Here is a 57,671-nt window from a genome sequence, read left to right as displayed (position 1 = left end):
TTAGATTCGTTCGCTCTGCGATAGTCTCTTTGTTTAGCAATGTATTTATATTTGGATTTCTTGGATTCTTTTATTTGTTATTGGAATTATGATTACCTCGGTGTATTATAATCCTCTTATGATACTCAAGTAATCCTGCCTTTGATCCACCACTGCGTAAATAGTAACTTGTTTTTTATTATCATCGACTTTATAAAAAACAAGGTCTTTTTCTAGAATCAAAACGAGGATGCTGCTATGCTAGGCAACCACGCCTCGCCGTGCAGCTCTCAGAGCTTGTTTCATTTTCATCTTAATCAGCTCTCAAAAAAACCGAGTGTTTTCAGCATTTCTGTCGCTTTCTTCAGATAATCCTTATCTGTTATAGACCATTTAAATCCTAGTCTGTACAGAGCCTTTACAGTAAACGCATTACTGATTTCATTTTCGCTTCTGATCTCATCATCATCCAAGTTATAATCAACCAGTGGTGCGACGAACTGATTACGCTTTTCATCAGCCACAGCTTCTTTCAAACGTCGGTTGAAATCGGTCTCATCGATTACGGAGATATCAAACCCACTTTCTTTAAGTGCCTCAATGATATCACCCATTTCTATCGTGTGTGAATTGTAGGCATGAAATACCGTGAACTTCCTGTCAACAGAAGCAAGCAGCACAACTGCCTTTGCAACCTCATCTATTGGTGAGAGCTCATCCACCTCATCCATCTGCTGCATCGGAAAACTCTTCATAAAAACATATGCCCTTATGGTGTTCATAAAGTTGTTCGTACGGAAATTGATTTGGAATTCACCATCCACATGTCTACTCATAAGATTTCCAAGACGTATTATCTTGCCATCAAGTTCTCCGGATGCGATAGCACTCAGGATATGTTGTTCTGCAAGATATTTGGAATAGACATAGCTGTTGGACTCAACATCCTGCCCGAATTCAAGACGTTCTTCCGTAAGAACACCTTCCCCGCTCATGCCTTTTAGGTTGTCCCCGGCAACCGACACGGTGGACATCTGTACAAGCCGTGCCTTCTTTTTTGTACACAGAGCAATTAAATTATCCACCCCGTATACATTGATGTGTTTTAAAAATACCGGATCTGCAAAATGTTTGACACATGCAGCGCAGTTTATCACGGTGTCAAAATCAAGTCCCTCGAGCTTCTGCATACATTTATCATCTGTTATATCGCCTTCGATGACAACAATCCTGTCATCGTTTATCTTGTCCTCATACTCATCAAAATAATAAAAGAAAGTTGATGCCAGTCTGTTTTGTACCGGGCCCCTGCCTTTTCTCACCAAGCAGAATATCTTTTTCACGTCACTGTACAGGAGTTCATTTACGATATGCATGCCAAGAAATCCCGTTGCACCAGTAACGAGTACATTTTTAAGAGTACCAGGTTTTATCTCATCCACGTACCTTGCGTTATTGTATCTGAGAGCATCAGACAGGTCACCTTTTTTCTCCAGTTCTTCCTGTTTCTCCGCTGATGCTTCCGTGACTACAGACTCCTCACCGAACTTCTCCTCCACAAGCTTTGACAGCTTCTCTACCGTAGGATTATTAAACACATCCTGAAATACAATTGGAATATTGTCCGTTATTGCAGCCATCATCAGTCTGGCTGCTGTGAGCGATGTCCCTCCTAGTTCGAAGAAGCTCTCATCGATACCGATATTCTCAAGCCCCAGCGTCTTCTTGAAGAGTGCAAGGATTTTCTTCTCCGTCCGAGTTTCGGCTTTTTTGAGTATCCTGTTCGGTTCGGTACCCTTTATTTCTGGAAGGGATTTCTTGTCAATCTTTCCGTTTGCGGTTAATGGCATCTCGTCAAGCTGCATAAATGCCTGCGGAACCATATATGCTGTGAGCTTAGAGGAAAGGTGCTTCTTCAGTAAGTCAATATCAATTATATTGTCCGCCGTGAAGTACGCTGCCAGGTATTCAGTCTCTCTTTTTGCAACGATTACGATGCTAGACCTGATACCCGGGTATGAGTTTAGAACGCTCTCTATCTCGCCAAGTTCCACGCGAAGTCCACGAAGCTTGACCTGATTGTCAATTCTTCCGTGATACTCTATCTGTCCATCAGGCAGGATTCTGACAAGGTCACCCGTCCTGTAGGCTCTCATACCAAGCATCTTGATAAAACACTTTTGCGTAAGATCATCACGTCCGATATATCCTCTTCCTACGCCGTCACCGAGAATCACAAGTTCTCCGACGGCACCTGGAATCTGCAGTCGCCCGTCACGGTCTATGGTGGCAGCCTTCACATTAACATTTGGCATGCCGATGGTGATATTGTCGTTTTCAGTTATCACCTTCATGGTACAGCTTATGGTCGCTTCCGTAGGTCCATATCCGTTCATGATATGGATATCGGGAACTATCTCTGTTAGCTTTGTAAACAATGCTGCAGGAAATGCTTCGGCTCCAAGATCAATGGCCTTAAGTCCGTAAACTGCTTTTTGAAATACCTCCATGTCCAGCATGTTCATAATATAACCCGGCGTACAGCTCATAACATCCACATGATTTTGTATCATGAGCTGTGAGATACGGTAAGGATCCATTATCTCCTCATGGGTTGCTAGCACAACCGTCATCCCGTTCGCTAACGGGACGAACTCCTCCATGACGGAAAAATCAAATGTAAGGGCCGCTATTGCAAGGCTTGTATGACCGTACTGTGTATACCCCCTGATTTCGTGATTTTTCTCGTTATCATCAACAAAGTTTACGAGGTTTTTGTTGGTAAGCATCACACCCTTTGGTGTTCCGGTTGACCCCGACGTATATATAACATAGGCAAGAGCATCATAAGGAACATCGACATTAAGATCAGACTTATCGTATTCTGCAATGGCATCTTCTACGCTTATAACCGTGATTCCTGTCCTTCTGACAGATTCGAACAGTTGGGCTCTACGCTCCAGTATGGCATTTTCGGTGATAATCAGCTTTGCTCCAGAATCCTTCAGAATAAAGCTTATACGCTCCTGGGGATATTCCGGATCTATTGGAAGGAATGCACCGCCACCTTTTAACACGCCTTGTCTCATAACGTATGCGAAGCTATTCCTATCCGCCACAACAGCAACTATCGATTCCGGTGCGACACCGTTTTCTCGAAGCATATGTCCGACACAGTTTGCTTCCTCATTCAGCTCACCATATGTTAGACTCCTGTCTGCTGCAATTAAAGCTGTTTTTGAAGGATTGGCGGCAGCAGCGTCCTGCAGCAATCTGTATGCAGGTCTTTCCTTAACAACAAATGCTGTGTCATACAAATTCTTAATAGTATCCTCTTGTTCTTTTGTAACAAGAGATATGTCACTTAACTTTTCCTTCTTCAGCATCTCCGCTATCACATTATCGAGGGTTGCACAGAACCCGTTTATCGTGTAAATGCTGTAGCAGGCAGGATCATACTCGAAGGAATACAGTATTGCATCATCCATTAAGGCTATATCAAGGCCGAACGGTGCTTTCGCCTGGGAAACAGGGAGTTCGGTTTCTAATGCCTTACCGCCGCAAAGTGTAATCTCCGGTTTACGCTCCCCTTGGTACGCAAATAGTACATCGGCACTTATCCCATAATCCCTGTGAATCTCAGCAAAGCTGACAATATCATTTACCATGGCGTTCACAAGATAAGACTGACATTCCTCAACATAAGAAAGAACCGATTTCTCGCGGTCTGCAACAAGAAGTACGGGCAGAGTCTTTACGAACATCGACACTGACCGCTCAAGCCTTGGATCAATCCTACCATTATATATGGTTGCAAATATGGCGCTTTCGCTTCCAGTGTATGCTTTCAGTGCCAGACCGAATGCCGAGGTGAAAAAGGCGTTCGTGGTTACGTTGTTTTCTGCACAGTAATTACGTACCACCTCAGCCGATATACTTCCTTGCCGCTCGTCTGTTGCTATCGTCTCTGTTGAATCGGTTTTTTCATACAGCGGTAGGGTCACGGCGTCGCACCCTTTTAAGATGCTATCATACCAAGATTTTGACACCTGGTACTGAGGAGAATTTCTCATCTTTTCTTCATCAACCGCCCTGTCAAAACCCGTGTACTTTTCGGCTGCCAACGTTTTTTTATCATATGCGTCGTTAATGTCATCAAGAAGTATACTAATTGAACTTCCGTCACTTATTATGTGATGTGTATCAATGAAAAGACTCTTTCTGCCTTCATAATCAAACAGGTCGAATCTGTACAAAGGTTCCCTTGACAGAAGATCAAAAGGTCTTACAAGTTCTTCTAGTTTCGGCTCATAGTTCTTTACAGGATATGAAGAAACTGCCGGAATATTTTTTACCGCAAAAATATCTCCGTTTTCTCCTTTTTCAAATGTCACAGACAGGCAGGGATGTGCCTCGACAACTTTACAGAGTGCATCTGCCAGTCTTTGCATATCAACCTCTGTATCAAGTTCGTAAAGGCAAGGTATGTTATAGATAGTGGAGTCAGGAAATTTGAGCCAGTCAAAATAGATTCCTAACTGTGTCTGGGTAAGCGGATATCTTTCCATTTTCATTCCTCTTTGGTATCACCTTTAAAATTAATCATCATTCTTCTAACAAAGTTAAACTCAGAGCAGATAACTTCACCATATTTTATTTCATTCTCATCCTCATCTTCATCTGCGGCTCCCGTTATGTCATGCTTTGCCTTGTACCTGAGTATTACAGATTTATCGCCATCTTCCCGTTTAATTACAGTGAGGGAACACATAAGCTTTTTATCTGGATTAAGTGCATTTATAAATGGATTAAGAAGTTTTGAGGAGACTGCATCGTGTTCTGCTGTGGTCAGAAATTCGCCCGCTTTATCGGACCACTCTTTTATCATCGAATATTCAGGATATCCCCCAGTGATAAAGAACTGATTAGTATCGATATCAGCTTTTAGATTTCCAAGCATTTTACATCTGAAGACAAAGTAAGCAAGCACCACGATATTGGAAACGAGAGCTGCGTACCACGGAGCATCATCCGGCATAACACTTGCAAGGGCCAGCGTGAGCACAATCTGTATCACGCCCTGGATTACAAAAGAAACGTTTGCCTTTTTTTCCTCGCCCACGGAGCTTAAATAATTCACAAAGATGGTATTCACCAGCACAAAAAGCTGTGTCACCGACATGATCCTGATCGATGTGGGAAGTACCTCCATCATGACTGGATTATCAATTGTAAATACAATCATCAGCCACTGTGGATAAATGAGGAGAGACAGAATGAGTGGGAATAGAAGCGTTACCCCTGATATCAGAGCAAAACGTTTGACAAGTCTTAATCCGTGTTCATTACGTTCCCCGTAATATGATGCTGCAAGAGGCATCACCGCTTCGCTTACGCCCGCAATGACAATGGTTGCGATAAGTTCAAGGTTTTCTATGATTGCAGCATTACCAAGTCCACTTGTTCCGATATTCTGGCTCAGAACAAAATTACCTGACAGAACCTGAAATACTATGATGAGATACATCAGCGCTTCGGGCGTACCCGGCATGATTATCTCCTTTAAACTCAGGTCATCATTGTGGCACCTTTCGTATACAAATCTGCACAAACTATCCTTATTTCGTAAATGCAGCAGAAATACACATATACCGCAAAAGGCACCGAAAATGGAGCCGAATGCAGTCACCCATATCCCCTGTTCAAGGACAAACAGGCCGACATAGTCAATAACCATATTAACAACGCCCATCACGATACCGCCGGCCATAGCAAGATTCGGATCGTTATCGTCCACCAAGACATATGCTCCGGCAAACTCCAGAACATAGAAGACCATTCCAGAAAGTAGTACAATCAAATATTCCCTTGCATATCCGAGATTATCCTCGGTTGCACACAAAACAAATAAGAGTGGATTGATGAAAATTATGCAGAGTATGCTAAGAATTATTGCTGCAACGGCGGTCCAGATTATTGCCTTCGTAAACATCCTTGCAGCTCTTTTCTTCTCACCTGCTCCTGATGCTTTGGCAATACCGATGCCTCCTCCCATACCGCCCAGCACAGCGATGATGTTAAAGAAATAATAAACGGGAGAGACGGTAGAAAATGCGGATAACGCTGTATCCCCCAGTTTAGCCGACACGCACACGGAATCCACAAGAGGGGCGAGCTGGCCGAAGACCATGGCAAACACAGACGGGGTTATATATCTGACATATCCATTTCTTATAAACGCTCTTTCACTTTTGTCGTCATTAATCATTTTTGTACCCATACTGTCATGTTTTACTGAAACCATATTACACTATGAAAAAACAAAAAATTATCAGAAGTGACATAGATGTCTAATATATTTTGATTATAGCAAGGGACAACTTCAGGTGCAAGCTATAGCAATATTTGCTTTTTTTATTCTTCTTTTTGTCCTCAGGCATATTGCCCTCATTTAAATATGCTGTGTCCATTAATACTCCTATTCTATATCTTTGATTCGTCATTATTATGTGTTTTGCAAACTTTACGGGTATATTGCCATTTAATTGGATTCTACACGTAAAATTTTTAAAATTTAGTGGGGAGTGTGTATTATCTCTAGCTTTATCGGACATGATATAAGACATATTTTATATGATGAGTATATACTAGTTGTAAACATCTTGGATTAGGGTGGCTCTGTTCCTATTTCGTTCTAAATACTACGGGTCAAACATCATTTTTTCTTATTTCACCCGTAGACAATGCTGAACTGTTCCAGAGTTATGCCACACTGGCTTTATTTTTCCAGGGATAAGTATGAAAATCTCAAAATACATTTAAATGATTAAGGCGGCCTAGTTACTAACTAGACCGCCTGATTTAAATCTGCTTATTTACTCACAATAATCATTATTCCTCGACTATACCATACCTTGATGTACCATTTGAGAATTCGAATGGATATATCATTCCTGTAATTGTTATATGTGAGCCTAAATCTTCCCAATCATAATCATATCCAGCTAGGCTGAATACTTGTGTCTGTTCCCCATTTGGCATTGTTATAGGTGAATCAAGATAAATCCCGGGATCAAAAGATGCGTCAGTATCATTACTAATTGCATCATCCAGATTGTAATATACCTGTCCATCAGTCATACTAATATACACATATACACCTGAAACCGTTACACTCGCAGGCATTAAATAGTAATCGAAATTTATATCAAAGTACTCTGAGTACTTATCCTTCAACTTTTGAACTGTGTCGAAGTCCTCTGCCTCTTGGAGCTGTGTTAAGTATGGATAAATCTCATCAGTAAATTCTGTCTCGATTGTGCCCATTAACAGTGAAACTGAATCCATTGACTCATCAATACCTGTATACTCAACATCTGTAGCCTGCACCATGTCATCCAATGTAACGTATGCTAAAAGCAATGTATCCAAGCTTTCCTCTACATCGTCAATTGTTGTAGATTTACCTTCGTATGCCTTTGCCTTACCAACATAAGCATCGATGTTTGCTGGGTCAATTTCTATGGCTTCATCAAAAGCTGCGATTGCTTCGTCATAATTTAATTCTTCAAGGTATTTCTTACCTAAGTCCAGCTTGTCCTCAAGCTTTGCTGCACCGCAGGCTGTGATAACAAGCGCTAAAGTCATGGCAGCTACTGTTTTGAGATTCTTTTTCAAATTATTCATTACTAAAATTCCTACCACTCATCTGCGTAACCTGGTATACCCCATGTCACACTTATGTCATCCTGTCCAAAGACCAAATCACCAGCATCTTCATCTCCACTCATTGAATATCCCACATGATATGGACTATCATCGTCTGTGTCATTGTCAGTGTACATGATATCTACTATACCATTGTCAAAGTCCACGGCAAATTTATTATCATCACCGAAGAACCAAGTTACAGGTCCATCCCAGACTCCGTCTACGACTTTGCCTTCGATACCTCTTGTAAAGTTTACCTCTGCTACTATTTCACCATGGTGTGTTGTAACAGTCTGCTGGCCATTTGGAGCATCAGCACTCCATTCACCTACCGCATATGCGAATCCATCATAGTCCATATGGTAAATGCTTACCCATGTACCATTTCCTTCTCGATTGCCGTTCTCGTAGTCCCCTACGTATAAATAATAGTCGTCACCGATAATGTATATTCCTGCAGAGCAAACTGATAAATCATCATAGAGATATCTATCAACGCCTGCTTCGTTCATCTGCGAAAGAATATCAACATTATCTGCAAGCAATTCTGCTACTGCTAAATAATCTCCTCCTTCGCAGAGCTCAGTAGCCTCATATATCAAATCTATTATGTCATCATGAATATCAGCTACTTCCTGAACTGACTCAACTCTTTCTATAGCCTGAAGGAGTCTATCATCATCAAACTTGTCATAACCTTCATTCAAGATTTCAAGAGCCATTTCATATTCTTCGGCTTCTACTAAAACATCACTCCAAGCAACATATGCTGTAATTTCGCCTTCGATAGCATCAGCATGATTTGGATCAATTTCAAGAGCAGAATCATATGCTGCGATAGCATTTTCGTAATCTTCTTCCTCTACATACTTTGCTCCCAAATCTAGATACTTCTGAAGTTTTTGCTCTGGAGTCTCACGCAATAGGAAAAATACGACACCCACAACTATACATAATAGTGCAAGAATAATACCAATAATAATTTTTTTATTATTCATTTTAGATGATTCCAATTTCACTCTCCTCCCTATGCATTCTAGTATTCTACGTGATTAACAATTATGCTGTATGGGTACATAGTTTCATCTTCAAAGATAATAAGCTCGCCAGTTAGTGTAACCTCATTTCCCCAATCCATAAAATCTACTGATTCTACTTCATCTGAGTTAGTTGATATCATTAAAAAATCCTGCTGTGTACCGTCTGGCATTGTTACAGGCTCGTCTAAATAGATTCCCCACCAGTGATGTGAGTAATCTTCTTCAAAGATAACATCTCCATTATCTTTGATTGCACCAATCATACCCGAAACAGTAACTAAATCTGCTGACTCTCCGCCTTCATCTGAATCGTCATCTCCGCCACCAAAAAGACCGGCAAAGCCTTCGTCTGATTCTGAGTCGCTTCCTGAGCCTGAACCTGAACCACCTTCTGATTCGTATGCATCATCAATGAATGTACCTAAGAATTCTTCTACTGAATCCCAGAAGTAATCCTCGTACTCAAGGGTAATCTCGAGAGCTTTATCGAATTCACCTTCGTTTGTAAGCTCAGCAACGTAATCTAAGTAAATGTCATTAAACTCGCTCTGAACTTCGCTCTTTAAAGCCATTACAGAATCTATATTCTCGTTGATACCAGTGTATTCCATCTCAGTATCCTTGAGCATGTCATTCAATGTATCATATGCCATGATCAATGTGCCTAACTGCTCTTCGGGATCATTAAGTGTCTCTGCCTTGCCCTGATATGCCTTAGCCAAACCAACGTAAGAATCTACGATTTCAGGCTCAATTTCTATTGCAGACTCGAATGCTGCAATAGCCTTGTCGTAATTCATATCATCCAAATATTTTTGACCTAGGTCTAACTGCCTTTCGACAGATTTCGAACCCCCACAGGCCGTGAGCATTAACACTAGACATAGCACTAATACTTTTTGCATATTTCTTTTCAACTTCATAATATTTTTTCTCTCCAAACATTTCTTAAGAAAAGAGACTACGCAAATCAAATTTAATTAAATCTGCCGTAGTCTCTTTGTTTAGTCGTCATACCCTAATGCGATTTCATATATACCATCATTTATATTTTATCTGAGATTTTGTGCCTCTACCTATATTACTACCTTAAAAACACCTACGGAAATATTATCTGTTTCTCCACGCAGTTTTAATATTTCTGTATGATTTGATAAAACTGTGTCTAGACTGCTTTGTTCAGTAATCTGCTGTTCCAGTTGTAGTAATTCCTCAGGTAAAGTCTTTCCAAAAAATCCATCGGAACCGTAAAACAGACAATCACCTATTTCCAGCTGTCCGGAATATTTCAGGTAGTCACATTCAACGTCTTTTCCCATGTAGTTATCTAGGAAATACTTAGTAATGCCATTAACGCTTCCTAAGACTGTCTGATCCTCTGTAAGCTGTGTGGCACTGCCATTTTTTACAAGCACTAGCTTACTATCTCCAAGATGAAAGACATTGTAGATAGAATCTAAAATCAGGATTATGGTTGCAGTTGAACCACCATTGCATTCACCATTTTGGCGCATGTTATATATATCTTCTTCCACCTCATCCAAGGTATCTAGAAGATGGCAGCCTACAATTTCCATATCTACCTGTGACAAATCAATTCGTGAGGTATAATCTTCAAACCAATTTTGAAACCTGCTTTTTATTAAATCAGCTACTTGCTCACTATCTTTTAAAGAGCTAATCCCATCGAATATGCCCCCAAGAAAAAGATAGTGCGAATCCTGTACAAATAGGCTGCTCAGGATTCGGTCCTGATTGACGGGCTTCTTTATACCGACATCGGTATTACATCCATTAATAATATTCATTACAAACCTTTAGTTTATGCAAACCTTATATTTTACTGGCATTGCAACGGTGAATGAAATCATATCACCATTATTTAACTGATACTTCTTGTTTGGTATCAATTCCTGACCATTAATAAGAGTCTTGTTGCTAGATCCCTGATCGATTAAATAGAACACGCCACCTGCATTCTCGATGATTGCATGTTTTCTACCTATTCCCTTGAATGCACTAGAAAAAGCAACATCAGGGGCAACTGTATCTCTAGCTACTCGACCAATTGAAATAAATGGCTTTTCAAAATCAAGCGAGATTCGTTCTGGTGCGCCGTCTATTGGAGATGATACGAGCTGTAAAAAGTTTGATTGAGATGGTATAGCATCATCAAAAATAACTGTATCATTTGAAACTGGTGCCGATTGTATTTGCTGTGCTACATGCTGAACCGGCTGCTGGATTGGTTGCTGTGGCTGCTGCATTGGCTGTGCCATAGGTTGTTGAGGCATTTGTGGTCTCACCTGTGGCATAGGCTGCTGAGCAGGTGCTGGGATTACTGGTGGTATCGGAGCTGGCTCACTCTTTTTCTTTCCAAATAAGCCCTTCTTCTCCTTTACAACAGGAGTCTTTTCTTTTTTCTTCTTTTTATCTGCCTTATCATCGCCAAATAGCTCGTTGTACACATCATTTGAGTTATTCTGCTGTGGGGCTACTTGCTGAGCAGGTACTGGCTGTGGCTGTCTCATCTGTGGTGTTGCCTGCTGCGCTTGCGCTGGCTGTGACTGTCTCATCTGTGGTGTTGCCTGCTGTGCTGGCGCTGGCTGTGGCTGTCCCATCTGTGGTGTTGCCTGCTGTGCTGGTACTGCCTGTGGCTGTCCCATCTGTGGTGTTGCCTGCTGTGCTGGTGCTGGCTGTGACTGTCTCATCTGTGGTGTTGCCTGTGAGACACTGCTCTTTACTGGCTTTTTAGCCTGGGCATCCAACTTTATTTCATTATCCAAGAAATTTTTTAATATAGCTATATTGAGATTTGGGTTCTCAAATAATCTCATCCAAGAAATCTGGAATTTAGGATCGTCTGAAATTTCAATATCAAAGGAAACATCTCTAATAAACTTCACTGCTTCCTCTGGAGTAACAACAGCATCCTTTGTTGGAATATAAACAAAATGAAGGCTATCATTTGTTTTATCAATAAATACATATTCTAAATCAAGTAAAAAATTAGTTGCCTCTAAAAACCAATCTGCTCCATGAACAAGTGGCGAGATTAATGCAGAAATATGCTGCACAAACTCTTTCTTTGTCATTGAGCTGGAAATTGAGTATTTAAGAGATGTCCAATTAATTTTTTGCTGATAGTTAAGCTGTACTCTACCATTTGAGACGGTTCTTTTAAATGGTAATAAAAAATCAGGGCAATCCTCCTGAACAACCATATAAGATATTTCATCAAAAACATCACTAGGGTCTAAAACAAGACTCAAGTATGAACCATTGATATCTGAACCAAAATCAAAAGATAAATTCTTCATTTTTAAGAACCTCCAGTTTATTTGTCATAATTGTCAAAAGTAATAGTTAAGTAAGTGCCATTAAATTTTGCAATAGCGCATCCATTATGGAATGGAAGTGCCTCCTCATAATGATTCTCAACTATTTCCTGATTTTTTTCACTAATATATGTCCATCCATCTGATGTCTTTACTGGTGCAACACCATCAGAGAATGAATATGCATCACTATATTGGTAATCAATCACAAGCTCACCTGAGTGATTAATGAAACCCCATTTACCACTTTCGTTGGCAACTGCTATCAATCCGTTTGATTCAGGTGCTTTTGCATCTGAATACTTATCAGAACCAACAGTATTTCCCTCGGTATCAATAAGTTCCCAGCTGTTTCCACGCTTTACCATTGCGTTGCCACCTCGGAATGCCTGACCTACTGAATTGATTGCTACATCATCTAATTCTAATGGAATTACCTCTTCACCACCGTCAGTGATAACACCCCATTTTCCGCCATCTTGAATTGCAACAACACCGTTTGAATTCATGGTAATCAAATCGTACTGATGTGTTGATGAACTAGATTCGAAATCATAATTATAGAAACCATATTTACCGTCTTTTTTAGCAATAACATGACCTGCTGCAATACCAAGTACTTCTTCAACACCAGTGTCATCACGACCGTACATAGCACCGTCGTCGTTTATAACATAATATTGGCCTTCGGCCTTAACAACTGCATAACCGTCTCCATTTTCATCAACATAAAATGGTGTCTCATCCTGAAATGTGACATTGTAAATTATGCTTCCAGTATCATTTATGTATACCCACTGCTGCCCATCATATGCTGCAAATTTTCCACTTTCATCGTCTGGCTTAATTTGCTCTACTGATAGAAAGTTTTCTTTGTACATAAAGCGCAGGCTATCATACATAGTAGAAATCTCTTCGGACTCAGGATACTGTTCTACACCCTTTTCACATACCTCTAATGCATCTTCGTAAAGGTACATGTTTGAATATGTCTTTACAAGTCGTTGGTAATCTTTTTCTGTGGCTACGCCTCTTTTTATTCTAGACTGTGCAAGTCTCTGAAAACTATTTACATCTCCATATCCTAAGTATGCAACCAAGAGCTTCGACTCAATCTTGTTTTGTTTTGCCTCTGTAGTATTAATATCTAAAGCCGCCTCGTAAGCGTCAATAGCGCGGACATAAAGTTCCTTTTCTACAAAAGTATCGCCCTGCTGTACAAGAGCGTTTTGCTCCTTAGTCTGATCTATTTTTAAGAAATTTTGCAGGATAAATACCCACATTACAGCCAAGACTGCAAAGATAATTACAATTAGTAGTATGCGTTTCTGCTTCATATATTAACCCTTTCTCTCTGCACTACATAAGCACAAGTGTAAGACATAATCCAAAATGTAAGAATGGAACTAATGGCATGGTACTTTTCAAAGTAGTTTTCTTCATAATCAAAAGAATTATAGAAAACAAGCTACACGCTAATGTTCCGTATAGTATGGTTGGAATAATTCTATCGATTGTCAAAAAGAAGCCCATTACAAAGGCAAGTTTAACGTCTCCGCCTCCTAGCTGTCCCTTTGTAATTAGGTAACAAAGTAGGAATACTAATCCAGCAATAAATGCGCCACCAAGAGAAAACATGAGAAGGGCTATACCTTCATCTCTTGCTACAACAATATATCCACCAACCATAATTACCCATAGCATTACTGAAACTGCAAGCAATCTATCTGGAACCACGCTAGACATCTTGTCGATAAATGCAAACACAGATAATAGCACTAGTATTACCATGCACATGGATTCAATTACTATATTGTTAACGTATGCTTTTGTTACGAAATAGCGCAAGATTATTGCCACTAAATCGAATCCAAGCACAAGATATAAGTACCAATTTTTAAATAAGTCTTTGTTTAAGTATTTCAAAACTCTCACCTTTAATCTTTTGGATATTTGTTTCCATCGCCGTCCATCCAGCCTTTGGCGCACGCTCTCTGATGGATTGTAAGTGTGTAATCTTTAAGGAAAAAATTTATGAGTGGTATTTCTACATCGTAAGTTACATCCAAAACGATTAATCCAGTATCGTGATTAAATTCGCTTTTTGTAAAATTCAGTCCTCCATAACCATCTGTTACATAATGCTTATCAAGGTAATCGTTAGCATCCATAGAACTTGGTGCTATATATTGTCTTGTTAGCAAATAACCCAAACCACCAGCTACAGAATTTTCTATAAACTGTTCGCCATTTATAGTGCCATTATATAGAGCGCCAATTGCTACTGCATATGGATCATCAGCTAATGTATCTGCACCTGATAGAACTGAATTTCCATTATTTACCCAATCATCTGCAGACATTGTATTACCGCTACTAAATATGTTTTTAAGCGCCTGAATAGCCCCCTTAACGGTATCATATTTTTCAATATACGGATCTCCGTCGTTATGCAACGTTTCTACAGCCTCGCCAACTGGTGACATTTCATATAAATATGAATATGATGCAATCTGATTTGCTGCAGAATTAAGGGCAAACTGTATTCGATTGTGAACTATAAACACGTTGATTAAGCTAATGATACTAACTATGGCTGCTATAAATATCACCAATGACACACTAGCTTCTACAACTATGCTTCCCGATTTGTCTTTTCTAATATTTTTAATTATCAATTTAATACGACCTCGTAACAGTGTATGTGTACCATCTACTTTCAAATTCAAGAATCTCATCATATTTATCAGGATTAGCCTGTTTAGCAAATCCCTTAGGCATTACTGCAAATGGTAATTGACACATACATGATGCATCTACTGCTGTATAGGCTTTATCTAATTGGAATGCACCATTATTTGATAATGTACCACTTTCGCCTACGCCCTGTGCTACACAGTTAACATTCATCTCTATCAAATCGCCAGTTCGTTGTACTCTTTGGTCTCTATTTGTAAAGAAATATAATAAAATCTTTGTATAATCTTCATAATCAAGTTCAATTTCACTCTTATCTGAGGCTTCTTTTGCCTCATCAACCAGAGGTACGCTATCATCTACCAACGATATAATTTTAGAAGCATATGCAAAATCAGATATTTCATTTTTGATAAGCTTAGTTTTTTCTCCGTTTTTTAACAAATCCCAATCGCCGTAACTTTCTAAGGTGGCCAAACTAACTCTCATTCCTTGATTCAATGCAAATACGATTGGTGGTGCTACACCTAATGCAGATGCTGAATTAATGGCTGTATTGACTCCTGAACATGTATATGTACTTATATAATTCATAAGCATTCTAAAAGCCACAATTCTATTTCTGACATCTGCCAAATTTTTCTTTGCAGAACCATCGCCTGTGTGACCTGAAATCAAATATTCGATTTCCCCAAGATATGAATAATTACAATTAGGCGAAAACTCGTACCCAACTAATGAAGTAGCTGCTCCCTCTTCGTCCGATTTAACACCTGTGGTACGATTAGTAAACATGCCAAAATCATATTCCATTAAATAAAAGTCATCCAAAGCTGTAGTTGCAATTCCTGAATCACTATTGAAAACAGAAGTTAAGTTTTCAAATAGATTTGTTACACTATCTATTGTCCCAATTGGCGAACCTGCTGTAGATGAATACATTCCAGGAATATCTCTAGTTGCATCTGCTGCAGCCTCTTCGGCAGCATTACTCTCCTCTATCTTTTGATTTGCTTCATCTTCAACCTTTTGTTTTGCTTTCTTACTCTTTGCCTTTGCTTTTTTTTCACTTTCTCCATTACCATCATATTTTTCTTTTAAATCTTGGTATTGGGCATCAGTTCTTATATTTGTCCAAACATCAGCACTTACGTTGGAAAGATGGTTCATTCCATCAGCTGTATATCCATTTATTGTGTCTGATAAAGAATTTTTATTAGACAAAACTAAATCATTTAAGTGATGGATATCATCTTCACTTACCGGATCCAAGTTTTCCAAATTTTTTTCTACAGCTGCTTTAAATTGTTCGTTGACCCCATCTTGAGCCAAAGAGTTTTCAACAGCCTGTTTTTTAGCCTCGAAATCAGCCATTGCTGATATTAACGTATCACCTTTAGAAACAATATCATCATAAGCATTGCTATAGGAAGTGTTAATACTATTTATTATGTCATTTACCGCCTTCATGGCATTAGTAACATTATCATTTGCAGCATTTATTTTTCTTTCAAGCGCTTCTTGTTCCTCTTCTGTATCTGCTGTTTCATTTCGTAGGTTTTCAAGAGCTGTAAGGGCATCATTATACTCATTTATCTTCGTGTTTAAATCATCCAGATCATTTTTTATATCTGGACCATCTGTATTTGCAACATAATCAAAGGCTTTATAGTAATCTTGGGCCTTTGTTGAGTATGAATCACATTCTTCTGTAAGATCCTCTAATTTTTTTGAGACATCTAGATTCTCTTCCACATGTTGCATATTATCAATTGCATCTAATATTCCACCTTCTGTATCCTCTACAATACTAACGATGATTCGATATTTCATATAATCAGCAATCTGTGTTTCTAGAATATTAGTATTACTGAGACTACTGTCCTCGACACATTCATAGTCCAATTTTACGTCAGCATTTCCATATGGCATGAAGGATTTTTGTGAATTAGCTCCATCCTTATATGTCTTAATAATTTCTTCACTTATTTGGTCCATATCTACATCGCCACCGTTAGAAATGGCAAATAAACCATATAATGTATACAAGTAACCATCATACTCAGACAAAACTGCTGCACCATACGTGTCAGCAGCCATCACACCCTGATTACCAAATAGTTTTAGTCTAGCTAAGTCAACCATAAATCCTGTAAAAAACACACATGGTACAAGTAGCATGGTTACTAAAACAGTTACCGATCCCCTTATTCCCTTTTTCTTATATCTCATCCCTTTATGCATGATATATTTATAGTCCTTTATATAAACATTTGATAATGTATTATTCTCTATTCAACATGTAGTACTCTTTTAATCTCTCCATAAGCCTCAGCTACTTTTTCAGTCATAGCTTGCAAGCTTTTACCAACTTTTGTTTCGGATACTACATCTCCCACCAACTGAGAAGTTCTAACAAATTCATCTGGATCATTAATTACAACCATAGCTTCAACTCCTAACGTGACACTTGGGTCAAAGCCTAATATTTCAAATCTAACTGGCATTTTAACTTTTTGTGTGGCTGTTGCTGTTAGATTTTGATATACAACAAAATTATTGACTTCATATGTGACTTCAATATTACTTACACTTCTAAAAAACATCGGTCCAGCTATTGATTCAAAAAAAGATTGAAAAGTACTTTCGTCTTCAGCTGTAATCATAAAAATGTTCCTGTATGGAAACCCTAGTCCTTGATCCTCGAAGGTATTAGCATGGACATCTAACGCATTAGATGCACCATCTGCAACAAGAACAACATTTGTGTCTGAGACCGAATTTTTGAAATATAACAATGCAGTCTGCAAATTCGACTGCAAAATTGCCCTTTGGCATAAAAATAGGGACAAATAGAATAGAACTAGAGTAATCATAATAATAATTGGAAACACAATTGTGGCTTCAACTATTGAATTTCCTTTATTGTCTTTTAATACTTTCATTCTATTCTCTGTCCCTTCAATAATTTCTAAATTACTTAATCTCGTTTGTTGTCTCTGTAACGTTACCCCATGTAGAGTTGAACCACTCCTGTAACTTGCCCCAGAATAAAGCTGCAAGTAAAACTGCGATAAGTACTAAGATAACTGCTGCAACGATACCAGATACACCTCTGTTATCCTCTTTGAATGCCTTTACTGCATTGTTCATTTTGATTTTTGCTCCGATGAGCTTGTTGTTGATTAATCTTCTCATATATTCCTCCTGAAAAATCTGTTGTCTATATATCATCTACCCTACGACTGTTCTTAAAACATATTGAAGCCACTCATTACGGGTACGATAACCATAATTAATATTCCAGCAAACATAAGTAATGTTGGAATTAAAAGCTTTTGCTGAACTTTTTCAGCCATACGACGGCTGCTATGTTTTCTTTCCATCCAGCTTTCGTCGTTTAACTCTTTGAAATATTTAACAATTTCAGAATTACCCTTTGATATGTTTTGGGTAATCGCAGATGCAAGCTTTGTAACATATTTGTCATTACATTTAACTTGCATTTTATGGTATGCCTCTGATGGAGATACATTGTTTGCAATGTCTCGAGATACTAATTTCATCTCTTCGTATAAAACTCCATCACCACTTTTCATTGTAAGTTGCCATGCCTGATTAACTTCCAAACCGGCAGATGTCAGCAATGTAAGCTTTGAAATAACCTGTGGAAAATCTAACTCAATAGAATCTTTTCTCTTTTCAACTTCAGAATTAATTCTGTCTAGTGGCAAGTATCCAACTATGCCACAAAGTAGTAATGGAACTATGAAAACAACAACTGTACGTCCGCCTATTTCCATAGCAATTCCTACTGAAAGCATTGCAAAACCAACAATTCCACCAATCATTGAAAGTGCGATAAGGCTAGCTAACATGTAATATGCATAACTAACGGCTACATCTTGTTTCTTTAGCTGTTGGCATTTAATAATAAGACGCTTGATAATTGGAGTATTGATATCCCAGCCTAATAAAGAGATTGCTCCATATCCCGCAAGTGCCACTGTGTCCAAGGCGCTAATTTTGCCAGTCTGATATTTTTCAAGTAATTTTTGAGATGCATCTCTCTTCTTTTTTAATGCGGACGCCTTTTTCTTGATTTTCTTTTTTTCTTTTGCAGTCATAGTTTCAGCAGTAGCCTTGAAATCCTCGGCTAATTCTGTCATCTCCAATTCGATAACTTCAAGCTTTTCGGACTCCATAAGAATCTGGGTATTTTTCAAGCTCTCCATTGATTTTTCATTTGCACGAAGACACAAAAAAGCATATGCGAGAAATATTACTGTCGAACAAATAATTCCTATTAACATTTACTATCTCCTTTATACTTTTATATTTATTGCCTTTACTGCAATTACAAATGATGCTGCAAAGAGCGCAAGTGCTACTGTAGCTACTATATGTCCAACTGTTGTAGTAAATAAACTATCCATAAAGCCTGAACCCAATGCTGACATGAAAATTACAATGATTATTGGCATGCAAAGCATGGTATATGTCTCAGACTTTGACGAAGTGATGGCTGTTTCAATCTCCTCTGTAATCTCAATTTTGTCTCCGATAATGTTGTAAGTTTGATTGATGATGGCACCAAAGTTGTTTGATTTACCTTCGATTACAGAAAAAATAGTGGCAAAACTTTTTACATCCTCAAGCTGGCTACGGTTAGCAAAATCCATGAATAAATCTGTTAGCTTACGACCACCGTTCTCATACTGATTAATAATATTGTTAATCTCTATTATGATATCTGCATCATCGTCATAAACCTGCTTAAGTGCATTTCTTGCTGATAGAATTGCCTTATATTCTACATCGCCTGCATTGGCTGCAACTGACATATTCTCAAGGAAATCTCTAAATTCTAACAAAAGCTTTTTCTGCCTTTTAGTGATTGTTGATTGCGCATAAATCTTTTCGAGGAAATATCCCAAAAATAATCCCAAAACTACAGAAATGATTATTAAATGATAGAAAAGATATACTACTGCTGCTGCCAAAAACGAAGCAAGCACATAAACAGTAATATGGTCTTTTTTTGTCATATTACATTGGTAATATACCGTTAGATTATTGTTCTGCATATAAAACTCCTATTTATAGATAGTCATAGATTCCACTTGCAATAAACTTGTCTGGATGAACCATCTCGTTATCTGTTCGCTGCAATGAACCAATGACTTTTTCCTTTGTGCTTCTCTCTGGGTCCTCTTTGAACTGAAATAGTGGATTTAAAAGAATCTCGCCATGTTCATCAAGTTTAAGGATTTCGGAAATCTCAAGTGTTTTTCTTGAACTATCACGCATCCTTCCCAAATGAACAATGATGTCAACAGCCGATACAATCTGCTGTCTGATGGCAGGAAGTGGAAGTCCTGGGGAACCACTAAGTACCATTGTTTCTAGACGGCTAAGCATATCTCTTGCACTGTTGGCGTGACCTGTCGAAAGTGAACCATCATGACCTGTGTTCATGGCCTGTAACATATCCAATGCCTCAGCGCCACGGACCTCACCAACAACAATTCTATCCGGTCTCATTCGAAGTGAAGACTTAATCAAATCTCTGATTGAAATTTCTCCTTCACCAGTAGCATTTGCATTTCTTGTTTCTAATCTAACTAAGTTTGGAATATTCTTAATTTGAAGCTCTGCTGAATCCTCAATCGTAATAACTCTTTCATTTGATGGGATGTAATTTGATAAGGCGTTAAGGAATGTTGTTTTTCCGGAACCTGTACCACCAGAGATAAACACATTATATTTTGCCTCAACTAGCTTCTTTAAAAACTCTGCTGCCTCATTTGTAAGTGAGCCAAATTTTATTAATTTTTCAATTGTCATACCCTCTTCTGGGAAACGACGAATTGTAACTATCGGACCATTAAGAGCGATAGGATCAAGTACAACGTTTACACGGGAACCATCGGAAAGTCTTGAGTCAACTATTGGATCTGATTCTGTTACAGATCTACCCATCTCCTGAACGAACTTAGTAATAATATTTCTAAATGCTTCTTGACTCTCAAATCTATCAGGTATCTGAGTAAGTTTTCCGTTCTGCTCTACGAAAATATTGTCATAACCATTTATCATAATTTCAGTAATGGTTTTGTCAGAAATGATTTTACCAAGAATTCCAAGACCTCTGATTGACTCAAAGACTGTGTCTAATAGACTGTTTTCAACCTTGTATGACATTGCACCGTAGAATCTTTGAATCTCAGGATCTTCGTTTGCAATAGAAGCCTTTCTGTTGTCAAAAATTTCTTTTATTTTCTTCTTGAGTTCTTCATCAGAGAAACTGGCGTAATCATCTACTGCAGTGACAATTGTTTTTATCCTAGTTACTTCTTCTGAGAAATAATCGTTCATCTCTTATAGCGCTCCCACAATTTTATCCATTTCAACGTTAACTGATAAACCGTATACAATGTTCTCTGCTGTGTTTGAAATCATAGGCAATGAAGCTACATTTCTAACTGAACCTTCAAAGAATACAGGTCTACCATTAACAACCTTGTTAGTAATTGAAATGCATTTATTTAATTCAAAATCACCAGCAATTTCTACTGCTGAATAATAAGACTGGATTTTTTTAGCAGAAATTACATCGCTGGATTGTACCAAAACAACCTGATCTGCCATCTTAAGTAATTCTGCATTTTTGCTGCATGAAGATGAATCCAAGTCCACAATAACGTAATCAAAATGACCGTATGTTGCTAAAACATCAACTAGACTTGTAAGCTCCTCTGCAGTAGTAGCATCAAAATCTGCGAACTTGTCAAAGCTTGCGACATAGTGAAGATGTGGTTGCTTGTCCTGTTTGATACCCTGAATCTTCATTTCGAAATTAATGTTGTTATTAATCTCAGCTGCTAATTCTCTAATGCCTCGACCAAGTTTGTCTTCAAAAAATATACTATCACTTGGATACATCTCTAAATTCAAATACAAGGTTTCCTTGCCTATGCTAGCCAACTTTGTTGCTGTAGCCATAGCTACTGTAGTTTTGCCTGCCCCACCGACTGGTGACCAAAATGCAATAACTTTGGCACCAATAGATTTATCAGATCCTGTTACACCAGAAACTGAAGCATATTGCTCAATGACACTCTTGTAGACATTGCTGATTCGCTGGTATTTTTGTACTTTACCTATTTGGGCAAGCTCTGGATCTACTGTTCCAGACTCATCTACAAGGATAATAGGTAATTTTACAAAGCTGTCACAGCCTGCAAAATACATGTCTGGAGATATGAGAAGTACATCTAACTTCACACTAGCCAAAAGCTCTGGCAAATTTGCTTTATCTGTATATGAATAGATTTCTACCTCATCATAGCCTGACAAAACCTTTCCTATTCTTGCTACATAATCTTTATTACTGTCAGCAATTCCAAGTTTTAGTATCATTTTTCCACCTTCTTATTATCTAAGTTATTGTTAAATTCCGTATTCGTTATCAAGAGTTTTCTTAAGTCGTTTCAATGATGATTTCGCAAGTACTATATATGCGATGAAAAGTACAAGGGCTAAGCCACATAGGGCTATTCCGCCAAAGAATATAAATTTTCCCATTATAACCAGCCTCCATCCTTAACATTTTTCAATTGAGTTTTAAGAACTTCCATCTCTGAATCCTCAACATTTGCTTGTTCGTAGAGTTCAAATGCTTTGTTGCAATACTCCTGCATCTGATGGTAATCTCTGTTTTCGTTTGCCTTTGTATCCTGCTTTTGTACTTCTAATACTGCAAGTCGTTTGTATACTCTATAGTTGTTTGGATACTGTTCAGCAAGACTAAGAAGCTCCTGCTCTGCACTATCTAAATCTCCAAGCTGACCATAAAGGTAAGCTATATTTTCACCAATTTGATAAGTATCTACCCCTGATTCTCTAATCATGATGTAGATGTTTAGAGCGTCATCATATTTTTCCATTTGAACATAATCACGGGCTGCTAAAAGCAATGCTCTGTTGTAGATTTCAATATCGAGTTTGTCCTTGATGATTGGCTCAAGTAGAGAAACTGCTGCAACATAATTTCCTTTGCTACTTTCAATTTCCGCATTTACGTAGTCCATAGACACTTGATTCATGCCATAAGATACTGCTATTTCAACTGTATCCTCTGCCTTTTCTAAATCGCCCAATTTTGCCAAGGACACTGCATAATCACGATAATATGTAGGATTGTCCTCCACATATTCGAAAGCTTGCTCAAGATAATGTTTTGCATTCTCATAATCCTCAAGCTCGTATGAGCAATTGCCCATGATAGCATAAAGATTTCCAATTAAATCCTTTGTGTTATATTCGTTTTCAACAACTATCTGGCTGGCAAAAATCTCTTGGATTCTGTTTTGAGCACCTTCATAATCTCCTGAAAGATATAAGTAATATGCTTCACGTTCAAATGCCTTTAGACGTTCTGGCTTTTCTTCTTCTAGAGCTTTAACTGTTTCTATTGCCACCTGATAGTTATAGTTATTTGCGCTGTTATCTGCAGTTAAAACCTCACTGTCGTAGTGAGCATCATATTCTATTTGAATGCGTTTGATTCCAAAGCCTACTAGTCCACATCCAAAAACTAATGAAAGTAACGCTGCTACTAATAGAACCTTTTCCTTGCGCTTAAGTGCAATATATCTACGATCGAGCTTGTAAATATTTACAAATGCCTCATGAACTTTTATACCGTTCTGATACCTATCATCTGGATTAAGGGCCATCATTTTATCAATGATAACAACAAGTCCTTCGCTGATATTTAAGTTTAGCTTTGACAATGGAACAATAGCATTGAAATCTATTTCTGGTCCTTTGCCTGTAATAAGGTGATAAAGAACAGCACCGAGGCTATAAACATCTGAACGGGCATCAATTGTCATCGTGAGTTTTAAGATGACCGTTTTGTCATCATCCCATATTTCCGTAGCATCCTCGTCAGCCACATGGTATACAGCTTTTTGAGCTACTTGATTAATATCAGTAGTTCCCATAAGTGATGAGAATACTCGTTCTGTTGCAGAGCCAGGGATTGTGTTGACATGTGTAACTTTTTTATAAGTTTCAATATCTCTATATTGTTCTGGTGGAGCGTAACCGATAGAAATACCCACAGAAAATTTAAGGCTGTCATCAAATAAAACCGATACATTGAAATCGATTAATGTGGCATCCCCATTTGAATTTATAATTATATTTGCTGGTTTTATATCTGAATGAATTATCGCCGGAGTCTGACTATGAAGATATGCTAATGCATCAGATAACTGTCTCCCCCACCTAACGATGTCTCGTTGAGTGTAATGACTACCATTATTTAAAATATTATCAAGGGAGGTTCCCTCAATAAAATCCATTACTGTGTAGATGCCTTCATCCGTCTCGATAAAGTCATATACACGTGGTAGATTGGGATGTTTTAATTTTTTAAGAATATCCGCTTCCTGTCTTCTATATACTCTATCTTTGACCTCTTCACGGATTTGTTTTACTACTACAAGAGTATCCAAACGAAGGTGGCGGGCTTTATAAACAATTCCGCCGCCACCTTCTCCAATTTGCTCTATAATTTGGTAAGAGTCGCCAAGTACGTCACCAATATTCATATTATCATTCACCTAATGTTATATTTAACGAGGATTTGCGCGTAAAAATCCTCGAACTAATTATATATACATATAAATTATTAGTCAATTATTGTGGAAGTACTTTATCTATATTATTTTGTCTCTGCTTTGCTGTCTGTTCGTACACATCCAACATAATAAGTCCTAAAAGATCACCTACTGTGAGTATCAATAGAAAACCATTAAGGGCTATATTTACATAGAACACATAATTAAACTGCTGATAATCCAAAATAGTATTCTCGTTAATGTATGCCCACAATTGATAATACAAAGTAATATTACAAACAAGTAAGATTGATACCATAGCCTCTATTATTTTTGATGGTCTAGCGGATTTTTTAATCCATCCAATAAAGATATATATGGCTACAAAAAATATTATTAAATAATAATAATTAAATGAACCTAATTCATAACCTGCTATTGTTCTTCCCAGCATCTCTTCGAAAATGCTATGTTGTCTCAGTTCACCACGCTCCAAATGTGAAATACAAGGTGTGAGACTACCTGCAAGCATAAGAATTGAAGTCCATATATTAATAAATCTAAGATTGAACTTTTTCATATTTAACACCTTTATAATGTATTAAGCATATCTTTTACTGAATTAAAAATCTGGAATCCAATTGCACCTGTTGCGGCCAACAATAAAAGCAATGAGATAACCTTTAAACCAATGTTTTCTTTTATTGGTACATCGTTTCCATCAACTACAATTACTGCTTTGCCATCGTTGAGTCCCATTAAAATATCTTCAACAGTCCTATATCTGTTATCAGGAGCAAATGCACACAGCTTTGTAATAACTGCTGCCAGCTTTGATGATGCATTATCTGGAGCTTCCAGCTTGGCATTTGGGTTTAGTCTCATGCTCTGAGCGTTAGTAGAATCAGCTACGGTAGTTTGTTGTGGATATCTAGGCATAAATGGAAGTCGTCCGTGGTTAACTACCTGATAAAGAACAATTCCAAGTGAATAGAAGTCTGCACGATTATCGTAGTTCTTAAGCATGAAAACTTCTGGCGCCGCATATGAAACAGTTCCGATTGCAGTCATTTTGACCTCTGTTTCTTCAAGAACTCGTGCGATTCCAAAATCACCTAAATAAAAATCGATTTTATTCTCTGTTCTAGAATAAAAAATATTCTCAGGCTTAATATCTCGATGGATAATTTTGTGAGACTCGCAAACCTTTAGGGCATCGCACATATCTGCACAAAGCTTTCTTCCAATTTTTTCTGCATCTTTTTTTGTATACGATTCGCAGTCTTTTAACAAGGAAGATAATGGAGTAAGTACGTCCATTTTTATGAAGATAATAAAACCTATTTCATCTTTCTTTTCAACTACATCAAAATCATTAATATGAACTATATGAGGGCTTTTTAACTCATTTAACAATCTAATTTCAGAAATCGCCTCATCACGTTTTCTTTCGCAATATATCTCCGGAGTAATTCCCTCTTTGGCGATAGTATTTTCTGCCTCAGCGCTGCGAGCTGTAATCTCAACAACTTTTATTGCAAAACCTGTTTGTAATCCCGTACCTGTATCAGTTTTGACACATCTGTACACAGCCCCGTAAGAACCTCTACCAAGTTTTTCAAGAATTATAAGGTCCGGATATTGTTTTCTAATCTGTTCTACATAATCGTCACCAGAAAAAGCATCCTGGTTAAATAGAACAGTTCTATCATCATCTTCTACAAGAATTTCTGTTGTATCTCCCAATTTTAGTCCTCAATTCTTTCTATTGAATAATCAGCCAATTTTGATTCAACAAACTTTTTATATAAATTAGTTTCTGTATCAAAACCAGTTACATAAAATGTGCGATTATAATCTCCAAGCTCCACTTCTGCCATATAGTTGTCAGTGCATGTTTCGTAATTCTGGTAATCAAAGCTAACAGTTCCATCGTTTTCTAATACCAAGTCCTTATAGAGGATAGGTCTATAGAAATCAAATGTTGCACTATCACCAGTCTCGCTGTCAGTAAATCTTCCTGTGATTTTATAAACTAAAATTACAGAACGCTCATCACCGTACTTTTCAGTACAAAGATAAGTATTAATTCTCTTTACGCTCTGAACTTCCCACTCACCAGTGCCATTAGCCTCGTCTGACCTAATTTGGTCTTCGCCCTGGCTTATTGCATTTCTAAGAGAGTTAAGGGAAATCTGACTGCTATCAATAACACCGCTAGATAAATCAACAACCTTGAATTCTTTTGTCAAAGAGCTAGGTGCAACACCATAATCTGTAGAAAATGCTGCCACAACATCCTCGGCATCATTGTACTCTATAGAAACAACGACTGTATCTCCATTACTTAATCCATCCTTTTTGTCCAATACATAGGTTAGATTGTATGCCTTGTCAGTCTTTGTATAATTGTTAACTAATGTTGCCTTTCCATCTGGTTCAATTCCAGAGAAGGTTACTTCTATCTTTTCAAATGGATCAAATGCTTCTACTTCCTGAAGGCCTTCTACTTTATAGTCAATATTTTTGTAAACAAATGAGTTTTTTATCTTTGAATTCACAACATCATCAATTTTCCAAGAATATGTAACACTATCGCCATTTGAATAGCCTTCGCCATTTGAAGTATCATACACCTTTTCAAGATGAATGCCATCTTCAATGACTGATAATGAAGATGAACTATCATTTTTGAAAACTATTTCATCTTCATATTTTTCTTTAAATGAATCATAATCAAATGAAACATCTAATGTGGCATAGCCTTCAATTCCATCTAATTGAATAGTTACAAATTCATTTAAATCGATTGGCTTGTATCTCAAATAATTTAAATACATAAACCCAATTAATAAAAACAGAACAATTACCCCTATGAGGTGAATGTAACTATTATTCGATTGTTTCTTTTCCATATATCCATTCTCTCCCAACTAAGCTCTTATTAGTCACGGGCAAATACATCACGTGTGTATACTTTGTCTTTTACATCATCAAGGCAGCTGTCGTAGCGATTTGCAATGATTGCATCGCTAAGCTCCTTGAATTTTGAAAGGTCATTAACAACTTTTGAGCCGAAGAATGTTGTGCCATCCTCAAGTGTTGGCTCGTAGATGATAACGGATGCGCCCTTTGCCTTAACACGCTTCATGACGCCCTGGATTGATGACTGACGGAAGTTATCTGAGTTTGACTTCATAGTAAGTCTGTAAACTCCGATTGTTACTTCCTTTTCATGTTCCTTGCTGTACTGATTTGTTTCCTCGTAGCCGTAGTAGCCAGCCTTTTTGAGAACCTGGTCAGCGATGAAATCCTTACGTGTACGATTTGACTCTACGATAGCGCGAATCAAATCCTGTGGTACGTCAGCATAATTTGCAAGTAGCTGCTTAGTATCCTTTGGCAAGCAGTATCCGCCGTAACCAAATGAAGGATTGTTGTACTGGTCTGTGATACGTGGGTCGAGGCAAACACCCTTGATAATTGCCCGTGTATCAAGTCCCTTTGTCTCTGCATAGGTGTCAAGCTCGTTGAAATAGCTGACACGAAGTGCAAGGTATGTATTGGCAAAAAGCTTTACAGCCTCTGCCTCTGTAAATCCCATAACAAGTGTATCGATATTTTCTTTTATTGCACCCTCTGCAAGAAGTGCTGCAAATTCCTTAGCTGCATTTGTAAGAGCAGCATCATTTTCATCCGTTCCAACAATGATACGGCTAGGGTAAAGATTATCATAAAGAGCTCTTGATTCTCTAAGGAACTCTGGGCTAAATAAAATCTTATCAGAGCCCATCTTTGCTCTAATGTTTTTAGTGTATCCTACTGGAATAGTAGATTTGATAACCATGTACGCATTAGGATTTACCTTTTTAACAAGCTCAATAACTGCCTCAACAGCTGATGTGTCGAAGAAATTCTTAGTGCTATCGTAGTTTGTAGGTGTGGCAATTACTACAAACTCTGCATCCTTATATGCACTCTCGCCATCGAGAGTTGCCACCAAATCAAGGTCCTTATTTGCAAGATAATCCTCAATCTCTGTGTCAACGATTGGAGACTTTTTATTGTTTATTAAATCTACCTTTTCAGGAATAACATCTACTGCTACAACATGGTTGTGCTGTGCCAAAAGAGTCGCAATCGAAAGTCCCACATAACCTGTACCAGCTACAGCAATTTTTCTATTCATAATATTCCTCCTACTAAGGCATGCTCCAATTTAAGCATGCTCTTAATCCGCTCAATTACGCTCACAATCCTAAGATATTGATTACGCCCACTAACACGTGGAGCTTCATCAACACTTAGAGATTGTTAGCTATTGAGCTCATATAATTAATTTAAATATTGAACAAACAAATTCGCTTTTACGATTACTCTTCCTTAAGTCTGTACCAGCCATCAAGGATGGAAAGGTTAGGGTTGTAGTATGGATCGCCCTTTTCTAGGATGTCTGGCCAGCGCTTTTCAAGCTTTTCTACTTCGGAATTGAAGCGGGCAACTTTTTCACCTGTATCTTCGTAGCCACGAGATTTTGACTCATAGTGGTAGAGCTCTGCGTGTGGGTTGTAAACAACAAGATAGCCCTTGTCACGAACCTTCATACAGAAGTCAACGTCGTTGAATGCAACAGCAAGCTCTTCTGTAAGTCCGCCAACCTCTTCAAAAACTTCTTTTCTAATCATAAGGCAAGCTGCAGTAACAGCTGAAAGATCCTGAGTAGTTACGGCTCTGAACATGTATCCTGGCTCGCTGCGCTCTAAGCCAACAAAGGTGTGACCGGCGATTCCACCGATTCCCATTACAACTCCAGCGTGCTGTACTGTGTTGTCAGGATAATACAAAAGTGCACCGCAAATACCAACATCAGGACGAAGACAAACGTCAACCATTTCCTTGATACAAGTCTCATTGATGATTTCTGTGTCGTTATTAAGAAGAAGATACATATCTCCGCTGGCGTGTTTTGCACCTAAATTGTTAATAGCAGAGAAATTAAAGCCTGGAGTCTCGTAGTGAACGATTTTCACATCAGGACGATTCTCGATTGATTTGTAATACTCGAAAGTCTCTGGCTCTGTAGAATTGTTCTCGACAATAACGTACTCTATATTTTTGTATACACTCTTGGCATCAATTGATTTGATACATTTATCAAGGTCATCTGTGTGATCCTTGTTTGGAATAATAATAGAAACAAGTGGCTCCTTATCCCAATGATATGTGGTGCGATAGCAACCATAGAATGTATCTTGCTCAACTGTGGCTGGAATGCCAAGTCTATCGTAATGTGCCTGAACAGCCTTTGCACCAGCATCGAAGGCGTAAAGCTTTGATTCTGCAGACATAGCTGTTGATGCAGCGTGGCTCCTCCAGTGATAGAGAGCCTTTGGCACATGATGTACATTGGCAGCTGCCTCACAGTAACGCAAAATCAAATCATGATCCTGAGCACCGTCATATTCTTTATTAAATCCGCCAACCTTTTCATAGAGGTCTCTCTTGAAAACGAAAAGGTGACAAATGTAGTTTACTGAACAAAGTAAATCTAAGTTGAAATCTGGCTTGAACACTGGCTCAAAGTATTCCTTGGAATCCATGGAAATTTTATCCTCGTCAGTGTAAAGCACGTCGATTGTTCTATCCTTATTGATTGCAGCAACAAGCTCATACATAGCATTTGGCGCAAGTGTATCATCATGGTCGGAAAGAACAATGTAATCACCTGTAGCAAGTGCTATTGCTGCATTTGTATTCTCTGAAATACCTAAATTGTCACTGAGATGTGTATATTTAATGCGGCTATCGCTACCATATTTTTTCTCAATAAATTTGCCAAGGCTATCATCTGGACTACCATCGGCAAGGCAAAGCTCCCAGTTTTTGTATGTCTGAGCCTGGATGGAATCAATAAGCTCTACCAAATATTTCTCAGGAGTCTGATACATTGGAATAACGATGCTCATAAGTGGCTGGTAGTCAAATACCTGATCACGCTGACGCTGAAGCTCTACCTCTGTTGGTCCAAAGCTTGTAAGGAAATCCATGTATGTGTACTTTGGTGCATCGGCATCCTTGAATTTATCAATGGCATGCTTGATTGTAGCGCCAATTCCATTGTCCTGACGATAGAGCTCGATACGTTCCCAAAGGCTCTTCTTTGGAAGAAGATTGCCGCCTGTAAGAACATGGGCTGTATCTACCTTGCAATCGTATACCTGACCGTTTGCTGTAATTGTAAGACGGAGCTTTTTGTAATCTGCCTTGTCAAAAACAATCTCAAGTCCTGAGTCGCATTTTTCTGTAAGCTCTGGATATACGCCATAAACGTCCTTGCGGAACATACGCTTAACAGAAATTGGAATCTCCTTATTTCCATCATATAAATGGAATTCCTCAGGAACATTTCCGATTGCCCAGCCAAGGATTTGAATTTTGTCGTCTGTAACTGCTGCACGCTCTAAATTGTACTCGTACTCTTTTTTGAGCTTTTCCAAATCGCGGCCAGTAGCTTTGTAAACTACTGAGCGAACCTGATTAGAAGCGCCATTCTCACCTAATACGCAAACAAGCTTGAGACTCTTAACATCTCTAAGATTCTCAGGCAAAGTAATCTCGCCAACGTACTCCTTTGAAACGCTTTTGTGGGCAGCAATGTAACGACGGCGAACTTCGTTGCCCTCGTTAATTGTGATGTCCATTTTATAAGGCTTGCCATTCATCTCTGCCACAAGGTCATAGCCCTTTGGGTTGTCGAATGGGTAAAAGCCCTGGAATAATAATGTATTTTTCTTTGTTAAATGGTATCGAATAAATACCACATTAAAGGTATCTCTCAAAATAATCTTCCTTCTATTTCTAGTTCGTTTATCTGGTTACTCTACTTTCCATGTGCCAGTACGAACATCAAATTTCTGAACTCCGCCTCGACTGTAACCATCCTCTACTGTGAGGCTAGCTGCAATATCTTCAGTCAACGTACCAGCTGCAATTATATCATAGAATAAATCTTCTACAAGTGTCGCATCTGCCAAAAGACCATTTGCAGTATTTTTAGTAGTTGTTCCATATTGATAAACAAAATCTAAAATTCCCTGCTGTAATCTCTTCACCGCATCACTGACGTAATCATCATCCTTGAAATGTGGCTCTGGAACGCCATTTTCCATAGTGAAATTGATAAACTGTCCAAATGGAGCGCTAAGTGCATTTTCAAGGAAAAGCTGATATTTGAGAAGCTTGCTATCCTCAATCAGGCGAGGATCTGTAATCTCAAATATAGCATCTGCACGTCCGCCGATTCGCTCTGGCTTATTTGAGTGAAGGGCAAGATAATGACCTGCAATATCTCGACCTGTAAGCTTCATAAGGAAATACTGAATGGTTCCAGAAAATCCCACATCTACTACAGACACATCATTGGCGCCGGATAATATATCTCTGGCATAATTGAGGTAAGCATTTTTCTCAACTGCAGCCTTTGCAAAAATCTCCTGCTCATATGGTGATAGTGCTTCAAGCATCTCCTCAGGCTCTGTCTCATAATCGAACTGTCTGTCCTCATCACCCTCGTGGAGCTGTAAACCAAAACGCTCGGCCAATAGATTGCTGAAGCTGCCCTGATATTTCTGTAAAAGTAATTCTCTAATGTCCTCGTCATTTTCAAGAGCTGGCACTGCACAGCCTCGACGAGAAGCAAGGAAATAATGAATATCAGGAACATCAATTCCTCTAGCCTTGCAGTAGGTCTCGATCATTTGCTGAAGCAAATATCCCTCTCTAGCAAGAAGAAGTAATCGCTCATTAAGCTGAGTATTTTGCTCCACAATCCACTGAACAAATCTGGTCAAAAGTGGTCCCATGGTTGTATAACCGAAATCATAAATATCCTTGAAATTAAGGGTACCATCTTCGTTAAAGGCAAATGGAGAATTGAAAAGTCCACCATTAATTGCCTGCCCTACCATAATGGAGTTGGCTAAGCTGCTTTTTGCAAAGGATTTCAAATAATCCATATCAGAAAGCTCAAGCATAGCTCTAGGATTAAGAACTATGTGGCTATCAATGCCTCTATCCATAAGCATCTGCGAATCACTGCGGAAATTGTCACCAACGTGAATGAATTTGGCCTGGCCATAGTTGGCAAGCACCATTGACCACATAGTACCGTCATCCTTGCGGGCACCAACCTCGCAGGAAATAAGCAACTCGTCGTATCCACCAATACCGCATTTATGAAGAAGACCAACAACCTCAACTCGATTTAGATACATGTCGCTAACAAGAATCACATGGCGTCCCATTGCCTTTAATGTGTTGAACACATCAACCATGTCCTTGCGTGGCATGCAAAGTCTATTCTCCAAATCTATCTCTAATCGTTTGATTTCAATTGCCAAATCACCGATTACTTTGTCCCCGGCGATTTCCACATATATTTTGTCAATGGTGGTCATTGCACCATATTTCTCAGTGGCAGCAGCCTCAGCTGCCTTTCTGATTTTAAGGAAATCAACATGCTTCCCATATTTATTAGCTATGATGCGTTCCATAAGTCTAAACACATCATCAGGTTCGTAAATGCCGCGAGTGATTAGAGTATCAAAAATATCAAAGGAAATTACATCATATGCACCAAGCTTCATTGTAAGAAGCTCTTTATCCACCTTGAAATTGTTGATAAATGGACGAAGACTCTTATTTTTAACAGTATCCTTTTCCTCTAAATACAGGATGTAGTCATCAAAGCCCTGCTTTCTAGAAACAAATGGCAAAATACGCTCTAGAGCATGAGCCAATGTGCCATCAGTCTGTCCCTGTTCTCTAGGGAAGTCCTCATAGGTATATCCTCGCTCAAAAATTGGGCGAAGCGCCTCTGTGCGGGCCCAGAAGAAAGAGCCTGCAGGATAATTAAATACAGAAGGCATCTCACCAAGGTCATATTCCTCAAAAAGCTGTCGACCAATCCCCTCATTGGCAAGCCATGAATATGCAATCATTGGAACCTCTTCCTGGATATCAGGGTATACCAGTCCAGCATTTTTATTTTTGAAGAGGTCTAAAATGTTGTTAACCTTTTCTGGCGAACCAAGAAGTAGCTCAAGACTAAACTGTCTCCAGCCACCCTTCTCAGCTCCTGAGTATAATGACTTTTTACTGTGGATATGCAAAAAATAATCGTGATTTAATATTTCACTTGCAAACTTAACATATAAAGGTGCCAAGTCACGACCTCTGTTTGGCAGGTTTCTAATATCCAAATTGCCGATTTGTTTGAGGCTCTTTAGGCCTGCCTTTATTGCATTAACATCAGCATCTTCCTGACAAGAAATGTACAAATCAAATTTATAAGGAATGTTGGCGAAGTAGCTGACAAACTCTGGAAGCAGATCCACGTAGAACAAATGTAAGTGAACTGCTATTGATGGAGCAGGCTCGCCCTTTGCAGCAAGCTTTGCTGCTTCTTTGGCTGCCAGCTTAGCAGCCTTAGCCTCTTGTCTCTGCTGCCTTTTAGCCTGTCTAGCTGGAGTATCCTTGCCTATCAAAAATGATTTGAAGGCTCTAATACTCTCTAGGGTCTGGTAACCCTTAGTATTTACAGTATTCTCATATATTGTTCTAAGTTCAGCATTAACTGCCTCTATATTTCTGATGTGAACATCCTTGGCAGCTATCAGCTCCTGAAGCTGTTTGATTTGATAATCACGAGATGCTATTGCAAAATCAGCAGCTGTCTTGCTATGACTATCAGCATGAGCTCTAAGCTCATTTAAATTTTTAACATCCTTGAAGCAATACTGAGACTGGAAGTGATCCTCCATCTGCTGGTATGCAATTTTTTCCGCATCAGAAATATCTACCAGATTGCCAGGAAGCTGGCAGAACTTCACCGCGCGATATAAAACGTAATTGATAGGCACTGGGAAATCAAAGGTCCACTCGTAATCTATAATTTCCCATCCTCTATTAGTTTTAATAATGTTTTCAAAAATTAAATCTATATCTAAGAATTCTGATGCAAGTACTCCACGAGGTAAATCCACATGACCAAAGACTTCCTCAAAGGCTGGTGTCAGCTGGAATTCCTTTGAATGTGGCATATAGGCATTTTTAATAGCCTCAATGTATCTAGGAGCATCCGCCTCAGTGATGTGCTCTCCCTCGAGGAACTCACTCTCGATGGAATCTCCAACTAATTTACTCTCATTTACGCAAAAATCAGAGCCCTGCAAAATATTCTGCAAGCCTCTGTAACTATCGTAAACTCTATGTATATGTGCCACGGCATCACTATCATATGGTCTTTTAATTACGATTTTAACGCCGTCACGCTCAATAATATCTGTGACAATATTGTATTTTGGATTTCGCTCATTAGAGAGCTTTTCATAAAGTAACTTTTCCATTTATCTAGCAATAAGCAAGTAATCGCCTGCTCCTCCCCCTTTGTAATCCTCGGAAAAAATCTCTGTTGTATATAAATAATCAGGGCTAACTCTATAGCTCAAAATATCGTTAAATCCTGCCTCCGCTAAAAGCTTCCTAGTGAAGCCAGACAGTCTATCCTTTTGAGAAAGAGCATATACAAGTCTCCCCTCTGGGCTAAGCATTTTTTTTAAAACTGTAGGAGTCTCAACCAATTCGCCGAGGCTAATAATGATATTAAATGTTGTTTTAATATTTTCGATAGTCTCTTTTTTTATCTCAGGCAAAAGCGAAATAATATTATCATTCTCCGAGGAGTATTCATTGGTCATACCAATCATTACATCTGTCGCCTGCTGATTGAGCCATTCCACAAGAGACACACTATCAGGATTAAGAATCAGGACATTATCGCCTTTTGTAATTCCAACAGGAGAGAGAACATTGCTACGCAAATGAGAAAATGTCTGTATCGCTTGTTCAGTTCCCTCATCAAATATCCGCCTATTGTACTTTTCTTGAAGCATAGCCTTCCTCCATTTTTCTCATAGTCCCCGTTTATTTTACCTGCTGAACAGTAACCTTAGAATTCATGTCATAATAACCAACTGTATTCTTGGTACTAACAACAGTAATATTCATAACATCATACAATCTATGATATGCAACGAAATCCACACCATCGTAGCCTGTACAGCTAATAGACATCAGGTATTCTCCGCCCTGCATATCCATTCTCTGGGTAAATGTAGCTACGTACTCGCTGCCTTCCTTGCAAAGCCCCACATCGCATTTCTCATACATGGTATTAGTACCAGTAACATCAATGCCCTTTAAGGTCTTGAAGGTAAGTGTAAAAATAGGATTCTCAATATCTGTATTAAAGTGTACCTTTGATTTAACGGTAAATGTACTACCCTTCATAATGGCATTAGTGTATGTACCATTATCATCAATCACCGCAAAATCCACTATACTTGCTCGACCATCGCCGTACTCATTAACATTAGGATTCAACTGATAATTTGACTTCCATGAATTACCATCATCAGCCTCAGGGGTTACCTTTTCGCCAAGGGAATCAATGTCATCCATTCTGCTATGAAGTGCAGGCTCCTGGCCAACAAGAATCTTCTTATAGATATCAATCATATCCTTTGGAGTACCCTCGGCCACCTTGTCACCCTTATTAATAAGCACCGCCCTATCGCAATACTTACTAATGGCACCCAAATCATGGGAAACGAAAAGAATAGTCTTGCCGGCAGCTTTGAACTCCTCGAACTTTTTATAGCATTTCGCCTGAAAGAAAACATCACCAACGGAAAGAGCCTCATCAACAATAAGGATCTCCGGATCAATATTAATAGCCACCGCAAAAGCAAGTCGGACAAACATACCGGAAGAATAAGTCTTCACTGGCTGAAAAACGAAATCGCCAATATCAGCAAATGACAAAATATCATCAAGCTTGGCATCAATTTCCTCATTTGTATAGCCAAGCATAGTACCATTCAAATAAATATTCTCAATACCTGTGTACTCCTGGTTAAAACCAGCTCCCAGCTCTAACAAAGCCGAAATACGGCCATCAACATTGACCTCACCCTTGGTAGGAGAAAGTACACCAGTAATAATCTTTAAAATTGTAGACTTACCAGAACCATTAGTACCAATCAAGCCTACGCACTCGCCCTTTTTAACCTCAAAGGACATATCCTTAAGAGCATAATGCTCCTTATAATTCTTCTTTCTCGTAAGCCCAAGTGTATCTGCCACTCGCGCCTTATTACTATCGTAAAGCTTGTAAACCTTATCTACATTCTTTACCTCAATAACGTAATCACTCATAATGCCTCCAAATTTATCACAATTTTACCATAAAAGCGCCTTCTCGCAAAGTTTTCACCAAAATTATTCGTCTTGCCACCAACCTTTATGCCCCCAGTATCCCTTACCATCTTTTCTTCCACTTTTTGATTCCCTGCCCGCCCTTCAGGCGCCAGCCGCTGCCCTACCCCTCTCCCAAGATACAATTTCGCGAATATCGTAGTTTTCCAATATGCAAAAGGGAGCATCCCGCATGTGTCTTTCTATGGATGAACTATTTTGAAAAATGTATTTTTGTTGGGCGGACATTTTAGTAAGTTCTAATTGGTACAACTCAGGTCTCAAGGGGGAATTGGGCTCATAATACATTCACCAAGAAAAATCACAAAGCTGGATTATCATATATTGGCACCGTGCTTTATACGACATCGTGTCGCGTGTCGCACTTGCGTCGCCGTCCTAGCGACGCATGCCAATATATTGATAATCCAGCTTTTATTTTTCTAGGTTCATTCCAAAATTGCCCAATTCCCCCTGAGCCTGAGTTGCACTAAATATAGTTGTTGGTGTCCGCCCATAAAATACCTTTTTCAAAATTGTACAGACATGAGAAAGACACATGCTAATAAAAGATGCGATTCTTTGCATATTTGGAAAACAAGATATTCCTGCGATGTATCTTGGGAGAGGGGTAGGGCCGCGGCTGGCGCCTGAAGGGTGGGCAAGGATTACATGGGGCCGGAAGAAAAGATGGTAAGGGAACAAGAAGAATCCGTGGCGGTGGCAAGACGAATAGATGGAGGGGCGAGAAGAATCTGTGGGTTGTGGCAAGACGAAAAAAGGTGGCGCCGAATGCGCCACCTTGCTCATGGCTTCAGGCCCCATTCCTGAAGCTGGAGGATATTAAGTTACAACACGGATAGATCCGCGTAATCCGTAATAACTCCATCCACACCAAGACGCTGAAGCGAAAGCATCTGGCCTTTGTTTTCTGGGCCATAGGAATATACTTTTGCGCCTGATTCGTGGATTGCTCTTACCGTTTTAGGTGTAAGAGTTTTCATGTTGATTCCATAGTATTCCGCTGGATACTTAGTTGGCAAATCCGATTTACCAAATGATGCTAACATCATTATTGGCTGCTTTGGATCTAGTTCCTTGATTGTAGCAAGGTAATCATAGTTGAATGACAGGAATACGATTTTATCGAGAAGTCCGTATTCTGCACATTTATTGTATACCTCCTCTACAAATTCAGGGTCATCGCCAATGTTTTTGAGCTCGCAGAAAATTCTCATATTGGTGGACTGCAGTAGGCTTAGTGTCTGGTCAAGAGTTGGGATTCTTTCATAGATGAATTCGTCTCCATACCATGAGCCTGCGTCTAATTGCAGTAGTTCCTCGTAAGTGTAATCTGCGACCGTGGTTTCATCTCCCGTTAGCCTTTCCAATGTATCATCATGGAATATTACTAGTTGGTCATCTTTTGTCTTTCTTACATCAAATTCAACAGTTTTAGCTCCACATGCATAAGCTCCTGCAAATGCGCTTAAGGTGTTTTCTGGGTAAGCACCTGAGTAGCCCCTGTGAGCTACGATTTGCACCACAATATCCTCATCTGCATCTGCTGGTAAAAAGCTGAACTCGTTGAAGATAAAAAAAGAACAAAGTAAGGCAACCAGTGTAACTACAACTGTTCTCCTTACTTTTGAAAATGACTTTAATCTCATACGCAAGCCCCCCCTCTTCTAGCTAATTATATTTTATCACTATTGCCATTATCTGACATTAAACGTCCAATAAAAAAATTGCCCGAAAATTTCGGGCAATTTTTATTTAATATTTTCTAGAGGATTTTTGATAATTTTTTGAAATCGCTTTCACTATACTCTTCAAAAAATCATAGGTTTTTGATTTTCCTCAGAAAATCAAGAACCGGATATGGACCAATATTTTCTGAAAGAAAATATTGCCCTGCAGAGCAGGGTTTTTGTGGGCTTTTTCCTTAAGTTGCCCACAAAAAGTCATAAAAATCCTCTAGAAAAATATTATAGAACGTCTGCGAATTGTGGTTGCAATTTGCGGAATACGTGAGTACCTAAGAAGTAAATCACTAAAGTGAAAATCCAGAAGTACGCTGTGAGGGCTGGGCGTGTCCAGAAGCCTACATGGGAGATAAAGCAATCACGATAGCCGCTGGTAATATAATACATTGGGTTAAGCTTCAGTACATATGCTAACCAAAGTGGGATTTTATCAAGCATGCCATCAAAGTTCCACATAATTGGGGTAGCCCAGATGCCTACCTGGAGGATAATATTAATGAGCTGAGCCATATCCTTGAAGAATACGCATAGGGCGCTTGTCATGTAAATCAATCCAATTACAAGAATCATCATTGCAATGGAATAATAAACCACCTGTAAAATATATGGAGAAATTCCAAATCCGTAAAGTAGGTATACTACCAATGTGAAAAGCACGAAAAATCCATGTACAAACAATGAGGATACAGCCTTTACTACTGGAAGTACGTTAATTGGGAAAACTACCTTTTTAACCAAGTAGTTGTACTCCTGAAGCACAACAGTGCCTGCTGATAGCACCTCAGAAAAATAAAACCATGGCACGATACCAGCTGAAAGCCAGAGAACGAAAGGTGCCTGTATTCCTGCCTTTGTGCCTTGGGTTCCTGCATTTAATGCTTTGTCAAAAACTATCCAGTAAACAAGCACTGTAATTACCGGTTGCACGAAGGCCCAAATCACACCAAGTGTTGAGCCAGCAAACTTTTGTTTAAAATCATTTTTTGCAAGCTTTGCTATTAACTTATTGTTTGAAATAATATCTTTTAACATATAAATCCTAACGTTTAATGTGTTTATTTTGATTCTCGTATCCGGCTAAATCAAGCTGCCAATCAGAAGCTCCATCCTCTGACTCAGATACAAGCTCAAATCCCATGTCTCCATAGAAATTCTTTACCATTTTGTTTTTGGCTGTTGGGAGATAGTGACCCTTTAATGTTTTTACTCCCCTTGCCTTTGCTCTGGCAACAAGCTCGTCCATCATAGCATATTCCATGTCTCTCTTCAAAACACGACAGCTCATAAGCCATAAATCAATATCACAAGCATCCCCATTTACGTGTCCAATAACAATGCTAACTACTCCATTGTCACCGAATTTATCCATGAGCTTGCCATAGAGGGTAATGTAGCTATCGTCTGCTGCTGTCTCCTCTATTTCTGTTTGTGTGAAACGCTTGGTTGTAAGGTTAAACTGATTTGATTTGTTGGTAAGCTGAGCAATTCGTGCCATATAAACTGGCGCAAAGGAATCAATCTCAGCGGTCATCTCTAATGAGTCAAGGTACTGGCCATAATCAGTAAAACTACTTTGAAGCTTTGCTCTGGCTGCATTTTCCTGATACATTTCATTTCGTTTTAAATCGTCTGCAGAAATGTTTGTAGCCTCGAAGAAGCCTGAGCGGTCAATTGTCTGGATGTAGTGAACTACGTTGTCCAATTCTGGGGCGCATACTCCCTTTAACTGCTCTGTAACAATATGGCGCTCTGCTGGGTTGTCATCCACAAATACAAGACTCTCTGGCAAAAGAGTAAGCTCTGCTGCAATGTCTGCAAAGTTTTTGTCCTTTGGATCCCAGTTTGCCTTTATAGAAATAAAATCATTTTCTTTGAATTCACTGTCAGGATGGTTAATTCCTGCAATGGCATTCTCATAATCATTTTTTGAATCTACATTTAATATTACACCCAGTTGCTGATGAGCCTTTAAATATCTCTGGAACTCTGTGTAAGCCTGACCCTCTGCTTCCTCAGGTCCAAGAACAATGCCATCCACACCGTCATCGCCAATGACGCCGCCCCAAAGAGTATTATCCAAATCGAGGACAAATCCCTTTTTATTTTTACCAAGAAGTGACTTGATAATATTGGCTACATTGAAGGCCAAATATGGGATTGCAGGTACAGACATGGCATATTTGTACATATACCAATAGAATGGATCTGACCATTCCTTTAATCCGTAATCTGCAGAAATATAATTCAAATCGCATACGTAGAAATTCTCGGTTGCCTCTGCATAATCGTACATGCGCTGATTGAGTCTGCTAATGAAATTCATAGCGCCACGATAATCGTAAGCATCTCTATTTCCCATTAATCTGTACAATGGCATTTCGAAATTGTTCTGGATGATTGGGCAATTGTATTTCTCAGCCAAGGTCTTCCAAATGGTTTCGTATTTCTCGTACTGATTATTTAAAAGCTCATTCACATCATCCCTGGACATGGAAAGTGTAGGGAATGAGGTGATGTTTCTATTGCTTGTGCAAACATAAATAATATCAGGAGCAAACTCCTCTAACTCTGGGTTAGGGAAAACAGCATCCTCATAGTATTTATTGTATTCGCTCTCATAGAAGGTTGGGCGAATACCGTTATTTAAAAGGAAAAGCTCCATCATAAGAATGATGTTTGCTGTAGTGCCACCACCTAAAACTGCAATCTTTTTATCGATGAATTTGGTGTCGGCTGCCAAAAGCTCCTTTTTAATTCTTTTCTTTTTCGAGAGTAAATAATCTCCATCAAATGGATACTCTAACTCTTTCATATTCTAGTCCTCACTGGATTTCTTATTTTCGTACTTATATATTGAAACATCCTCGTTTTCATAAACAAGGTTTAGTCTCCAATTGTTATTCACATAGTTTGGATGTCCCATATCTGTTACAACTAAATAATCCATTTTGTAAATATCGAAAACAGCATCAACTTCCTTCCAGTCATCGCTATAAAATTTCTCGTTGATTGAAAGCATTGCCTGAACCTGCTTCTGAGAAATATCTGAATAATCATATCCCTCTAAATAGCACTGGCGCTCAGAAAATGCGCTAGCGTAGAAATAAATATTACGATAATCAAGCTCCTCTGAGAATCTATCTACAACAATTTGGGCATCCTCTGGCGTATTGTCTCTGAGCCATAGGTAGGCATCTAAAGTGTCCTTTGAAACCAGGTCAGGTCTGTCACCAGCTTCTGTGCGATAAACTGCATTTTGTTCAAGATCATCGATGCAATAGTGTGCAATATCAAGCACTAATAATACCACTCCGAGGCCCCAGAATATATTCATGAAATATGAAATCAAGCGACCTCTGTTATCAATTATGTACATAACAGTGCCATAGAAAATAAATGCTGCATTTGTAATGACAAAGTATCCCTGAGAAAGACCGGGAACTGATACAAAGCAAAATCCAATAAGTCCCATCATAACAGAACCAATAACGAACCAATCAAATATATTTCCGATAACACCGTCTATAATTAAGGTTTTGAATTTAGAAACTGCAAAGCCTGTAAATGGCAAAATGCATGGTCCGATGATGCACATGCCGCAAAGAATTATAGCTATGATATTCCATGGCGCAGCAAGATAATTAAATCCTAATTTATCAAAAACCTGTCCAACTCGACTAGCCTCAAGTGTACCAGCAGGGCCAAGTGTCATGGCGCGGTTGTTTGCACCAGATGAGTTTAAGCCTACTGTTACAAGTATGTAGGTAAAAATGAAGCCTACCAATGTGCTGATAACATATAAAAGTCTGTGGAAATGAAATCTTTTGGTTATGCAAAGCTCGACCACAAACACTGCCACGGTAATGCCTGCCAAAAGAGCTCCGGTAGTGCCTTTGAAGCCTGTGGTTGTAGCTGAAAGTACTAAGAGGGCAACCATAATCTTTGGAGAATATTTGTCATACCAAACCTCAACCAAAATATCCACCATAAGCACTGTCAGTGACATTGCAAGTCCCATAGCATTGCCATTGCTAAACAAATGATTATCAAGCCATGACAAAGGGAATACTCCACCTGCCACATTAAGTGGAAGCAGGCAAATACATGAAATCAAGGTGCCAAAGCAATAGAAAAAGAATTTCTTTGGTGCACACTCACGACCAGCTCTGATACGCTCGCCAATGGTCATAAGTGCAAGAGATAAAGGCCAAGCAGAAACCAAAGCATTGCCATTCATGTATGTTCTAAAAGCGTCAAAATGGAAAATGTTTTTGCACATGGCAAAAATCAATTCGTAGAAATAATGGTAGTAAAATGTCAGACCATTAATTCTGATATCCTGATTTGGAAAGCTCCTACTGAGGGATGCGATATTTCCTGTATGAAACAGAAAATCGTGATACACCTGAGTAGTCTGTCCCGAAAGAGCTCCGTAAAACTTAAATTGAAAATTAATTACCGAAACAATATATATAAATGCAAATATTCCAAGGAAGGTTGTACTGAATCGCTCACCAGCATTAAAAAGTGATGGGCGCCCTCTTTTTATATACATTCTCAAATACATTATTGTGGCAAGTGGTCCTGCTATGGTAATAAGCAAACCGACACCAAGAATAGATTGTATATAATAAACAAGTGCTAAGTACGCAACTCCCAGGAAATATCCTGCCAATAATCTAGTAGATACTTTTAGTCTCCTTGGCAACAAGAAATTTGAAAATAACATGCCAGGAAACTGTATCCACACTATGCTATATATTAAAAATATCAGTGTAATTCCAAAACTAAACGTCATAAAAACCTTTCTATTTTTCTGGTGAAAGCTGTCCCAATTTAAAATGCTTACGGCAAAGTGCTACATAAGAATCGTTGGCACCAAGCATAACCTGTGGGCCTGAACGAACCACTCCGTTTTCGTTGTAACGAGTATTGCATGTAGCTTTGCGACCACACCAGCAAACTGTTTTGACCTCGTGAATAACATCAGCAATTGCAATCAGGCGCTCTGAGCCTGGGAACAATTTATTCATGAAGTCAGCTCTAAGTCCATATGCCACAACTGGCACATCCATAAAGTCAACAATATCAGACAAGTAATCAACCTGCTCAGGTGTAGCAAATTGAACCTCGTCAACAATAATACAATCGTATTTTTTAATCTCCTCTTCAGACATTTCCATCAAGTCCTCTAAGAAGACACATTCATTTTCTAATCCAATACGGGAACGCACAACGCGCTCACCAAATCTAGTGTCCATTTCAGGTTTGACCAGAAGGGCATTCTGCCCAACCTCCTTGTAATTGAAATGGGTCATAAGCGCATTAGCTGTCTTTGACGAGCCCATCGCTCCATAATAGAAATACAATTTTGCCATAACGTGCCCCTTTACACAAATTGACAGAAGACCATCATAATAGTCTCCTGTCAAATACTAATTTAGTAAAATAATTTTCTCTAGTTCTCTAAGTAAAGTGCCGCTGTAAGGATACCGTTATTGGCAGTAATATTTACTAAGATATTAGAATCGTATCTATTTACAAATTTAAGATCCAAGGTATTGCCTGAGATAGTTGCATCCCATCCTTCTGGTAAATAATAAACTGGAAGAGAATGTGGATGGCGCTCAGAAGCAGAAATACCTGCTGTCTTCATAGCAGCGTAAATTGTAGATGAAACCTGGCATACACCACCGCCGATTCCCATAGCGTGCTCCTTGTTAATGAAAACTGGAGCCTCTACAAAACCATTAGCTGCAGTACGAGGTCCAATTGCAAGGTTGGCTGAGAATGTAGAGCCTGGTGCAACCACTGTGCCATTAACATGGCTAGCAGCGATAGCAATATTAGTGCCACGAGCAGCTGTTGCATCATACTCTGTAGTATATGTACCAAGAAGTGTGTACTGCTGTGGAAAAACAACATCAGTAGCTCCAACTGTAGGTGTAGCATCTCTGCCCTCTGCCTTGCCTGCGTGAACATAGTGGTAAACATATGCTGGCATATTATCACCATAAATTGCTACCAAGTCAGGATTCTTGTTCATATAGTCAGTAGCATTAAATGTACCGCTGGCATTTCTGCCCTCGTAAATACCAATGTAAAGATAGTGATTTAAATAATCAATTTCATTTGAGAAGCGGTCAGCAACATCAGGATATGTAGCCTTGTAATATGCGCTATCAAATACCTGAGTAATAGCCTGGATTTCATCGTTAGAAGCAGCCTCAGCTGTCACTGTAGGTGCAAGAACAAGCGCCCCAACGAAGCAAACCAATGATACTATCAGCTTGTTAATACTCAAATTAAAGTTTTTCATATCATCCTCCATATAATAGAACCTTCCATTTTGCGGAAGGCCAAATATGACATCCCGCTGACGTGTCGAAAACCAGCCAGCAAAATCTACGTATAGCAGTATTTTAGCACTTATAGATAGATTTTTAAACAAAAAGAGATGCAAGTCTAATGCTTGCACCTCTCATAGTAATTTAATTATTTCTTTTTTGAAGTAGCCTGCTCTGCCTCAAGCTCCTTACGCTTTCTGAGTGCCCAAGCTCTAAGACCCTTTTTCTTTTTCTCTGGCTGAACATTGCCACCGCGAAGTCCCTTAACCTTTGTAATATAAAGACCAGAAACTGTAGCCTTTACTTCCTTTTTAACAGGAATCTCATCAAAAATCTCAGCATCGCAAAGAAGTGTCATCATCTGAGGTCCAACCTTTGCCTTAACAACTGGCACCTTTGAATTCTTAGCGTACCATGGTGTTGCTGAAATGATAGACTCTGGAAGTCCTGATTCCTTCATTTTCATACGTTTCTTGTCAATGATAAGCATTGAAACCTGCTGTGCAACCGCATCCATCTGCTCTCTCTGCTCAGCCTGTCTAGCCTGCATCTTCTTACTCCATCTGTTGAGAAGAATAATAAGCACAACCAATACAACGACGATAATGAGCAAAACGATCCATGCTCCCATATAATATCCTCCTAATCTAAGGCCCCTAAGAGCCACAACTAGTGAACATTTTACCATGACATCTCCCCAAAAGCAACTACTGCCACCACACCCTCAGTTACTATTCACAGGTCCCTTTTTGGGTAGGCGCCAGCCCCTGCCGGTCAAGGTGTCACGGTGTGTCTACAATTTCCAGATGTCATGGTTGTATTGTTCGATTGTGCGGTCGCTTGAGAAGAAGCCTGCATTAGCGATGTTTTTGATCATTTTGCGGCCCCATTCGGTGCGGTTCTCATATGCTGCGTATGCTTTTTCCTTGGTTGCACAGTAGTCTTTGAAGTCAGGGAAGGTCATGAACCAATCCTTGTTAAGGAGTTCGTTGTATAGGCGCTCAAGATTTTCCTTTTGGCCAACTTCAAGGAGTTTGTCAGATACGATGAAGTCTACGCACTTCTTTAGGTTTTCATCCTTTTCGTAGTAGTCGCGTGAGCAGTAGCTACCATCGGCGTAGCGCTTGATAACTGTGTCTGAGTCTTCGCCGAAGATAAAGATATTGTCATCACCTACGAAATCGTGCATTTCTACGTTGGCACCATCCATTGTTCCGATGGCTACGGCACCGTTGAGCATGAACTTCATGTTAGAAGTACCTGATGCTTCCTTTGAAGCAAGAGAAATCTGCTCGTGTATGTCACATGCTGGAATCAGCTTTTCTGCAAGTGTGACATTGTAGTTTTCTACCATTACAACCTTAAGGTATGGGCTAACCTCTGGGTCCTTTGCAATGATTTCCTGTAAGCAAAGGATAAGGTGAATAATGTCTTTTGCAATAACATAAGCTGGAGCTGCCTTTGCGCCAAAAATAACTGTGATTGGACGAGCTGGCTTTTTGCCTTCTTTGATTTCGAAGTATTTATTGATTACATAAAGAGCGTTCATCTGCTGACGCTTGTACTCATGAAGTCTCTTGATTTGAATGTCGTAAACGCTGTTCTCATCGATTTGGATTCCCTGTGTCTTAGCTAAGTAGTTCTTGAGAACGACTTTGCGAGCATCCTTTACATCAAGGAAACGCTTGATTACTGCTTCGTCATTCATGAACTGCTCAAGTTTTTTAAGTTCTGTTGCATCCTTTTTAAAGCCAGGTCCAATAAGCTCTTCGATGAGCTTTGCAAGCTCAGGATTGCAGTATAATAACCAACGACGGAATGTGATACCATTGGTCTTGTTATTAAATTTCTCTGGATAGAGCTTGTAGAATTTGTTAAGCTCTGTCTCCTTTAAAATCTCAGTATGGAGAGCCGCAACACCATTGATTGAAATACCATAGTGAATGTCCATGTGTGCCATATGTACGAGGCCGTCCTTAATGATGGCAACATCTGGATCTGCCACTTTCTTGGCAATGCGGTTGTGAAGCTCTCTAATTATAGGCATGAGCTGTGGTACAGCCTTCATCATGAAGTGGATTGGCCACTTCTCAAGGGCCTCAGCGAGGATTGTGTGGTTTGTATATGCAGTACATTTAGAAACCACATCAATCGCTTCATCCATTGTAAGGCCACGAATCTGAAGGAGTCGAACAAGCTCTGGAATAACCATTGATGGATGTGTATCATTTATCTGAATTACAGCATAATCTGGCAAATCATAAAGGTTTGAGCCCTTTTCTACAGCCTCATCTAAAATGAGCTGAGCTGCATTAGATACCATGAAATATTGCTGATAAACACGAAGCAATCTACCATTATCATCAGAATCATCTGGATAAAGGAAAAGTGTTAAATTCTTTGTAAATTCGCTCTTATCAAAATTGATGCCGTCCTTGATAATTGACTCATCTACTGTTTCAACATCAAACAAGTGAAGCTTTGTAGAAACTGAATCATAACCAGTTACATCTATGTCATACATACGAGAACGTACGTTAAAGCCGCCGAAATCGACCTGATATGTTTTATCTGTTTTTGTCATCCAGCTGTGCTCAGACTTCCAAGGATTTGGCTCCTCGTTCTGGAGATTATTTTTAAACACTTGCTTAAAAAGTCCCATATGATATGCAAGTCCAACGCCATCGCCATTAAGTCCAAGTGTTGCAATTGAATCTAGGAAGCACGCAGCAAGACGGCCAAGTCCACCGTTTCCAAGAGATGGCTCAACCTCGATTTCCTCAATCTCAGCAAGTGATTTTCCGGAAGCCTCAAGCTCTGCCTTTACCTCATCATAAAGTCCCAAATTAATCAAATTATTAGAAAGGAGCTTACCAATCAAAAACTCCGCACTGATGTAGTACAGCTTTTTCTTGCCCCCCTGAATCTCCTTACTCTTAGCTTTGTCCTTTACATATTCTAGCAAACCAATGTAGATTTCCTCATTAGTGCACTGGTCCATGTGGCGGCCGAATCTTACCTTAATATACTCATTTGCAGTCATATTACCCTCCATTCTATATGGCGATGCAAATCTAATTTTACATGCTCCCGCAGGGCACCCCTCATAACTTCGCTAGGCAACTTTCCACACTTCGTGTGGCGCCCTCCTAGCTCGTCATGATACTTCCCTGCTCGCGCTTTCCAAGACTTTCTATGCATCGCATAATTATAATGTTTCGCTTGAGACACCCGTGAGCTTGTAGATTACGGGCTCACCTAAAATCTAAGTCACAATCTACTATGAGTATACTGCTATAGATTCGGCTACGACTTGCGTAAATCTATTAAAAAGTGATACTATTCTATCAAATGTACTTATTTCTCTGCACGGAGTTCAGAAAAAGCTTGCACAGAACTGCCCTGCCCTAGGCAAGTCCAATGGCAGTTCTACATTGTAATTATGATTAATATAAATGAGTATCAGGCTATACACGAAAAAACAAGTCACTTTGATTTTAATATCCCGTACAATACCTACCCTTGTACTATTCCGCTGGATTTCGACAGCGTGCCACTGCATTGGCATGAGGACGTGGAATTCATTTATATAAAAAAGGGGCGAGGGATTATTGTCATTGATGGCTCAGAATATGATGTGGAAAAAGGAGACATAGCTTTTATTGTCCCTGGAAATGTTCATGGGATTTTCCAGTATCAGGATGATTCCATGGAATATGAGAATATATTGTTTAATGGGAAAATGTTTTCTTCGTCGCTGGATGATTTCTATGATACTTTTCTGCTTCCATTTTTCGAGAATACAGTTGAGATTCCAAAGATTTTTAGAAAGGGTGTCACTGGCTACGAAAGCCTGAAGAAATATTTAGATGCAAATGACAATATTTCCTCTCACAGAGAGGGGGCCTGGGGGCTTGCCATCAAGGGTAATTTGTATTTGCTACTATTTAATTTGGTGACATTATACGAAGAGAAAATAAATTCCAAGAATAATAAACGAATCGACAAGCTAAAGCCGGTTATCAAACATGTAGAGCTGCATTACAGCGAACCTATTACCGTGGCAGAAATGGCTGCTCTTGCTGGATTTTCCGAATCTCATTTCATGAGATTTTTCAAGGAAACCTTCGGGGTTAGCTTCATCACTTATTTGAACGATTATCGACTATCAATGGCTGCCAGAATGCTGTTATCCACAGAGGAAACAATACTAGAAATATCCCAGCAGGTAGGCTTTGAAAACCTGTCACATTTCAATCGGCAATTTAAAAAGAAATACAATAAAACACCTAGTCAATATACAAAATCCCCTGCCAAATAGCAGGGGATTAATTTTATCTAAATCTAAGATTTAGTACATATATTCAGCTTCTTGCTCTAAGAACTCAAGGTATTCTGAAGGAACGCCAGCCTCTTTCAAATTATCAATAAGAGTATTGAGGTCTATTGATTCAGCATATGCTTCCATAGACTCATCATCAAAAGCATCGATTGCATCCTTAGGAGCACTATGTGCGTCTACGTCTCCATAAGTAACCTTAACATCGAGTGTTGCAAATGCTGTGGTGTCTGATTTTAGAGAAATAGAACAATCTGTCTCATCTCCTGTAGCCTTGAATACAAAGTCATAGCTCATTGTAGCCATCATTGTGCTAAATGTATCATATCCGAAGTAAGCATCCTCGCCTGGAGTGAGTACGAACTCACCAATGAGATTACCCTTCTTGTACTCATCTGAATCGTAGTCAATTACTTCGATTTCAAGAATCTCGCTATCATCTGACTCAAGTCTGAACTCACCATTAATTATTCCACCATCATTTGTACCAGAACCTACAAATGCTGATGATGAATAAGCTGACTCAAAACCAATTTCCATACCGAACTCATCGCCATCCTCTGGATAGTATGCATAGAGCTTACCATCTTCATTTTCTGGCTCAAAATCGATACCCTTCAACTCACCCTTATTGTCTACATAAACATTAAGTACACCGTATTCTTCGCCGGTCTCATCATGCTTTTCAAGCTTCTTAAGTGTCTTTTCCTGCTCCTTAACAGTAGATTCTACTCCATCAAGGAAATCTTCATACCAATCGTCGAAATCCTCTGAATCGTCTACATCAAATTCATCAAAGTCTTCATATAAATAATCATCATAGCTGTAAGATGAGCCGTATGCTGTCTCTAATGATTTCTCATAGTCATACATAACTCTCATTGCTTCCTTGAGATCTTTGTCCTCAAGAATTTCGTTACCAACAGCAACTGACATAGCTGCGATTGTTCTCTCATCTATTGTTGTAGAAAGAGCATAGTATTTTGCCTCTACACCGTCAGCTTCGATTTCTTCTTTGTCCTTATCAACATCATCAATCTCATCTAATGCAAGCTCTGTATATTTAACCGCAAGCTTTCTCATTTCATCTGATGAAAGAATCTGCTGCTCAGTACCGTTAAGGTTCTTGTAATAAGCAAATAATGCGTCTATATCTTCATCAGATAATGAACCGAAATCGAATTTAACATACTGGTCTGACAGCTCAGGAATCTGCATATATCCCATTTCCTTTGACAAATCCATAAGGTAAACAAGGGATACAACATCAACGCTGTTGATTCCACCAACCATATCCATGCTAAGTAAATCTTCGTCATCACCTGAAACCTTGATTGTAAAGTGTGCAGAATCTAACCAATCAAGGTCAGTTCCGTAATCCTCTAACATATCCTTGAGCCCCTCATCAAGAGTAAGGGTTGTTGTTACTGTACCATCTTTATGAAGGTTAGTGTTTTCATCATAAAATGCAGCACTATCTGCAAACGAATCATCTACTGCATTTGAAATTGAATCCTTTAAAAGCTTCTTACCGCTTGTAAATGCAGCCTTGTTAAAGTAGAAAATAGCGCCTACTGCTGCTGCAACTGCAATAACTGCAACAACGATAATAATAATTGCCTTAATTCCAAACTTTTTCTTTGTTGGAGCAGCCTCTGGAATTGGGCTATAGTATGGCTGCTGTCCCTGGAACTGCTGGTCTTCAAACTGCTGATTTGAATTAAGCTGTTCTGGTGAAAGCTGCTCTGTAACAGCCTCTTCGTATGCTGGAGCCTCCTGTGTTGGCTGAGTTTCCTGGAAAACTGTAGTAGCATCTGGATCTACAGCATCCTGAGCCACTGGTGTCTCCTCTACAGCTGGTGCTTCCTCAGCTACCGGTGTCTCCTCTACTGGAGTCTCTTCTACTGCTGGTTCAGCTTCTACCATTGGATTTCCGCATTTAGGACAGAACTTAACAACACCGTTAATCTCATGTCCGCATTTAGAACATATCATATTTCTTCCTCCCATTTACTTAATATGATTTTTCAAAGTATTTAATAAATACCATATCATTAACAATAATATACCAAATACCAACAATGATTTTACAAAATATTCATCATGAATGCAATACAAATAGTGAAATGTGGGGCAAAATTTCTGTAGGTTTCTGCCCTCTTTAATATCGATGAATACTGGTGAAAATATTGCTGATGCCATAATTAGAATAGGGGTAATAATTCCCAGCCCCTTTATGGAACCAATTAAAAGTCGTAAAACGTTTGCCAAGGCTATTATAGCGAAATCATAGAGCAATATAGCCACAATTTCTCTTCCTAGGCTAGTAAACACTCCGCCATATGCCATGCCAATTAACACCATAATAGAAGGAATCAGAACAATCACAAGATAGTATGCTAAATCCCTGAGCAATGGCAGCTTTGTTTTCCACCAAATAAACAGACCATTTTTCTCATCCTCAATGTAATACATGGATGCAGCCACGCTGCAAAGTAAAAGCCAAAGAGCGAGTATTCCTCTAAGAGGCATCATCAAATAGCTAACGTCTGAGCTGGCATCAGTTTGATCCACATATCCCATTTCAAATAGGTTTCCGTTGATGCCATATTCGTCGTAGGTGTTAACCATATTGTCGATTTGAGCCTCGGTCATATTATTATCATATACTTTTTCTGAAATGTAATTGAATGCGATTTGTCTAGCAACCATTGGGTAAACCCTAGAGCAAAGCACCTCGCGACCAAGCATATGTGTAAGTCCTGATTCTCTGATGACAATCTGGATTTTCTCCTTGGTCCGTCCACGACTTGCCATATCAGTAACTGTTTTCTCAAAGTTTTCTGGAACTATCCAAGCCTCTGCTACCTGCTGTCTCTCCACAGCCTTTACAAGTTCGTCCTCATCATCGTAAAAAACGAACTGCAGCGCCCCAGGATTGTTTGTGATATCCTCTCTCAATTTATTTGAATATTCATCATTGGAAGGGATATAAACGCCAATTGTCATAAGTCCTGCGTCCCCAGAGCTCATAATATTAAGCATGAACACCATCAGCGGAACAACTAGCAGCATAACAATGTAGCTTTTCTTTTTTAATAATCGTTTTAAAAGTAGTAAGTATCTCATAATTTATTTCATTTTTTGATGACGAAGTACCATGGATACAATCAAAAATGCAATTGTATATCCAAGCATTGCTAGCAAATATTTTTCTTCATGGCCTCGCTTCAAAACTTCTCCCATGTATCCAAATGCCACTCCCGACGGAATGCTTTCTCCAATTTTCTGAACAAGCTCTGGGAAAAATGTCTTTGGGTAAAAATAGCCTGAAACATATCCCATACCAATGTAGAGCATAAATGCCACAAGGATTTTGTTGATAACTCCAATTAGAATTTCAAAAATCATAAATCCGAGTGCCGAGAACATGATACACACTGGAATAAGCTTGATTCCAAAATTAAGGAAGTTTCTAATGGTGTTTCCTGCAATCTCCTGGATATCAAATATGCCCATCTGCATAACCACAAACATGACGCCAAGTGTGACTGCTGTGCAAAGAACATTTATGGTCAAAAACGGTATGTACTCTGCCACAATCTGGTAACGGGCAGTCACGCCCTTAGAACCCATGAATTTGTACTGGGCATTTTTCTGTCCAAGGAAAAATGAAATAGCACAGAAGGACAAGAGCAGCATAAAGAAGGAAAGGATTCCTGCAAAATAATATGCTGGGGTGGAAAGTCCGTCGGATAGTCCCAATTCTGTAATCTCTGCAACATTTGTACGAATCATAAGTGCAGCTAGGTAAATCATGAAAAGGTCATCGATATTTTCATGTCTTGTGGCCTTGTCAAAGCCCTCCTGCTTCATTATTTCTCGCAGGGTGCAAATGCCTGTCTCCGAATATACGATAATGTTGGTTGCAATGGCGGCGATTTCATCCATCATAACATTTGAAATACCCTTTTGACCTGAGGTGGCATAATATTTCAGCTTGGAATCGTTGGTCATGGCATTTAACGCATCACTGAACTCCTCCGTAATTACGATATAGGCTGAAATATCTGCTGAACGCATAGCGTCCTTGGCTGCCTCTTCATCATCGAACTCAACCAGCTCGATCATGTACCTGCTCTCATCAAGAGTGCCGATCATGTACACTCCAAGGCTAATCATCTCGTCATCGGTGTCGCCGACAACACCAAGTTTGTATCTCTGTTGCTCCTCATTGTAGGCGTCACTATACATAAGAGCTACGCCTGCTGCACCAAGAAGGGCTGCCACAACCAAAATCATGGCTACGATTCCCGGAAGGAGCTTAAAGATTCGTTTGTACTGAATAATTAAATAATCTCTAAACTTAACCATAGCTCTATAATCTTCCTATCAAATGAGGAATATCCCCGTCGTATTTATATGGTGAAAGTACTCCCTCTTTGAGGATGAAGCACTTGTCGCAAAGCTCAATTTCCTGAACCTCATGAGTGGCAATAATAAGAGAACCGCCCTGTCTTTTGAACTGCTCAAAGTATGTGTAGATTCGCTCCTTGCACACCAAGTCGAGGGCTGCAGTTGGCTCATCTAAAAGCAAAAGCTTTGGATTGGAATTGATGGCGCAGCCTATTGTAAGTCGCTTTTTCATTCCGCCAGACATCTGGTTAACTGGCACCTTTATAAACTGGTCGATTCCAAGCATTGCAAGGAATCCACCTTCAAGCTCCTTCTTTAATTTTTCTGGAGTGTACCACATTCTAAGATTGTCCCAGGCGGTAAGCTCTGTAATAAGTGGAGTTTCCTGTGGAACATATGATACCAACTCATTTCTAATTCTGGTATTTTTCAACAAATCCTTGCCGTCAATATTGAAAAATCCACTGTCAGGCTTTTGCAAACCTGCCATAATTGTAAGCAGCGTAGATTTGCCGCTGCCGTTCTCGCCAAGGATACCCACAATCTCTCCTGGCTCCACAACAAAGTCAACACCATTCAGAACATGGTGACGCTTGTATTTTTTCTTAATATTTTTAATTTCAATCATAATATAATATATGACTCCTTGTAGTTTTTCTTGCTCCCGTAGGGCACTCTAGCTCTACTCCGTTTGTTACGCTCTCAAGCCTCGAGGTCACTCAGGTCGACTAACATGTCTCCCTTGAGTAGCCCCAAGAGCTTGATAGCTACAAACTCACCTAATCAGTGAATTATAATCATAATTAAGATAAAAATCCTTCTCGACTGCGATGTAGTCTTCATAGTTTTCGGCAGTTAACTCATCTGTCCCTGAGTATATCCATGCTAAATTCTGAGTATTAATCCACTCCCCATGATGACACTCATCACTGTAATTGTCAAGGTTTGTTGTTATATCAAATTCGTTATTAAAGGAATATAAATGAATATTATCGCACTCAAGCATCAGCTCAATTGCGTATTTTTCTGCCTCAATCCAGCGGTTAGCGTTTCCAAGCTCCACCTGTGAGCCCCACCATGCAATTGAATAAGGAGTCAGGTAGTAGTAAAAATCAACATCCGGATTTGCCTTAGCAAGGTCAGTAACATTTTGAGTAATATTTGCCTCAACCATTTCCTTAACCTCGTCCACAAATGGCTGAACGCTTTCTGGTGATTTGTACTCTGTTCTATCTCCAAGAACCACATCTGCACCAAACTCAACCTCATCCATCCAGTTGGCATAATCGTCAAAGCTAGTAATGCCACTTTTTTTATCAGAGTTAGTATGCTGAAGCATTGGTAGGCAAATATTAAAAAGTATGTCCTTGTTGAAAATATAATTTACGTCATTAAACGGATTGTTATCATAAAGATAATCTGGATAAGAGCCCAAATCGTCGCGAACTCTATCAGGGTCGTCCATAAGGTAGGCATAATCAAGAGGGCGAATTACAGTTTTCAAATTAGGGTTTGCTTCTATCGCATTTGCGATATTATCGTTTTGCTCCTTGTAGGTACCTCCTGCAAATGGAACCTTAATAAATGTGCCACCGAAGAGCTCCTCTGCCTCACTGGTTTTGAAATTCTCCGCCATAGATGTGCCGATTATCATTCCATCATACTCAAAATGCTTGATGATACCATCGTTTTGGCTACGCTCATTATCAAGCTCATAATACAATCCACTGATTGGAGCATGATAATGAAAATATGGATCCACATATATGATTATTCCGGCGCAAGCTGTAAGAATAACAAGAGCAAGTGCCAAGGCTGCTATGAGCCATTTTTTACTTTTTTCTTTAACCTTCATTTATATCTCCTGCCTGTTACGCTTTCACACCAAAGTATCCCTTCGCTTAAGTAAAACTTAGGTGTGTAAGTTATAGGCTATCTCTACTAAAAATTAAAATATAAAAATGTGCTGATTCCACTAAACGACAAAATGCTGGCTGCAAGTAGCACCGCAGTCCAAATTAAGGATTTCGCATTTACGGTAAAGCTCACCATTTTCTCATGAGAATTCTTACATCCTAAAACTATGAATAGAGCAAGGAAGTAATACATTCCAACATATATAAATGGCAATGAATTAGTCACAGCCGTTCCGTCCAAGAAGAATTTCAACATCGGTGTCTGGAAGGCGTGCAAAATATTTACATCGATATTTGTAAAATCAACATAGAGAATTTGCTTGATAAACTCTATTGCATCGCCGATTGTATTGGCTCTAAAGAACACCAATGTAAGGTTGAAAAATCCCTGGGTAATGAGCCAGCCCAATGCTGGGTGCATCTCTTCGAAGGTTTTTCTGAACATTCTCGTGATGATTACAAAAATACCATTGAGTACAGACCACAGCACAAAGGTCCATGCAGCGCCATGCCAGAAGCCACTAAGCAAAAATACGATGAATAAATTAACGTATGTACGAATATTTCCCTTGCGATTGCCACCTAATGGAATGTAGACATATCTGGTGAAAAATCGGCTGAGAGTCATGTGCCAACGATTCCAAAAATCGGTGATTGTAAGAGCCTTGTATGGCGAATTGAAATTCACCGGCAAATCTATATTTAGCATCTGGCCAAGTCCAATGGCCATGTCGCAATATCCACTAAAATCAAAGTACAACTGGAAGCAATATGCTAACAATACCATAATTGCGTTTGTGGCCTTTAGGCCTGAGACGTCATTGAAGCCCCAGCTAACAGCTACGCCAAACACATCTGCTAACAATACTTTTTTGCCGAGGCCCAGGGCAAACATATAAAAGCCCTTTGCCATATTGTCCCAATTGATTGTCTTCTTTTTAACGTCACGAAGCTGTGGAATGAGCTCATCATGAGTAACGATAGGGCCAGCAATCAGCTGTGGAAAAAATGTAACGTAGCAAGCATATGTTAAAAAGTCGTATTTAGGAACCTCGCCTCTATAGGCGTCCACGATAAAGGAAATCTGCTGGAATGTGAAAAAGCTAATACCAAGAGGCAGCACGATGTGCATAAGTGGCCAATCAGTTTTGGCGATGGCATTAACATTTTCAATGAAGAAATCCATGTACTTGAAATAGAATATGATGCCAAGATTGATAGCAACCCCGAGAACCATGATAGGTTTGCAGGAGTTTAATCGTCCAACTCTTGTGTTTGGAACAATATCTAATTCTGGATTTTCAATGGAAGCGTTTAGAAGAGCTACATTTTGACGTCTGTCCATGAGGCGGAAAATAGTGTAGTTGACGCAAACACTGGAAATGATAATAAGCAGATAGGCCGGATTAAAATAGCCATAGAACCACAATGACATGCCCAGCAAAAAGGCGTGCCCCAGCTGATATTTCCCTGTTTTGTTCAAAAGGAAATATCCCACTATGCAAATTGGTAAAAATAAAAATATAAAAATATATGAATTAAATAACATAATTTCTCCTAAAAAAAGAGATGGTTATTGTAACCATCTCATTCTGTAATCTACATTATTTTACTCTAATATAATTTGTTTTGCCACTTTCGATTTTGTTACTGGGTAATTAGCTGTGGAAAAATTATTTTAATGCCTGTGCAATGTCAGCAACAAGATCTTCGCTGTCCTCAAGACCGCAAGATACGCGGATAAGGCCTGCTGGGATGCCAGCTGCCTCAAGCTGCTCATCTGTCATCTGACGATGTGTAGATGTGGCTGGATTCAAGCAGCAGCTACGAGCATCGGCAACGTGTGTCTCGATAGCGATGAGCTTGAGCTTTTTCATGAAAGACTCTGCTGCTGCACGTCCACCCTTGAGCTCGAAGGAAACAACACCGCAACCGCCATTAGGAAGATATTTCTGAGCCATCTCATAGTACTCATCCCCCTCAAGACCTGGGTATGTAACCTTTGCAACCTCTGGCTGATCCTTTAAGAATTTTGCTACTGCAAGACCGTTTTCAACGTGACGTGGCATACGCACGTGAAGTGACTCAAGTCCAAGATTTAAAATAAATGCATGCTGAGGTGACTGGATGCATCCAAAGTCACGCATAAGCTGTGCTGTAGCTTTTGTGATGAATG

General features: G+C 39.2%; 45 protein-coding genes (2 of these 45 cut by a window edge). 2 read left to right on the top strand and 43 right to left on the bottom strand.

Features of this window, described 5'->3' with window-relative positions; translation table 11 throughout:
* A protein-coding gene (locus E7276_RS15155) for a prepilin peptidase (RefSeq protein WP_442960436.1) crosses the window boundary here: on the top strand, positions 1-92 show its end. The gene continues 382 nt to the left of window position 1, outside the view; 92 of the gene's 474 nt are visible here — the last part of the coding sequence; its start codon lies beyond the left edge, outside the window; its stop codon occupies positions 90-92.
* A gap of 204 nt (positions 93-296) precedes the next feature.
* Here the strand turns inward: E7276_RS15155 and E7276_RS02005 are convergent, their stop codons facing one another.
* From E7276_RS02005 to E7276_RS01830, 36 genes are all read right to left on the bottom strand, one after another.
* A complete protein-coding gene (locus tag E7276_RS02005; RefSeq protein WP_294213093.1) occupies positions 297-4,547 on the bottom strand; it encodes an amino acid adenylation domain-containing protein in 4,251 nt (1,416 codons plus the stop codon).
* Between the two features lie 2 nt (positions 4,548-4,549).
* Positions 4,550-6,247, bottom strand: a complete 1,698-nt coding sequence (locus tag E7276_RS02000; protein WP_294213090.1) for an MATE family efflux transporter — start codon at positions 6,245-6,247, stop codon at positions 4,550-4,552.
* A 623-nt stretch (positions 6,248-6,870) separates the two neighbouring features.
* Entirely contained in the window at positions 6,871-7,665 is a 795-nt protein-coding gene (locus E7276_RS01995) for a tetratricopeptide repeat protein (RefSeq protein WP_294213088.1), read from the bottom strand.
* 11 nt (positions 7,666-7,676) lie between these two features.
* Positions 7,677-8,702 (bottom strand): tetratricopeptide repeat protein, encoded by a 1,026-nt coding sequence (locus tag E7276_RS01990; RefSeq protein WP_294213086.1) that lies wholly within the window; start codon positions 8,700-8,702, stop codon positions 7,677-7,679.
* A gap of 23 nt (positions 8,703-8,725) precedes the next feature.
* Positions 8,726-9,652, bottom strand: coding sequence for a tetratricopeptide repeat protein (locus tag E7276_RS01985; protein WP_294213084.1), 927 nt, complete (start codon positions 9,650-9,652; stop codon positions 8,726-8,728).
* A gap of 153 nt (positions 9,653-9,805) precedes the next feature.
* The gene (locus tag E7276_RS01980) at positions 9,806-10,306 is read right to left on the bottom strand and encodes a PP2C family protein-serine/threonine phosphatase (protein ID WP_294213083.1); all 501 of its coding nucleotides are present in this window, start codon (positions 10,304-10,306) and stop codon (positions 9,806-9,808) included.
* Positions 10,307-10,546: 240 nt separating this feature from the next.
* Positions 10,547-12,049: an FHA domain-containing protein gene (locus E7276_RS01975; RefSeq protein ID WP_294213081.1), complete on the bottom strand. Its 1,503-nt coding sequence runs from the start codon at positions 12,047-12,049 to the stop codon at positions 10,547-10,549.
* A gap of 17 nt (positions 12,050-12,066) precedes the next feature.
* Positions 12,067-13,404, bottom strand: a complete 1,338-nt coding sequence (locus tag E7276_RS01970; RefSeq protein ID WP_294213079.1) for a WG repeat-containing protein — start codon at positions 13,402-13,404, stop codon at positions 12,067-12,069.
* 22 nt (positions 13,405-13,426) lie between these two features.
* Positions 13,427-13,993, bottom strand: a complete 567-nt coding sequence (locus tag E7276_RS01965; protein ID WP_294213076.1) for a prepilin peptidase — start codon at positions 13,991-13,993, stop codon at positions 13,427-13,429.
* Between the two features lie 11 nt (positions 13,994-14,004).
* On the bottom strand, positions 14,005-14,745 hold the full coding sequence (locus tag E7276_RS01960) for a TadE/TadG family type IV pilus assembly protein (protein ID WP_294213075.1): 741 nt from the start codon (positions 14,743-14,745) through the stop codon (positions 14,005-14,007).
* A 1-nt stretch (position 14,746) separates the two neighbouring features.
* Positions 14,747-17,008, bottom strand: a complete 2,262-nt coding sequence (locus tag E7276_RS01955) for a DUF5702 domain-containing protein (protein WP_294213073.1) — start codon at positions 17,006-17,008, stop codon at positions 14,747-14,749.
* 47 nt (positions 17,009-17,055) lie between these two features.
* On the bottom strand, positions 17,056-17,709 hold the full coding sequence (locus tag E7276_RS01950; RefSeq protein ID WP_294213072.1) for a TadE/TadG family type IV pilus assembly protein: 654 nt from the start codon (positions 17,707-17,709) through the stop codon (positions 17,056-17,058).
* A gap of 31 nt (positions 17,710-17,740) precedes the next feature.
* Positions 17,741-17,962, bottom strand: a complete 222-nt coding sequence (locus E7276_RS01945; protein ID WP_294213069.1) for an archaellin/type IV pilin N-terminal domain-containing protein — start codon at positions 17,960-17,962, stop codon at positions 17,741-17,743.
* A gap of 53 nt (positions 17,963-18,015) precedes the next feature.
* Positions 18,016-19,077 (bottom strand): type II secretion system F family protein, encoded by a 1,062-nt coding sequence (locus E7276_RS01940; RefSeq protein ID WP_294213068.1) that lies wholly within the window; start codon positions 19,075-19,077, stop codon positions 18,016-18,018.
* Between the two features lie 12 nt (positions 19,078-19,089).
* Positions 19,090-19,851: a type II secretion system F family protein gene (locus tag E7276_RS01935; RefSeq protein WP_294213066.1), complete on the bottom strand. Its 762-nt coding sequence runs from the start codon at positions 19,849-19,851 to the stop codon at positions 19,090-19,092.
* 13 nt (positions 19,852-19,864) lie between these two features.
* Positions 19,865-21,142 (bottom strand): CpaF family protein, encoded by a 1,278-nt coding sequence (locus E7276_RS01930; RefSeq protein ID WP_294213065.1) that lies wholly within the window; start codon positions 21,140-21,142, stop codon positions 19,865-19,867.
* A gap of 3 nt (positions 21,143-21,145) precedes the next feature.
* Complete coding sequence (locus E7276_RS01925; RefSeq protein WP_294213063.1) at positions 21,146-22,186, bottom strand: AAA family ATPase; 1,041 nt, start codon at positions 22,184-22,186, stop codon at positions 21,146-21,148.
* 30 nt (positions 22,187-22,216) lie between these two features.
* A complete protein-coding gene (locus E7276_RS01920) occupies positions 22,217-22,351 on the bottom strand; it encodes a hypothetical protein (protein ID WP_294213061.1) in 135 nt (44 codons plus the stop codon).
* Entirely contained in the window at positions 22,351-24,387 is a 2,037-nt protein-coding gene (locus tag E7276_RS01915) for a protein kinase domain-containing protein (protein ID WP_294213057.1), read from the bottom strand. Before E7276_RS01915 ends, E7276_RS01920 begins: the two co-directional genes overlap by 1 nt.
* 88 nt (positions 24,388-24,475) lie before the next feature.
* Complete coding sequence (locus E7276_RS01910; RefSeq protein ID WP_294213054.1) at positions 24,476-24,976, bottom strand: hypothetical protein; 501 nt, start codon at positions 24,974-24,976, stop codon at positions 24,476-24,478.
* Between the two features lie 11 nt (positions 24,977-24,987).
* Entirely contained in the window at positions 24,988-26,142 is a 1,155-nt protein-coding gene (locus E7276_RS01905; protein WP_294213052.1) for a serine/threonine-protein kinase, read from the bottom strand.
* Between the two features lie 2 nt (positions 26,143-26,144).
* The gene (locus E7276_RS01900; RefSeq protein ID WP_294213049.1) at positions 26,145-27,311 is read right to left on the bottom strand and encodes a hypothetical protein; all 1,167 of its coding nucleotides are present in this window, start codon (positions 27,309-27,311) and stop codon (positions 26,145-26,147) included.
* A 29-nt stretch (positions 27,312-27,340) separates the two neighbouring features.
* Positions 27,341-28,585 carry a nucleotide sugar dehydrogenase gene (locus E7276_RS01895; RefSeq protein WP_294213046.1) on the bottom strand — a complete coding sequence of 415 codons (1,245 nt, stop codon included), beginning with the start codon at positions 28,583-28,585 and terminating at the stop codon, positions 27,341-27,343.
* 184 nt (positions 28,586-28,769) lie between these two features.
* Complete coding sequence (locus tag E7276_RS01890; protein WP_294213044.1) at positions 28,770-31,235, bottom strand: glycosyltransferase family 2 protein; 2,466 nt, start codon at positions 31,233-31,235, stop codon at positions 28,770-28,772.
* Positions 31,236-31,271: 36 nt separating this feature from the next.
* On the bottom strand, positions 31,272-34,802 hold the full coding sequence (locus tag E7276_RS01885) for a rhamnan synthesis F family protein (protein ID WP_294213041.1): 3,531 nt from the start codon (positions 34,800-34,802) through the stop codon (positions 31,272-31,274).
* Entirely contained in the window at positions 34,803-35,348 is a 546-nt protein-coding gene (locus E7276_RS01880; protein ID WP_294213038.1) for a hypothetical protein, read from the bottom strand. It abuts the gene before it with no gap.
* Positions 35,349-35,379: 31 nt separating this feature from the next.
* Positions 35,380-36,672: an ABC transporter ATP-binding protein gene (locus tag E7276_RS01875; protein ID WP_294213037.1), complete on the bottom strand. Its 1,293-nt coding sequence runs from the start codon at positions 36,670-36,672 to the stop codon at positions 35,380-35,382.
* A complete protein-coding gene (locus E7276_RS01870) occupies positions 36,669-36,794 on the bottom strand; it encodes a hypothetical protein (RefSeq protein ID WP_294213034.1) in 126 nt (41 codons plus the stop codon). Before E7276_RS01870 ends, E7276_RS01875 begins: the two co-directional genes overlap by 4 nt.
* A 765-nt stretch (positions 36,795-37,559) precedes the next feature.
* A complete protein-coding gene (locus E7276_RS01865) occupies positions 37,560-38,381 on the bottom strand; it encodes a glycerophosphodiester phosphodiesterase (RefSeq protein WP_294213031.1) in 822 nt (273 codons plus the stop codon).
* Between the two features lie 318 nt (positions 38,382-38,699).
* Entirely contained in the window at positions 38,700-39,509 is an 810-nt protein-coding gene (locus E7276_RS01860; protein WP_294213029.1) for an ABC transporter permease, read from the bottom strand.
* A 7-nt stretch (positions 39,510-39,516) separates the two neighbouring features.
* Positions 39,517-41,289 carry an HAD-IIIC family phosphatase gene (locus E7276_RS01855; RefSeq protein WP_294213026.1) on the bottom strand — a complete coding sequence of 591 codons (1,773 nt, stop codon included), beginning with the start codon at positions 41,287-41,289 and terminating at the stop codon, positions 39,517-39,519.
* A 3-nt stretch (positions 41,290-41,292) separates the two neighbouring features.
* Positions 41,293-43,206 (bottom strand): hypothetical protein, encoded by a 1,914-nt coding sequence (locus tag E7276_RS01850; protein ID WP_294213024.1) that lies wholly within the window; start codon positions 43,204-43,206, stop codon positions 41,293-41,295.
* Positions 43,207-43,285: 79 nt separating this feature from the next.
* Positions 43,286-43,855, bottom strand: coding sequence for a thymidine kinase (locus tag E7276_RS01845; protein WP_294213021.1), 570 nt, complete (start codon positions 43,853-43,855; stop codon positions 43,286-43,288).
* A gap of 80 nt (positions 43,856-43,935) precedes the next feature.
* Complete coding sequence (locus tag E7276_RS01840; RefSeq protein ID WP_294213018.1) at positions 43,936-44,796, bottom strand: VanW family protein; 861 nt, start codon at positions 44,794-44,796, stop codon at positions 43,936-43,938.
* Between the two features lie 176 nt (positions 44,797-44,972).
* Positions 44,973-45,455, bottom strand: coding sequence for a hypothetical protein (locus E7276_RS01835; RefSeq protein ID WP_294213017.1), 483 nt, complete (start codon positions 45,453-45,455; stop codon positions 44,973-44,975).
* Positions 45,456-45,617: 162 nt separating this feature from the next.
* Positions 45,618-47,867: a glycogen/starch/alpha-glucan phosphorylase gene (locus E7276_RS01830; RefSeq protein WP_294213013.1), complete on the bottom strand. Its 2,250-nt coding sequence runs from the start codon at positions 47,865-47,867 to the stop codon at positions 45,618-45,620.
* A gap of 399 nt (positions 47,868-48,266) precedes the next feature.
* Here E7276_RS01830 and E7276_RS01825 point away from each other — a divergent pair, with 399 nt between their 5' ends.
* A complete protein-coding gene (locus E7276_RS01825; protein WP_294213010.1) occupies positions 48,267-49,145 on the top strand; it encodes an AraC family transcriptional regulator in 879 nt (292 codons plus the stop codon).
* Between the two features lie 30 nt (positions 49,146-49,175).
* Here E7276_RS01825 and E7276_RS01820 read toward each other — a convergent pair whose 3' ends face one another.
* The 7 genes from E7276_RS01820 to E7276_RS01790 form a co-directional block, all read right to left on the bottom strand.
* Positions 49,176-51,158 (bottom strand): zinc ribbon domain-containing protein, encoded by a 1,983-nt coding sequence (locus E7276_RS01820; protein WP_294213007.1) that lies wholly within the window; start codon positions 51,156-51,158, stop codon positions 49,176-49,178.
* Positions 51,159-51,173: 15 nt separating this feature from the next.
* Positions 51,174-52,292, bottom strand: a complete 1,119-nt coding sequence (locus E7276_RS01815) for an ABC transporter permease (protein ID WP_294213004.1) — start codon at positions 52,290-52,292, stop codon at positions 51,174-51,176.
* Positions 52,293-52,295: 3 nt separating this feature from the next.
* Positions 52,296-53,537: an ABC transporter permease gene (locus E7276_RS01810; RefSeq protein ID WP_294213002.1), complete on the bottom strand. Its 1,242-nt coding sequence runs from the start codon at positions 53,535-53,537 to the stop codon at positions 52,296-52,298.
* Positions 53,538-53,541: 4 nt separating this feature from the next.
* Positions 53,542-54,207, bottom strand: coding sequence for an ABC transporter ATP-binding protein (locus tag E7276_RS01805; RefSeq protein ID WP_294213000.1), 666 nt, complete (start codon positions 54,205-54,207; stop codon positions 53,542-53,544).
* A gap of 147 nt (positions 54,208-54,354) precedes the next feature.
* Positions 54,355-55,434, bottom strand: a complete 1,080-nt coding sequence (locus E7276_RS01800) for a hypothetical protein (RefSeq protein ID WP_294212997.1) — start codon at positions 55,432-55,434, stop codon at positions 54,355-54,357.
* Between the two features lie 86 nt (positions 55,435-55,520).
* Positions 55,521-56,978 carry an MBOAT family O-acyltransferase gene (locus tag E7276_RS01795; RefSeq protein WP_294212995.1) on the bottom strand — a complete coding sequence of 486 codons (1,458 nt, stop codon included), beginning with the start codon at positions 56,976-56,978 and terminating at the stop codon, positions 55,521-55,523.
* 190 nt (positions 56,979-57,168) lie between these two features.
* Positions 57,169-57,671: the end of an O-acetylhomoserine aminocarboxypropyltransferase/cysteine synthase family protein gene (locus E7276_RS01790; RefSeq protein ID WP_294212992.1), read on the bottom strand. It continues 772 nt past the right edge of the window; 503 of the gene's 1,275 nt are visible here — the last part of the coding sequence; its start codon lies off the right edge, out of view; it ends in the stop codon at positions 57,169-57,171.

The sequence above is a fragment of the Pseudobutyrivibrio sp. genome (genome assembly GCF_015057185.1).
Classification (GTDB): domain Bacteria; phylum Bacillota; class Clostridia; order Lachnospirales; family Lachnospiraceae; genus Pseudobutyrivibrio.
The sequence above is the reverse complement of the archived record's forward strand: the minus strand, read 5'-3'. Positions and strand labels throughout refer to the sequence as shown.

Coding starts and splice junctions, on each gene's coding strand:
- E7276_RS02005 (WP_294213093.1), bottom strand. CDS start 4,547: ATGGAAAGATATCCGCTTACCCAGACACAGTTAGGAATCTATTTTGAC.
- E7276_RS02000 (WP_294213090.1), bottom strand. CDS start 6,247: ATGATTAATGACGACAAAAGTGAAAGAGCGTTTATAAGAAATGGATAT.
- E7276_RS01995 (WP_294213088.1), bottom strand. CDS start 7,665: ATGAATAATTTGAAAAAGAATCTCAAAACAGTAGCTGCCATGACTTTA.
- E7276_RS01985 (WP_294213084.1), bottom strand. CDS start 9,652: ATGAAGTTGAAAAGAAATATGCAAAAAGTATTAGTGCTATGTCTAGTG.
- E7276_RS01980 (WP_294213083.1), bottom strand. CDS start 10,306: ATGGAAATTGTAGGCTGCCATCTTCTAGATACCTTGGATGAGGTGGAA.
- E7276_RS01975 (WP_294213081.1), bottom strand. CDS start 12,049: ATGAAGAATTTATCTTTTGATTTTGGTTCAGATATCAATGGTTCATAC.
- E7276_RS01970 (WP_294213079.1), bottom strand. CDS start 13,404: ATGAAGCAGAAACGCATACTACTAATTGTAATTATCTTTGCAGTCTTG.
- E7276_RS01955 (WP_294213073.1), bottom strand. CDS start 17,008: ATGCATAAAGGGATGAGATATAAGAAAAAGGGAATAAGGGGATCGGTA.
- E7276_RS01950 (WP_294213072.1), bottom strand. CDS start 17,709: ATGAAAGTATTAAAAGACAATAAAGGAAATTCAATAGTTGAAGCCACA.
- E7276_RS01945 (WP_294213069.1), bottom strand. CDS start 17,962: ATGAGAAGATTAATCAACAACAAGCTCATCGGAGCAAAAATCAAAATG.
- E7276_RS01940 (WP_294213068.1), bottom strand. CDS start 19,077: ATGTTAATAGGAATTATTTGTTCGACAGTAATATTTCTCGCATATGCT.
- E7276_RS01935 (WP_294213066.1), bottom strand. CDS start 19,851: ATGCAGAACAATAATCTAACGGTATATTACCAATGTAATATGACAAAA.
- E7276_RS01930 (WP_294213065.1), bottom strand. CDS start 21,142: ATGAACGATTATTTCTCAGAAGAAGTAACTAGGATAAAAACAATTGTC.
- E7276_RS01925 (WP_294213063.1), bottom strand. CDS start 22,186: ATGATACTAAAACTTGGAATTGCTGACAGTAATAAAGATTATGTAGCA.
- E7276_RS01920 (WP_294213061.1), bottom strand. CDS start 22,351: ATGGGAAAATTTATATTCTTTGGCGGAATAGCCCTATGTGGCTTAGCC.
- E7276_RS01915 (WP_294213057.1), bottom strand. CDS start 24,387: ATGAATATTGGTGACGTACTTGGCGACTCTTACCAAATTATAGAGCAA.
- E7276_RS01910 (WP_294213054.1), bottom strand. CDS start 24,976: ATGAAAAAGTTCAATCTTAGATTTATTAATATATGGACTTCAATTCTT.
- E7276_RS01900 (WP_294213049.1), bottom strand. CDS start 27,311: ATGGAAAAGAAACAATCGAATAATAGTTACATTCACCTCATAGGGGTA.
- E7276_RS01895 (WP_294213046.1), bottom strand. CDS start 28,585: ATGAATAGAAAAATTGCTGTAGCTGGTACAGGTTATGTGGGACTTTCG.
- E7276_RS01885 (WP_294213041.1), bottom strand. CDS start 34,802: ATGGAAAAGTTACTTTATGAAAAGCTCTCTAATGAGCGAAATCCAAAA.
- E7276_RS01880 (WP_294213038.1), bottom strand. CDS start 35,348: ATGCTTCAAGAAAAGTACAATAGGCGGATATTTGATGAGGGAACTGAA.
- E7276_RS01875 (WP_294213037.1), bottom strand. CDS start 36,672: ATGAGTGATTACGTTATTGAGGTAAAGAATGTAGATAAGGTTTACAAG.
- E7276_RS01865 (WP_294213031.1), bottom strand. CDS start 38,381: ATGAGATTAAAGTCATTTTCAAAAGTAAGGAGAACAGTTGTAGTTACA.
- E7276_RS01860 (WP_294213029.1), bottom strand. CDS start 39,509: ATGTTAAAAGATATTATTTCAAACAATAAGTTAATAGCAAAGCTTGCA.
- E7276_RS01855 (WP_294213026.1), bottom strand. CDS start 41,289: ATGAAAGAGTTAGAGTATCCATTTGATGGAGATTATTTACTCTCGAAA.
- E7276_RS01850 (WP_294213024.1), bottom strand. CDS start 43,206: ATGTTATTTTCAAATTTCTTGTTGCCAAGGAGACTAAAAGTATCTACT.
- E7276_RS01845 (WP_294213021.1), bottom strand. CDS start 43,855: ATGGCAAAATTGTATTTCTATTATGGAGCGATGGGCTCGTCAAAGACA.
- E7276_RS01840 (WP_294213018.1), bottom strand. CDS start 44,796: ATGAAAAACTTTAATTTGAGTATTAACAAGCTGATAGTATCATTGGTT.
- E7276_RS01835 (WP_294213017.1), bottom strand. CDS start 45,455: ATGGGAGCATGGATCGTTTTGCTCATTATCGTCGTTGTATTGGTTGTG.
- E7276_RS01830 (WP_294213013.1), bottom strand. CDS start 47,867: ATGACTGCAAATGAGTATATTAAGGTAAGATTCGGCCGCCACATGGAC.
- E7276_RS01825 (WP_294213010.1), top strand. CDS start 48,267: ATGATTAATATAAATGAGTATCAGGCTATACACGAAAAAACAAGTCAC.
- E7276_RS01820 (WP_294213007.1), bottom strand. CDS start 51,158: ATGATATGTTCTAAATGCGGACATGAGATTAACGGTGTTGTTAAGTTC.
- E7276_RS01815 (WP_294213004.1), bottom strand. CDS start 52,292: ATGAGATACTTACTACTTTTAAAACGATTATTAAAAAAGAAAAGCTAC.
- E7276_RS01810 (WP_294213002.1), bottom strand. CDS start 53,537: ATGGTTAAGTTTAGAGATTATTTAATTATTCAGTACAAACGAATCTTT.
- E7276_RS01805 (WP_294213000.1), bottom strand. CDS start 54,207: ATGATTGAAATTAAAAATATTAAGAAAAAATACAAGCGTCACCATGTT.
- E7276_RS01800 (WP_294212997.1), bottom strand. CDS start 55,434: ATGAAGGTTAAAGAAAAAAGTAAAAAATGGCTCATAGCAGCCTTGGCA.